Origin of the sequence: Nitrococcus mobilis Nb-231, assembly GCF_000153205.1 — a bacterium.
GTDB lineage: Bacteria > Pseudomonadota > Gammaproteobacteria > Nitrococcales > Nitrococcaceae > Nitrococcus > Nitrococcus mobilis.
Genome location: NZ_CH672427.1, coordinates 2,435,384 through 2,492,104 on the forward strand (window position 1 = coordinate 2,435,384; position 56,721 = coordinate 2,492,104).

A 56,721-nucleotide genomic window follows, 5' to 3' on the forward strand; every position below is an offset into this window, starting at 1 on the left:
GCAGGATCATCCAAGGTTCAGCGCACGGGCAAGGGACTTGTCGCGGACCTGCTCGAAGACGGCGAATTCTTCATCGGTGAGCTTGGTACGGCGGCCAATGTCGGCAAGCAGCGATCCCAGCTTTACGCGCCCTTCCGGTGTCACCGCCGCTTCCAGAATCGCGCGCACCTCGGCTTCCATACTATGACCGTGTCGCGCGGCTCGCACTCGCAGGGCCCGATGCACTTCATTGGGCAAGTTGCGTACCGTAAGCATGGCCATTTTCAAAAACTCGCTTTACATTCGATGCATACATAATAGCGATTTGCATGCATCGGAGCAATTCAGGTGCACCATCATGTGCTGAAAATGGGACGGATTTTAATTATTTTCTTGGGGGTGCGGGGGCGTCCCCCTGCGCTTGCGGGGGTCATGGCACGCTACGAGCACCTGCCGATATACAAGAAGGCCATGGACGTGGCGGTGTATTTCGAGAAGGTGGTCGCGGGCTTCCGGCAGTCATGGCCGGTAGGTAGTCATGGGTCGGACCTACCCAAGTTTTTGTAACTTATACAGATTAAATCAATAAATTTCACGCTTTCAAGCCTTAGAGCGGCGATTTCATACTCAGAATTTGATAGCGTAATCCGCCGCGTCCTCCCTTAAAACGCGGCTGTTTCCGTGCTTCTCAATGGTCCGATGAATCGCGAAAATCCCCAGATCAGCCTGAAAGCGTGCAACAAATGCTTGGCTGCCGATCGCGAGGCTCCGGGACCAACGCTCATCACGCACGGACTGCTCGGCCTTGAGGGCTTCCTCAATCCAGCTTCGATGAATCAGTTGAAGCCGTTGAAGATCCGGGATGCCCAACAGACCCATGAGGGCTGGGTAATCAATGGTGCGGTACCGTGCGGGTGGATTGTGGATTTCCCGATAGCCAGAGGCTTCCCATTCTCGCGGATGATGAACGGCGCCTGCCCGTACCATGTTCAGATCGATATACGTGATACAGCGTGCCAGATGCTCGTCCGCCTCTATAGCGGTGGCATGATAGCGGTCTTCCCAATAGGCACCCCGTCGTTGTTTTCTCTGGTTATAAGCTTGCGCGGTATGTCCGGCAATCAATTGCATGCTCTTTGCAATTTCTCCGTGGCCCGGTCCTGCACCAGTAAATGAATGTGGTTGGATGTGACGATGAAATCCAGGACGCAGAGCCCGAACCGTTGGCGGGCGTCGAACAACCAGCGACGCCACAATCGGTGGTCCCGCGCGAATTTGAGCAGAAACTGCTGGCGGTGGCAGCGGTGGGTAATGTGCCAGACATGGCCGGAGAGCCAGTGACGATTTGCGCGTGGCATTGAGTTCCTTCCTTAGAACAGCGTTTTGAATGGGACGATGGTCCGTTTAAGCTGTGATTCAAGTGTTATTTTTTCACTGTTCTCTGATTTATCAAATGATTACGCTGGTCCGACCCCGACTTCGCCCGACTTCGCGATGCCGGATTTCTCCGGGGTAGACGCGCGTTGAGCGGTGCGTGGCGACCGGTTAACCGTGCATCTATCGCACTTTGGTGGAAAAACGAGCTGGCTCGCCGGGTTTATGAAACGATCGGGTTAACACGCTCAAAAACCAGGGCTATCACTTCGAGCACAACTATGGCCACGGCGAACAGTATCTTGCCAGCATGCTCGCCGGGCTGATGCTGCTCGCCTTTCTCATCGACCAGATCCAGGAGCACGCCTGCCGCGCGTTCCAGCGCGCCCGTGAGCGCTGGCGCTCGCGACGCCATCTCTGGGAGCGCCTGCGTGGTCTGGTCTTGAACTTCTACGTTCCCGACTGGACGGTGCTGATGGCCGCCTGGTCGGACGCCGCCTCACTCCACATGACCTTGCCCGCGCTACCCGATACCTCGTAGCGCGATCAGCTTGTGTCTCGATCGATAGCCTGGTTTTGAGCGTTCCGACCAACAAGCCCCCGAAAGCCCACCGCCACGGTGGCGGGTTGTCGTGTCCACAGAAAAAGCGGACCCCACCGGGCAGCGTTAAACTTAGCAAAGACTTGATCACCGGGAATTGCTGGGATGCTCTTGTCTAAGTTTTTGTTTTGATATTTTATTTTTTTATCTTGATAATTATTTGGCAAAAATAGCGCCATATAATGGCTACAGTAGTGAATATAGAAATGAAGTACCTAGGCAGGTTAATAACCAATTGATCATGTCTCAACGGAGTGTGATATGGCTGCAAATATCTTCACGGTGTTCAATCACGGTACGGCCTTTGACCGGGACAGCGATCCCAATGAATTGATCAGTGAGCTCAGTCGAGCGGTGAAGGGATACGAGGCCCGCATCGAACAAACGGCAAAGCCCACACGGGACTGTCCGTTACCCTATCGTTTGACATCCGCCCATCCGACTCACTTGATTTGTGAGGGACCAGGGTCTCAAGCGGTTTCGGCGCTTGAGTCTGCAAGTGGTGTAGCCCATGACCGCCCCGGGGTGTTTAATCCGTTAATAGATGTCGAAAAAAACGCGGGCAATTCCCACAAACTCAACCCGGCTCTCACAGCAGCGGGCCGACGAGCATACTGGATCATGGGGAGCAAGGAAAGCAGCAATTTTCAAGACCATTTTATGGGTAATACAGCGAGCAGTTCGAAGGTTGGCGGTTTGGGCTTAGGCCGGGGATGGGATGATAACGTCTATAAAACTGCCTGGCTCGTGCAGCATCTAAAATGGTCGGAAGGCGTGCCCATCGATACGGTCAATTTGATTGGGTGGAGTCGGGGAGCAGTCACGTGTCTGAAGACTGCCAACAAGTTGTTTGAAGTGTTTGAGGACACCATCAACGTCAATATATTCGCCGTCGATCCGGTACCGGGAGGGCTCAATGCCGTCACCGACGACATACGATTCATCCCTCCTAATGTACGAAATTACGCCGCTATTTTGGCACTGGACGAAAATGGCTGTCTATTTGAAGCCTTGGACCGAAGCACGGTCGCTTTCATGGCTCCGAGGAGCCAGCACGGCCCAGGGGGCAACCCGGACAGTCTCAATCCCAGCCACGTCAAGCCTCATGTGCATTTTTTGCCATTTCCCGGCAATCACTCTGACGTGGTCAACTCAGGCCTATCCAGCCAAGCGGTCGCAAATAGTCCCAGACTGATCCGTCATCTCGCGTGGAAATTTTTACGCGCTCATGGCACAGAATTTCACTCAAGCTTTGACCTCGTTCCACGGACGGTCTGTCACCTGTACGAACAGCTCATGACCGATCTTCCGGCAATCGCGAAACACGCTCGGACTGTTTGGATCGGCAAGCATGGTTTACAAAGGGAGCGTGAAGTTTCATCCAACAGGGGAAACTACGTCAAGGAACCGGAAACGTACCTCAACGAACATCATCGAATGTGCGCTCTTGGGACAAGCTACCCGGGCTGTCTTGACCTGGAGGATATATTCTGCACCAAAGACTGGGCTGACTGGAACGTGCACCGAATTATGGATGATTGGAGTGAATGGCGAGGCGGCAAGACCGTCAGTCTACCCAAGGAACAAACGCATCTGCACAAACTTGGTTTTGGTCTTGAGTGACGTGTAACTTCTCATTAAGTCCGGGCAAGAAGACATTGAAGAGAGTGGTTCGTTGCTTACCATCAACAATAAGCACTTGATAATTTTGTATTTAATGCACGGCCGTGATTCTGCCTCCGCCACCCCGCACACATTACGCCCGGACTTAATGAGAAGTTGGGGATAGAAAGCATAAACGCCCTTTTCCGGACGGTTCAACCGTTTATGCTCGGGGAGAAGCGGGACGGGTGGTCCTTCACCGTCTCAAAATCCTGCCCCTCTCAGTCCTCATGCTCGAAAATTCTCCCCTGCCAGCGCCACTTCCCGACCTACCCCAGCCGACAGGACAGCCGATGCCCTGCCATTCACCACTGGGTAACAGCATCCGGTCTCGAACGGCGCGACGGCGTCAGCCGAACACAGCGCCAGGCGGCGCACGGCTTTCGGGCTTTGGTACGGGCGCGGGGGGAGGGGGCGTCGCCGCGAGTCAGGTGATCAAGGATCTTCCTGATCACAACCGGCTCTTCGATGCAGGCAATCACCTTCACCTCGCCGGCGCAGTCAAGGCAGGTCTCGATATCAATATTGAAAACGCGCTTGAGGCGTTGCGCCCAGGTCATGGCTGCGCGGTGTTCGGTGAATGTTTGCGGTTCATCTGATGCGTTGGATTTTTGCCCCTGCCCCGTTTGGCGGGCGTCACCCGGGCGCGATGATTGCTGTTGGGGGCAAACACGCCATGAAATCTTGTCAGGTTCACGTCTGGGCTTGGGCACCGGGGCCGCCAATCTTGCAATGAAGTCCAGCGGCTCGAATATGATGTGCGTGGTGCCATCCCGGTAAGGCGTCTTAAGCTGCTAACGGATGTTGTCGTTCGGCGTGATTGAAAGCCGCTTTTCCGAGACCGCCGGGCGGGCGATGTAACGACAGAGGCGTTCCAACTTGTCCCGTTCATAGGCCTTGGCGGCGACACCGGCGTGCAGGGAAAAACCAGCGACATTGCCGGACGAGTCGCCAAACGGATCTTCCGGGTCACATGCCGGTAGAGTCTGGAGGGCAAAGAGCTTGCGCCCTTGTTGTGGCCCCGCAGCGATGCGGGAGGTAATGGAATGCCCCAGCAGTTGATTCATCGGATCGACGTCCATCGCATCCGAGGCCAGATAGCTGTTCTCCGCGTCCCGTTCCAGCAGGCCCTGGCATTCCAGAAAGCGGCCGACCCGGTGGGCGACGGTGTGCGCCAGTTGCGTGAGTTCGACATGGGTAGGCGCCTTGACCCAGCGGAACCGGGCTGTTCCATTGTGATGGTCGACATACACGCCATCGAGGAACAGCATGTGGAAGTGAATATTCAGGTTGAGCGCGGATCCGAACCGCCGGATCAGTGTGAGCGCGCCGGTACGGGCCGTCTTATGGCTATGACCGGCTTTCTTGATCAGGTGCGTCGCTATGGCCCGGTAGACAATGCCCAGCACCCGGCCCATGATCTCGGGACGGTGGCACTGGTAACGACCCGCGCCCCGCTCCCGGGTGGCCATCCTGGCCGCCGCCGCGTGGGGCATGAGCAAATTTCCGGTGTATCCAGGCAGAGGGCATAGCGTACGGCAGTGGTCCGCGGGCCTTGGACGATATGAGCATCAATCGTCGCGGCGGCGGTCGCGGGGTCTATTTTTTCGATCCCAACAGCCATATTCTCGAGCTGCTGACTGTCTAGCGCGGCCGCCGTAATCAGCCTCAACCAATATATGTGGCTGATAAGAAGATGTCTCCTTATGGCTTGCCGCATCGCAGAAGAGTAATGGCGAAGATTCTGCTCGTCGGTTTGCTCGCGCGCGATGAGGTGGTCTATCTCGATGCGCAATGCATAGCGATCGGCATCAGTCGAAAAGGGGCTTGCCCAGTGAGTTGGGGAACAAATCTTCCATATAGAGGTGCAGCTGGAGTCGCATTCCCACGCTGTCGCCGGTGCGCTCGTTCACCGGAATGCTCGCCTCGACACTGACTTGCCCGAGATGATTGAACCAAATGACACCGGGGTTGACTGTGCCGGTCAGACCCTTGCAGCCGCTTTCCATGCAAAACCGTAAGGGCGCCTCGACTACGGGGATCGCATGATTGAGCCAACTCGGCAGGCCGATGTCGCGCACGAAAGAAGTCAAATAGCCGAGATTGTAATGTAAGGCAAAGCCGCTGGAGAGGGTTTCCGGCTCGCGGCCGCGGGTGGGAAAATTGTAGGCGATGGCCGTGTTGAATGCCAACGGCCGTAAATATTTAACGCTCTGCGGTAGATTGCCGAAGCCTTGACCGAGGAAAAAGGCGGGCGAGATGGTGGAGAACGAGTCTCGATCGATCGCTTGGCTACCGGTGCCGCCAAGCTTCGCATCCAAACCGATGGCAACGACCGATTCGCGCTCGGCGCTGATTGGTCCCATGAATTGGATTCCAAGCGTCGTATTGGTGAAGCCATTCTGTTGCGATCCCTGCGCCGGATCGAGGTGGGCATACCCACTCGCCAGGGTCAGCGTCAGCCGCCTGGTGATGCGTTTGGAGAAATTCAGTGCGGCTTGCGTGGTGTCTACTTTCGCGTCGTCCTTGTTGACGTCGGGTTGATGACTGAGCAGCAAATCCAGTTCATCGATGAAAAAGGGGTCTACGACACTCGGGGTTGCAGGGAAAAGCCGTTTACCGGCAAACCCTTGCCCATTGACGCTCAGCGGCAAGACGCCGATGAGCGCCAGCAGCGTCGCACGCAAGGCGGCAGGCCATCGCATTTTCTTCTTCTCCCCAGTTCAACGGATTCAGGCGCGCACAGACCATCTTCCAGCGCAGTGACGATCTAATGGAACGCGCCATTGAGGCGGCCTTCTGCGCCCCATGCGGGCGGTCATGCTAAATTAACAAATTAGGCATGCGTTTGTTCATGCCAATCCAAATGACCCATAGGCGCAAATCAGGTATGCACGAAGCCTCCACGCGGATTAACCTGCGCCATCTATTAATGCTGCGCAATTTCACAATCGCCGGACAGACAGCGGCTGTGCTCGTGGCGGCGTTCGCATTGAACATGGCTGTGCCGCTTGCCGACGTGGGTCTTGTTATCGCCGGGCTCGCTCTGCTCAACGCCGTGGCGTGGCGGCGGCTCAAGCGTCAGCAACCGGGCAGCCATGAGTTCATGGTCCATTTATTGGCCGACGTGCTGGGCTTGACCGCTTTGCTCTACTTTACCGGCGGGGCCACCAACCCATTCGTATGGCTGTTGCTGTTGTCACTGACCATTGCCGCCACCGTGCTCTCGCGCCGGCAGACCTGGATCATCGCCGCTGTGACGATCGCCTGCTACTCCGGCCTCATGGTGGTGTACCGGCCCCTGCCGGGTGCCGGCGGAGCCAGTGGTCACTTCCAGATGCATGTGCTTGGCATGTGGCTGGGGTTTATGCTCAGTGCCGCTTTGATTGCCTATTTTGTCGCCGGCATGGGTCAAACCTTGCGTGAGCAGGAGCGGGCTCTTGCTCGGGCGCGCGAACGCGCCTTGCGTGACGAACGTCTGCTCAGTCTGGCCACCCTGGCCGCTGGTGCGGCCCACGAGTTGGGGACGCCCTTGGGCACTATGGCGGTTTTGCTAAAGGAGATGCAAGCGCAGGTTCGCTCCCCGAATGACCAGGAGAATGTGCGTATTCTGCAAGCGCAAATCGGGCGTTGCCGGCAGGCCCTGACCACGATTTCGGCCTCGGCAGGTGAGGTGCGTGCCGAATCCGGTTGTGCCGTGGCGCTGGATCGTTATCTGCAGGATTTGCTCAGCCAATGGCAAGTGCTGCGTCCGGGCGTGCGCCTGGAGTGCAGCCGCTGCGTTCTGCCGTCGGGGTTGCGGATTGTCGCCGATCGCACGCTCACCCAGGCCCTCGCTAATCTGCTCCATAATGCGGCAGATGCCTCGCCCGACCAGATTAGCGTAGCAGCCGCGGTGGAAGACGATACCTTGGAGCTGACCGTATCCGATCGTGGCGCCGGGCTCAGTCCCAAGATCGCTGCCGTACTGGGGCGGGCGCCGGTGACCACCAAGGCAACCGGCAATGGTTTGGGTCTTTACTTGACTCAGGGCGTCATAGAGCGTTTGGGAGGCGCGCTCACGCTGAGCCCGCGTAGCGGTGGCGGGACGGTGGCGCGGGTATTGCTGCCGCTGCAGCGGCTGCGCGCGGCGGCCTGACTGTGATCGGATGCGTCGATGGTGCTCGATCGAGAGACATTTTTGCTGGTGGACGACGACCCGGTGTTTTGCCGGGTTCTGGCGCAAGCACTGACCCGGCGTGGCTTCCAGGTCGATGTGGCGCAGACCGCGGCTGAAGCGCTGGCGGCAGCGCTGCAGCGGGTGCCGACCTGTGCGGTAGTCGATCTTAGGCTCGGGGAGGATTCGGGGTTGCCATTGGTGCAACGCTTGCTGGCCCTGCGAGAGACAATGCGGATCGTGGTGCTTACCGGTTATGCGAGCATCGCCACGGCAGTGGAAGCGATCAAGCTCGGGGCCGTGCATTATCTCGCCAAACCCGCCGATGCCGATGAGATTCTCGCCGCGCTGGGCTGCCAAGAAGCGAATACCGAGGTTGTGCCACCCGCGCATCCGACCTCGGTCAAGCGTTTGGAGTGGGAGCATCTGCAACGGGTGCTAAAAGCCCATGGGGGCAACATATCCGCTACGGCGCGTGCCTTACGCATGCACCGGCGCACGCTGCAACGCAAGCTAGGCAAACGCCCGAGCAAAGAATAATACGGTAAGGCGTGCGACGGCAGCCCGATCCTTTGCCCGGCGGGCTGGGGGTGCGGGCGCGCCGGCCGACCAACGGCAAGGTGCATGGCCGCGTCGGCTACGGCTTGTCGCTCTCCTTGCCATTGGTGGTTGCCGAAGGTCTCCAGGCCGATACGTTGCTTACGCCGGTTGTGCCGTGAGCCGTGGACGTGGTTTATGCTCCGGCCAGCTCCAATCGCGGCCCTTGAGCATTACGTTCCAATACAGCCAGGGGAAGAAGTAGCGCTTCAGCGCCCAATACGTGCGGCGGGGTACGCGTGGGTCGAGTGGAAAACTCGCCATCACTTCGCCACCATAGCGGAATTCGGCCAGCATGACCTTGCCGTGCTCAGTGGTCAGCGGGCAGGCCCCGTAGCCGTCGTATTCGGCTGCCTCGCTGGTGTGGCCGAGGGCTTGGAGCAGGCCGGCGACCACGACCGGGAACTGGCGCCGCGCCGCCGCCATGGTTTTGGCATTGGGGGTGTCGGTGCAGTCGCCGAGTGCGAAGACATTGTCGTAGCGGGTGTGCCGCAGGCGGTGCTTGTCCACGCTGACCCAGCCGGCCGCGCCGGCGAGCGGGCTGGTCTTGATGAAATCCGGTGCCGACTGCGGTGGTACCACGTGCAGCAAGTCGAAATGCCGGGTCACGGTGCCGTCTTCGGTTCGGAAGGTAGCTGTGCGTTGGTCGCCGTCCACCGCGATCAGGTCGTGTTTGAAATAGGGCGTGGCGCCGTAGCCCGCGATGATCTTGTCCAGCGCCTTAGCGTAGGCGGGTACACTGAACATGGCGCCGCCCTGATTATAGAAACCGATATTGGCCTTGACGCCGCGGCGCTGGAAGGTGTCCGCCGACAGATACAGCGCCTTTTGCGGCGCCCCGGCGCATTTGATCGGCATCGCCGGTTGAGTGAACAGCGCCTCGCCGCCATCGAATGATTCGGTCAGTTGGTGGGTGTAGGGAGCCAGATCGTAGCGGTAGTTGGAGGTCACGCCGTTCTTGCCGAGCGTCTCGGGCAGTCCCTCGATTGCGTCCCAGTCGATCTGCAGGCCTACGGCGACGACCAGGAAGCGGTATTCGAGCGTACCGCCGCCGGCCAGTGTGAGGCGATTCTCCGCCGGTTGAAAGGAGGTCACCGCGTCCTTGATCCAGACCGCCTTCTGCGGCATCACCTCCGCCTCGCGGCGTTGGGTCTGCGCAGCCGTCATATCGCCGCCTCCGACCAGGGTCCAGCCGGGCTGATAGTAGTGATCCTCGCTCGGCTCGATTACCGCGACGTCGAGATCGGGTTGTCGGCGCAGCAGTGCCGCGGCCACCGCTAGGCCGGCCGTGCCGCCGCCGACGACGACCACGACGTGGCGCTTGTTTGTGGTTTGTAGGGTTGTCATAGCGAATTTTCTCCTTTCAATGCTTGCCCCTCAGGGTGTAGCTCATTAATATTTATAGAATAAATATATTCCAAAAAGAAATATTCTGGTTAGAGGTGCATGATGTTCTTCCGTCAATTGTTCGACCGACAATCGAGCACTTATACGTATTTGATCGCCTCCGGCAAGGGCCGGTAGGGCTTGATTATTGATCCGGTCAGGGAACAGATGTCGGTTTACCTTGGCCTGATCGAGCAGCTTGATCTTAAGCTCATACGTGCCATCGATATGCACACGCATGCCGACCATGTTACCGCGCTTGGCGATCTGCGCGACGCCACAGATTGTGCGACCCTCAGGGGCGAGTTCACGAGAGCCGAGTGTGTCTCGCAACATGTCCGCGAGGGTGAGACCGTCGCTGTCGACGGAGTTTGGCTCAAAGCGCTGTACACGCCGGGCCACACGAACGAGTCGTTCGGTTTCATGCTCGATGGGCGCGGCGAGTGCGAGGATGCCGTGTTCACCAGTGATGTATTACTGATCCGCGGTTCGGGGCGTACCGATTTCCAGGGTGGCGATCCTTACGCATCGTACGATTCGATCGTGAACAAGCTGTTTACGCTGCGCGAGGAAACGCGGGCATACCCGGCTCACGATTATAAGGGATGCACGGTCTCCACCATCTGGGAGGAGCGGCGTTTTAATCCGCGTTTAGCCGGCAAGAGCGCTGAACAATACGCTGAAATCATGCGCAGCCTGAACCTGCCCGATCCCAAAATGATAGGCGTGGCAGTGCCGGCCAATCTGGCTTGCGGGCAGAGAGCATGAAGCGGCGATGAGTGGGGGTGCCAGAGCATGGCAAATCTTGCCGCGCCTGCTGCCCCTGCTCGGACAGTTGCGCGCCGCTGGCCGTAGCGCTTGGGCGGACGATCTGATCGCCGGAATCATAATGGCCGTTCTGCTGGTGCCGCAGAGCATGGCCTATGCGGTGCTAGCCGGCCTGCCACCGGAAATGGGGTTGTATGCGTCGATTACCCCACCGCTCGCGTATGCGTTGTTCGGCACCAGTCGAGTGCTGGGAGTGGGCCCAGTGGCGGTGCTCGCGCTCATGGTGGCCAGCGCGCTCAACGACTACAGCGCTGGAGACCGGCAGCTTTGGCTGAGCGGCGCCGTCATCCTGGCCGCCGAAGGAGGTCTGTTTCTTTCGCTCCTTGGCGCGTTCCGGCTCGGTGTTTTGGTCAACTTCATCAGCCACCCTGTGCTCTCGGGATTTACCAGCGGTGCGGCGATGCTAATCATTACGAGTCAGATCAATCATTTGTTGGGGATTGATTTGGCCCGTGGCGATGTGTTCGAGACACTGCAGGCGCTGATCAGCCATTTCGGTGAGCTGCATGTTCCGACTCTGACGTTTGGCCTGGTCGCCCTCATAGTGTTGCTGGCGGGGCGCAGCCCGCTCAGGCGTCTATTGCAGCGGGTCGGTATGGCTGCTCGTAGTGCCATGTTAATTGTACGCACGATTCCGTTGGTCGTTGTAATTTTAGCCACACTGGCGGCGGCGCTGCTCAATGTCGAGAGCACCTATGGGTTAGCCGTGGTGGGCACCGTGCCGGCTAGGCTGCCGGTGCCATCGCTTGGTTTCCTCTCCGCACCGGGCTGGCATGCACTGCTGCCCTCAGCGGTGCTGATCGCCTTGGTGGGTTATGTGGAAAGCGTATCGCTGGCCAAGGTGCTGGCCGCACGTCGACGCCAGAAAGTCGATGTCAATCGGGAGCTTATCGCCCTTGGCCTGAGCAACCTCGCCGCCGCTGCGGCTGGCACCATGCCGGTGGCCGGTGGTTTTTCGCGCTCGGTGGTCAACTTTGATGTCGGTGCCCGTACCCAGCTGGCCGGTATCATCACCGCCGGGCTGATCGGCGTGGTTGCTTTGTTTTTCACGGGTTGGTTCTACTACCTACCGGATGCGGTGTTGGCGGCGATCATCGTCGTCGCGGTTGCGCAGTTGATCGATGTGGCTGGCGCGCGCCGGGTGTGGGCTTACGACCGCGCCGACGGCGCCGCCTTGGCGGTAACGTGCGTGGCGGTGCTCGGGCTCGGTATCGAGCTGGGATTGCTGATGGGTATCGTACTGTCGCTGGCGTTGTACTTGTGGCGCACCGGTCACCCGCACATCGTCGTGGTTGGCCGGCTTCCCGGCACCGAGCATTTCCGCAACGTCAATCGTTACGTGGCGCAGACCAACCCGCGGGTACTAGCGGTGCGTATCGACGAGAGCATTTATTTCGCCAACGCGGCCCAGGTCGAAGATTTCATAACCCGGCACTTGGCGGCTGCGCCGGATACCCAGGAATTGCTGCTGGTCATGGCTGCAGTCAATTACATCGATGCGAGCGGCCTGGAGATGCTCGAGCATTTGGAAGAAGGGCTGGCGTATGCCGGCATCGTTTTGTATCTGGCTGAGGTAAAAGGGCCGGTGCAGGACCGCTTACGCCATACTCGTCTGGGGCAGCGGGTTGCCGAGCGCACTTATCTCACCACGGGCCAAGCATTCGATGCCTTCGCCAACGCAGGACGTTCGAAGCGGCTCAATGGTGTCGATCCCTGAAAAACCCCTGTGTCAAAACCCTATTCGATACAGGGGTTGTAGGAAGGAGAAAGCACCTGCAGGCCGGAATGAGGGGGTGACGGGGCTTTACTAGAGCCTACAGGTGCGAAATCAGCAGACGCGCGCTTGCGCTCAGTCGAATCCTCTATTAACTAACGTTTGCTCCGGTAAGCACATCCACGACTGTATGGCTGCAGCTAATAATGCTTAATTTATATACAAAAGTCATACCAATATTTTTAAATTTAATTAAATCAATATAATATATTTATCAACCGGCATCGTTCCACTTATGTGGCCGCCAAATCTGTCGCTGAATAGCGACATGAAATTGCCTCCCGCGGCTGCCTCTCGTCATGCTCCCCGCTTCGGCTGCATACTAAGCTTACGCCTGATGGCGGTCTTCAGCCAAGTTTGGCTTTTCCGGGATGTGCAATGGTTGGTAACCACGGAATCCTATCACGTATAAGAAATTGATAAGTTGAATAAAATATCTATGTGCGCCGTGTGATCGGCACAGAAATATTGAGCTGATGCGACGCTCAAATGTCCGTCTCTATTTGGAGACAGGCATGCTGTGGGATGATTGCATGCGGTTTTCCACGTGCTCTCATTTCACCGTTGGCAGACGACCAAGTTATTGGTAGACAGCAAGTTTGCCGTTGGCCTGTATGGCTAATGCCTAGCCAAGGGATCTGCAGCTCGGCATCGGAGATGTTCTCCCGCGCATCAGCGTGCCTGTTTGAACAGGCTGGGATTGAGGTCGTGGCGGTTGAGCAATTTGTAGAATTCGGTGCGGTTTCTTTTCGCCAGTCGGGCAGCACGGCTGACATTACCTTCGGTGATCTGCAGCAGCTTAACTAAGTAACTGCGCTCGAAATCGCGGCGAGCATCGGCGAAAGGCGGCAGTCCAGGGGCATCCCCCCGCAAGGCTTGCTGCACCAGATCGTATGAAATGATCGGCGTCGCGGATAAAATCGCCACCTGCTCGATTACGTTATAAAGCTGCCGGATATTACCCGGCCACTGAGCGCTGACCAGGTGCTCCATGGCCTCCTGCGAAAAGCCTTTGAGATTCTTTTCATATTTGCGTGCCAGTTGATGAAGGAAGTGATTGGCCAGAACAGGCACATCTTCTCGGCGCTGCGCGAGCGAGGGCAGGGATAAGGTGACTACGTTGAGCCGATAGTAGAGATCCTCGCGGAAACGGCCCTCGGCCATCTCTAGTTCCAGGTCACGATGGGTGGCGGAGATGATCCGCACATTGACCGATATGTCCTGCGTGTAGCCGACTGGCCGCACTTGATGCTCCTGCAGCACTCGCAGCAGCTTGACTTGGAGCGCCAGCGGCATATCCCCGATTTCATCGAGGAATAGCGTCCCGCCGTCAGCGGCCTTGAAAAGGCCCTCGTGGTCTTGATTAGCGCCCGTGAAGGCGCCTTTTTTATGGCCAAAAAGTTCGGATTCCAGCAGTGGTTCGGGTATCGCGCCACAATTGACGGCGATGAAGGGCCCCTTGCTGCACCGGCTTGTATTATGGATGGCTTTTGCCAGCAATTCTTTGCCGGTGCCGCTCTCACCCTGTATGAATACGCTGGCTTCGCTCGGAGCGATCAGCTTGGCGCGCTGCAGGACGTCTTCCATCAAAGGGCTGCGGCTGATGATCTCGGCACGCCAGGTATTGGTTTGTTTGCCCGCGGTGTCTGGCTCTACGATACCCGAAAGGCGCAAGGCACTTTCCACTTGTTGTAATAGCGCGGGGGCCTCGAACGGCTTGGTAATGAAACCGAAGACGCCTTTCTGAGTTGCCTCCACGGCATCCGGAATCGAGCCGTGAGCCGTAAGAATGATCACGGGTAGCGTAGGGTGCTGTTTGTGCAGGTTCTGGAACAGCGTCATGCCATCCATGCCGTCCATGCGCAGATCCGTTATTACCAGATGCGGTCTGATGCCTGCAAAATTCGATAACGCTTCCTCACCGCTTTGAGCAGTTGCCACCTCGTAGCCGTTGGATTTGAGTCGAATGGAGAGCAGACGCAGCACCCCGGGGTCGTCGTCGACCACCAGGATTCGGTAGCCTTTGGCCATGTTTGATTTCACTCCGCTAGAGCTGATTGCGCTGCTGAATGCTTTTCTCAATGGCCTTTAGGCCTTCGAGCTGTTTGTGTAATTTTTCATTTTCATCTTGCAGCGTTTTGATCTGGTGGTGGTAATTTTGTAGCTCGGCTTGCGCTCCGTCGGCGGCCTTGCGGGTTTCGATCAAGTCTTGTAGCAGAAAGGCGAGTTTGCCTGCAGCGGAGTACCGATTAAATGCATTGTTCAGACATGGATCTAAAACGGTTTGGCTGCTCGGGCCGCTTTCGTGAGCCGATAGCCTGCTGAGTATCATAGCTGATTTCAACCGAACCGTGGTGCAGTCATTCTTTTCCAGGCTGCCTTGGAGTCCAGTAAGGCGGGTTTTCAGACCGCTCTGGTCGAGCCTGTCGAGATCCCGATAATAACCCAGCAGTTCGGTGATCCGTCTCGCGTCGGGTTGGGCAAGCTCCGCTGTGCCTGGGGCGTTCGCGTCTTGGCTGCTTTCGACAGGAAAATAGCGACAGCCTGTCATCATCAGCGGGAGGGTGAGAAGAATCAACGCGAGCGGCATTTTGCTCATGCATAAAAGCCTATTAATTTTAGAAATACGTTTTGGGCTGTTCAAGGTCCATTTTCGGCTGCTCAGTTGACAGCCGCCAGTTTTGAGTTCGCGCGAGACGGCAACATGACCCGCAGTCGCGCTCCGGAACTCGGCCTATCTAGAACATCGATGCGTCCATCGTGCGCGAGCACATACTCTCGAGCAATGGAAAGCCCTAACCCGGAGCCCTTGACGTAGCCTTCGGGTTGACGCTTACCTTGGAAAAAAGCTTCGAATACTCTATCGCGTTCCGCGGCAGTGATGCCGGGTCCCTGATCGGCGACGTCTAGCACGACGGTATTTTCGAGCTGCAGCGTTCTGATGGTAAGCGCGCCGTGGGTAGGTGAGAATTTGATTGCGTTAGAAAGCAGGTTGTCCACGACGGTTCGTAGTTTCCCCGCATCGCCAAGCAAGCGGCATTCGGCGAGCTTAGCCGTTACCAGCAGCGACTTCGCTTTGATTGCCACCTTGTGATTTTGCAGTACGTTTTCCACCAACGTGCTCATGTCCACCGGGGTGAGATTGAGCGCAGGACGGTGCGCCTGCATACGGGAGAAATCGAGCAGATCCTCGATTAGGATCTGTAGGCGGTGTCCGCTTGCGTAGAGGATCTGAGTAATCTCCCGCTGTTCGTCGTTGAGCCTACCTACTACTTCATCTTCCAGGAGAGCCGTGCTCTCTCGAATCGTGGTGAGCGGCGTTTTGAGCTCATGAGAGACGTGCCGCAGGAAACGCGTTTTCTCGCCCTCGAGCTCGATCAGTCGACGGCGCAACCACTCAAGACGCTCGCCCAGCGCATGCAGGTCCTGGGGCCCAGAGACTTCGATGGGCGAGCCGAAACGGCCAGCACCGAGTTTGCGAATGGCGTTATCCACCTGGCGGACGGGACGCGAGATCAGTACAGTAAAAATCGCTGTTGAGATAAGGGTCAGCGGGATAAGTGCAATCGCCAGCCAGAATAGCACGCGTTGAGCCATGGTGGCCGTCTGCTGCATTACTTGAACCTCGTGGTCGATCTGCCGATTACTCCCCCGGCTGATTTGATCGGCGAGCTTGTGCAGGGTGATGAAGATAGCCGCAGTCTTCTGCTGCGTCATCTGTTGGCGTGCGTTTTCATCCGATACGCGTTGGAACAGCTCGGTTTCTTGGCGGCCGATGTCGTCGATATGGTGGCGATGTGGTGCTGTGGCGGTGAGAATACTGAGGTGGTTGACGATGGATTGGAACTCATCGTGAGTCTCTTTGTAAACTTTGAACAGCGATTGATCACCCAGCAACAAATACTGCCGCGCCGTGCGCTCCATCCCGGTGAGCGCCTCTGCGAGGCTGCGGCTGCCCTGGATTGCCTGGGCCGCATTGTAGACGGCCGTCTGGGCCTGCTCGGAGAGTCGGTCAACGTAGACACCGGCGTAAGCCAGGGCAAAGAACAGTGGCAATGATACGACCCCAAAGCCATATAGGATCAGGGTCAGGGTCGATCGCGGGTGGTATAGCTTCATCGCGCGAATGGCCGCACTTAGGCGTCGTCGAACAGATCCGGCGTCGTCTCGTGGTTGCGCGCAGGCGGTGGGTAGCCAAAATGCAGATAAGCGCTGCGGGTTGCCATGCGCCCCCGCGCCGTGCGCATGATAAACCCCTGCTGGATCAGATAGGGTTCGAGCACATCCTCGATGGTGCCGCGTTCGTCGCCGATTGCCGCTGCTAAGCTGTCCACTCCCACCGGTCCGCCGTCGAATTTCTCAATGATGGTCAGCAATAACCGTCGATCCTGGACATCGAAGCCGTTGCCATCCACATTCAGTAGGTCCATGGCGGCCTTTGCTACCTCCATCGTGATGCGCCCGTCCGCTTTGACTTCAGCGAAATCGCGTACCCGTCGCAGCAGGCGATTGGCAATTCGTGGGGTTCCCCGGGAGCGCTGCGCGATCTCCAATGCCCCACGAGCGTCTATAGCCAGTGCCAGCAATGTCGCGGAGCGCTGCACGATGGCCGCGAGATCTTCCACGCAATAATACTCCAGGCGCTGCACGATGCCGAAGCGATCGCGCAGAGGCGAGGTGAGCAGGCCCGCTCGGGTTGTGGCGCCCACTAGCGTAAACGGTGGCAAATCGAGTTTGATCGAGCGCGCCGCCGGCCCCTCGCCGATCAGGATGTCGATTTTGAAGTCCTCCATTGCAGGATAGAGAACCTCCTCGATCACCGGTGAGAGCCGATGGATTTCGTCGATAAACAGCACATCTTGGGGTTCGAGATTGGTCAGCAGCGCCGCTAGGTCGCCGGGTTTGTCGAGCACTGGCCCTGAGGTTTGACGCAAGCCCACCCCCAGCTCATGGGCGACAATGTGTGCAAGGGTCGTTTTGCCCAGGCCGGGGGGACCGAAGATCAGGACATGATCAAGCGGCTCGCCACGTTGCCGTGCGGCATGGACGAAAATCTCCAGCTGTTCTCTAACCGTTGGTTGGCCTACATAATCGGCCAATCGGCGCGGGCGGATGGCACGATCGATGGCCTCGTCTTCGCCCGCAGCCTGTTCTTGAACGACTCGATCCGGCTCAATCATGACCCGTGCATCCTCAGGCGTGCCTGCAAGCAGCCGTGCATATAGGCATTGCCCGTATTTAATGCCTTGTGGTTCGAAGGAGCATCGCTTCCACTTCTGTGCTAGCGAACGATCCGGCGGTGGCTAAATCCCGTGTAATGTATTGATGGTAGGTGCCGGCGTGGCTGGCGTTGGGTTGCTTTGGGCAAAGACCATGCATCGGCTTGCTCATGGTTTATGGTTTGTGAACGGCCTTGCGCAGAGCGAGTCGGATCAATTCCTCGCTGCTCAATTCAGCTTCGGCCAGTCCAGCCAATAGTTGCTGAGCCTCGGGCGTTTTGTAGCCGAGCGCCAGCAAGGCACTCATAGCTTCGGTGAACGCTTCGTTTGCGCCGCCTGCTGCGGAAAAGGAGGCTCCCGCTGCTGTACTGGCCTGGGTGGCAAGCGCAGAGAGCCGATCTTGCATCTCTACGATTAGACGTTCGGCCGTTTTTTTACCTACGCCAGGCAAGCGTATGAGCGCTGCGGTATCACGCTGGCGCACACACCACAGAAATTCTTCCGTGCGCATGCCGGAGAGGAAAGCCAGCGCCATTTTAGGGCCTACGCCGCTTACTCGGATGAGGCTGCGAAATAACGCCCGCTCTTGCTCAGTGTGGAAGCCATATAGGGTATGCCCATCCTCCTTGATGGCGAGGTGAGTGCGAAGAGTAATTGCCTCGCCCTGGGCTGGCAGCTCGTAGAAGGTGGACATTGGGGCTTCGACTTCGTAGCCCACACCTTGAACATCGATGAGCAACCGTGGTGGTTGCTTTTCAAGTAGAATGCCGCGCAGCCGGCCAATCATGATATGAGCTTCTCGCCGGCCCGCGCGCAGTCGAAGCGCTGTCCATGGGCGTGGCAAACGGCGGTGGCCAGCGCATCCGCTGCATCGACTCGTAGATTCCCCCGCAGGCCCAGCAAGCTTTGCACCATGTACTGCACCTGCTGCTTGTCAGCGTTACCTGTTCCGACCAGAGCTTGCTTGATCCTTCGGGGCGTGTACTCGGCAACCGTCAGGCCGGCCTGGGCACAGGCGCAAATGGCCGCGCCGCGCGCATGACCGAGCTTCAGCGCCGAGCTCGGATTGCGATGGACGAAAACCTGTTCGACCGCAGCGGTGACCGGCTCGTACTGAGCCAGGACGTGTGCTAGCTGTTCAAATAGGATGTTCAACCGCTCGGGAAGAGGGCCGTCCGGAATCCGGATGATGCCGCTACCAACGTAAGCTAACCTGGAGCCGTTTACTGTAATGACACCGTAGCCGGTGATCCGCAAACCGGGATCAATGCCGAGGATGCGCCGCGGGCTGCTGCGGTGCCGCAAGTCCTCAAGCCTCGTCGTAAGCTGATTCCTGTATTTCGGCGTTGGTATAGACATGTTGGACGTCGTCCAAATCCTCCAGGTGTTCTATAATTTTCAGTACCTTGCGACCTTCTTCAGCGCCGAGCACTACGGTGGTCTCCGGCCGCATGGTAATCTCGGCATCCGCCGGGTGCAGGTCGGCGAGCTCCAGTGCCTGCTTGACCGCATCATAGTGTTCCGGCGAGCTCAGCACTTCCACCGAACCGTCGTCGCTATTGGCGATGTCTTCGGCGCCGGCCTCCAGTGCGACCTCGAGAATGCGGTCCTCATCGCTGTGCGGCGGGAAGACAAAAACACCCTGCCTGCGGAAAAGGTACGCCACGCAGCCGTCCGTGCCCAGATTGCCGCCGTATTTGCTGAAAGCAAAGCGGACCTCGCTGACCGTACGGTTACGATTATCGGTCATGCAGTCGGCCATAATGGCGACCCCGGCCGGCCCATAACCTTCGAAACGGGGCTCCTCATAGCTTTCCAACTCATCCGTGCCGGCTCCGCGCTTGATCGCCCGCTCGATGTTGTCCTTCGGCATGTTGACGCTGAGCGCGCGATCGATGGCAAGTCGCAGCCGTGGATTCAAATCGGGATTCGGGCCGCCGACCCGGGCCGCGACCGTGATTTCCCGGATTAATTTGGTAAAGATTTTACCGCGCTTGGCGTCCTGAGCCTTTTTGCGATGTTGTATATTCGCCCACTTGCTATGTCCTGCCATGATTTGCCTCGAGGTGCATTCCCGCAGTCGGAGCGGATGGAACCGGCGTGCATGTCGCTCCGTTGCTAAGGCTTGATATCGTAAGTTGTCGATTTTACGCCGGCCAGCTGATCAGGTAAGGCTATGCACTATATGGATCAAGCGGCAGCCAAGAGTTTATCGGCTTGGCAGCCGCGCCATTATAAACCGGCCGCTAGTGTAGTGCCCCGCCCTATTTGACACTTATAGAGCTCCAGGCCGGTGTCAGCGCAAGGCGGCGCTCGCCGGCAGTGGCCGTCGGCCTTGTCAAGAGCGCCAACACCGCAGATGGCCGCCCGGCCTCACGCTATAAGCGCTAAATAGGGCGGGGCCCTACACTAGTAGCGTTCGGAGGATATCATTAGGTGCTTAGTCCCGGGGTGTGGGGTGATGGGCTGCTTGAACCGCCTCGGAGCTCTATCTTCCCCGCTAATCCCGCTTCTCAAACCAGCACCAACGTGCTCCCGGCTCTGTCCGATCCCTTGATCCGCTGTGAGGACTGAGACTACAGTCGATCGTTCACGAATTGACCTAACTGAGATGCCCCGAGCCGGCGCGAGCCCTAAATGGCCACCTCGGGATCGGGAAAACACCGGTACGAGCGGTCTCGTGACGGCTACCGGGGTCGCGCCGGCGCAAGCAGCGGTGGGAGGCGGCGGATCCCGTTCAGATTGTTGACGAGGCGACAACCGCCGCGCCCTTGGGCAGCTTCCGGCTCTTCAGAGATTCCCCTGACGCAACTAAAGCAAGCCACGGTCGACCTAAAGCGGCCCCGTCGGAGGAAAAGAGTTGAAAAAGACCCGTCGAGTCATCCAATTGGTTTTTGTCGCAGCCGTATCTTCGATCGGACTGGTTGCGAGAGCTCGGTGATAAGGCAGGCCGAGTTCATCCAGATGAATAAGAACCCTTTGCTGCACTCGAGGAGCCACTTGATGACCGTGAGCCCCCTCGTTTCGGAATGTCAGAGAGGGCTGCGGGTGGTTCTGACGGCGGCGCAGCTAGCCTTCCGAGAATTGCCGGCGCCCTGGAGGGCACAGCGCCCGGAACCAAGCAGGGTAATGGCCGCGGTCATGGCCACGGGCTTCCTCGTGTTGTTCCTCTGTCGGGTTGCCATGTCAGAGAACAGCAAGACCAAGGGTCCGTGGGCGCCTCCAGAGCCGTCCCACATCGAATACGACTGGATTCAGCTCGACTCGGGAGAATGGCTCAAGGGCGATCTCGAGCGGCTCCGCGACCGCAAGGTTGACTTCGACAGCGACAAGCTGAACGATCTGGCTGTTGACTTCTCGGACGTGGCCCGCTTTCATCTGCCACGACCCCATGCGTACCGCCTCGAGAACCACGCAGTTTACCGTGGAGTGGCCGAGATGCGCGATGGGCTCGTGCGGGTGCGAACGACCTCAGAGATTGTGGAGTTTCACCGCGACGAGCTCGTCAGCATCGTCCAGGGCAAAGGACGCGAGCGCGACCGCTGGTCGACGCAGCTAAGCACGGGCTTTGCGACGAGACAAGGCAACACGAACCAGGTCGACCTCACGGCATTGCTTAATGTCCGCCGGGAGACCGCGCTTACGCGGCTAAGCTTCGACTACAATGGGCTGCTCACCAGCGTGAACGATGAGAGGGCCGCCAACAGTCACCGCGCTTCCACCTCCCTTGACGTCTACCTCACGAAGCGTCTGTTCCTGACGGTTCCCTCTTTCGAGTTCTTCAGTGACCAGTTCCAGAACATCGCTCAGCGGTACACGCCGGGTGCTGGTCTCGGCTACGAGTTCGTCCGCCGGCCGTGGGTGGACTGGGATGTAAAAACCGGCGCGGCCTACCAATACACCAAGTTCGTTTCGGGGGAGGTTGCGAAGAACATAGCTGTAATCGCAAGTACCGAATTCGACTTCGACTTCGATGTCTTCGACTGGGACAATCTCTATCGAATCCAGATCGTCGCGACCGATCTCGGAATGACCAGCCATCACTTCGAATCCGTGGTTTCCTTCGACATCTGGGGCCCTATAGACTTCGACGTCGCGTTCATCTGGGACCGCATCATGAGGCCGGAGCCAGACTCGGACGGCGTTCGTCCCAAGAGCGATGACACTCGGCTGAGCGTTGGTCTCGGTCTCGACTTATGAGCCGAATGAAGGCCAACCGAGGACTGCTGGATGCCTCGGCGAGCCCGATCTCCTGGGATGCATTTTCGGCTTTCGTGTTGAGATTGAAACCCGTTCCTTCACTCAAGCATCTCGCCCGCCGGGATGTCTCGTTTCACCCGGACGTCGGCCTGCGCGGCTGGCCCAGTTCTGAATGGGAGGGGCGCGGTTGGAGTGTTTAATAGCTCCGCTGCCGTTTCGATATTTAGTTCATCGAGCATGCTCTGTTCGCTATCCTCGCCACCGGTGCCGTTGCCATTTCCAGAAAGTGCGAAAACTGTTGACACTACCTCGCATCCCAAAGGCGGGCTTCCTTGCCCCAGAGGGAGCCGCGCGAGACGGTCGCCACCACCGAAGGCGACGGCTGCAGCTAGTCGATTTCCAGGGTTATTTTGTCAATCTTCCCAGTAAACCGGGTCTCCCCGGGGCCGTAGCCGACGCCCTGTGCGACAGGCGTCTGGTTGTCGAGCCCCACATCAGCGGTCTCGTCCGCCGAGAAAATGTTGGGTTGGGTGCGGTCAATCCTTCCCTTTGCGACTTTCTTGCCGTTGAATGAAAGTGTCGCTAAGCCGCTTTGTCCCGGCCGCCCCCATCGTAATCGAAGTCCAGCTGCACGCGCGCCTTGCCGGCTTCAAGGGCGGTCGGGCTCTCCACGACATAGCGTTCGAGGCCGAGGAAGTTGTACTCATAGGCCGGTTTTCCCTCGCGTAGATGCAGCGACCAGCCGCCGAACCGGCCGCTTTGTGCGAGCAGCACATTCGCGCGCCTTCCTTCGGGATCTCGATCTCGGCAGTGATTGTCACTGAGCGGTTTTTCGCGTTAATGAACGTCTTCTCCAGCATGCCCTCCATCCCCTCGTAGAGCGTCAGCGAGGTGCGCTCGCCCAGAGCAGATCGGGGCGCCCCGCAAGCGCGGGATGCATCCGCACGATGGTCCGGTCATCGATAGGAAGCACATGGTACTTCGTTGCTGTCCTCGTCAAATCCGAAAGAGTTTCTTCGTATATTGCCGGGACACTTTACTAGAGCGTGACTAGAGCGTGCTTAGTGGGCGGGCGTCGAGGTGGGGCCGGCGACCACCTTCAGATGGCGTCGATGACACGGGCACCGTAGCTTCGGCAGGGTCTCAATCGAAGCGACTCGGGGTAGTGGGTGTTTCCCAAACGAACTGGCAACACCCCACGGCGCGGATAGTGCGCTACGGTGTGACGGAATTCGCCGACGGGTGCTCAGATAATACCGTTTAATAGTGGCTATTCTCTATAAGTTGCGGTGTGTCTTAGCCGATAGCAGGGTATGGCAACCTCTGTTTAGAGTAAGGGCGGAATGATTGCGATACAGGTGGGCTGAAACCGGCATGGCTGCGCTGTTATATCGGGAGCATTTTGGGATAGAGGTGTCACTTATGCCAGGAAATATATCGCCAGACATGCTGGAAGGGCTCATCCCACTGCGCGAGCTGGATGAGGCCGCGCTTGCAGCGTTGGCGGCCGAGGCGGAGCTCGAAGAGTATCCCGCTAAGACGGTGGTTGCTCGCCGTGGTGTAAACGATCGATATGTCCGCTACGTGCTCTCGGGGGAGGTGCTTGTTGTTGGTAACGACGGTTCCCGGCGCAGCCTCATCGGCATGGGCAACGCTGCGATCGCAGCGGAGCCGTTAGGGTTGGAAGACCCGTGCCCTTTCAATGCCATCGCCTGTACTGAGGTTAAGCTGATTTGTCTCTCGCGTGAGCGTATCGAAGAGCAACTCAATGCTCGCCCGCTGTTCGAGTACCAAGTGGACGAGGTGGCGGGAGCGGACGGGACGGCCGGCGACCACCTGTTTTGCCAACTCATTCAGGACCTCATGCAGGACCGGCTGGCATTGCCCAGCATGCCCGAGATCGCATTGCGGGTTCGCCAGGCCATTAACGATCCCAATGCCGGGGCAAACGAGGTAGCGCGGATCATTCAAGCGGACCCGGTTGTCGCCGCGCGCATCATTCAGGCGGCCAATAGCGCCACGTTCGCTGGTCAAAAGGCCGCCGGAAGTCTCAACGGGGCTATCGTGCGGCTTGGGCTCAAAACCGTCCGTGAGGTGATCGTTGCGGCCACGATGCACGGAGTCTTTCAGACTAAACATAGTTTGTTGCGCCGGCGCATGATGGAGTTGTGGACCCATAGCACCGTTGTTGCAGCCATCAGCACGGTACTCTCGCGTAAGCTACGCGGTTTCAACCCGGATCTCGCCCTGCTTGCCGGGTTGGTCCACGACATCGGGGTCGTGCCTATTCTGGCCCATGCGCACGATTACGATGAGCTGACCCAGGACCCGGAGCTTCTCGAGAGTACCATCACGGCCTATCGTGGCCAGATCGGTGCCATGATCTTGCGACGCTGGAATTTCTCGGACGAGCTGATAACAGCCGTACTGGAGGCCGAAGATTGGTATCGCACACATGAGAGCCAGGCGGACTACGCTGATCTGATTATTGTCTCTCAGTTACAGAGTTATTCCGGCACTGAGGCGAGCCGGCATTACCCGAGCCTCGATGAGTTACCGGTCTATGAGCGATTGGGATTAACCGAGTTGGGTATCTCAGAGCGTACGCCGATTCTCGAGGAGGCACACGAGGAGATCGCGGCCGTGCAGCGCCTATTGTCGGGGTAAAGGAGCGCTTCTGGCAAGGCGTGTGCTCTGCGGTCTATCTGCAATCCCCGCCGTTTTGCTCCGTGGGGCGGCTTATCTACCCGGCCGGGGTCTGCGCAAATCTTGTCCTGGGTAGCGACGCCATCGTTGGGCTTCGGCGAGGCGTTCCGCCGAGCAGCCAATGCGGCATTTTCCGATGATGCGCCCGCTCATAATTATTGTGCATGGCCGCGACGCGGTGTCGGCAACAGTGCCATACTATAGTCTATCGCAGTAGTGTGTGAGCGAATGGCGTCCAGTCAGCATCCAAACGCGAGCGGCACCACTATTGCATAGTGGCAAGCTCCTTCTGTCGGCACAGTCAATGCGCGCTGTTCGACAGCGAGCGCTCGAGGCGAGTTGGGCGTGACTGCAGATGTCCTTTAATAATTCCACAGACAGGATGCAGTGGGATGAGTGGGGCTGGCGCCGGTAAACGCTCGGCATTGGAGACGCCCGATGGCTAAGACACGCACCATTAAAAAATATCCTAATCGACGACTTTATGATACGGCCATCAGCAGTTATATCACGCTCGCTGATGTCAAGCATCTGGTTCTAAACGGTGTCGAATTTGAGGTCATTGACGCCAAAACCAAGATGAATCTCACGCGCAGCATCTTGCTGCAGATCATCGCCGAGGAAGAGGAAGGCGGTGAGCCGATTTTCAGTAGCGCGCTGCTTGCTCAGTTGATTCGTGCCTACGGTGGCAGTATGCAGAATATGCTCACGAGCTACCTCGAGAAGAGTATGGAGCTCTGGGCGGAACAGCAACGCGTCTTTCATGAGCGTACGCGCGGCTTCATTGATACCAATCCGATGCAGGTGTTGACCCAGATCGCAGAGCGTAACCTGGCCATGTGGCGGGCGATGAGCGGCCTCAATGTGGGGGATACGGGGCAACGCTCCGAGCGAAAAAACCACAGATCCTCAGGCGATAAGCCGGAATAATGACGAGCGGATCGACCGTCGGGGCGAGTCGTGCTTGCCGCTGCTGCAATGACCGAGCATCTGGTCGGGTTCTCTCGGATCCTCTCGGGTTCTCTACTGTTGGGTTCGGCGCTTCGTGTCATTCTCATCCAAATCCTCCTCTTAGTTTGACTTAAAGCCGTTCTGACCCCTCGACCGGGGCCACGGCTTCGTCACCGGGGCAATGGAGGCCTCAGGAGCGCTATACGCGTAACCCTCTAAAATGCAATGCCAGGCACCCGGAGCGCGGCGGTATCGCCCAGAGCGCGCGCCGGGTTATGCATTGACCCAGCGAGTCTCGTCCCTCTATCATGCGGCATATCATGGTGCGCCGCACAAGAAAATGAAATGGGCTCAGGAGCTTATGAACCAGCAGAAGCCATTGTTGTTCCAGCAGGTGCCGCGATAAGGGCGTTGAGCCGAGCGGGGGAGGTGGGATGCTGTCCGATAAAATGTCGTCTGCAGTGCAAGCGAGTTTAAGAGGACGGGCGCATGAGTAAACGCGTGGCGTTAGTGACGGGTGGTAATGGCGGGATCGGCACTTCGATTTGCCAGCAACTGGCCGGTGTCGGTTATCGGGTGGTGACTACGTGCGTTGACCCGCAGAAAGAAGCTATCGCCAGTTGGCGAGCGGTCCAACGTGAGCTGGGTTATGAGATCCATTGGGTGGCTTGCGACGTGTCGGACTATGGCGCTTGCGTCAGCATGGCGAGCGAGCTCGAGGCCGAGCATGGCAAGATCGATGTGATCGTCAATGCGGCGGGTATTACTCGGGATGCATTCCTGCACAAGATGGAGCCCGAGAGTTGGAATGCTGTTATCGACGTCAATCTCATTAGCGCATTCAATGTGACGCGTCAGTTCATCGGTAGTATGCGCACGCGGGAATTTGGACGTATCATCAACATTGCCTCGGTGAATGGCCAAACCGGGCAGTTCGGCCAAACCAACTATTCGGCAGCCAAAGCAGGTATGCATGGTTTCACCATGGCGCTGGCCAAGGAAAGCGCGCTTAAAGGTATTACCGTCAACACCATATCGCCCGGATACATCCGCACTTCCATGACCGAAGCCATCCCCGATAAGGTCCGCGCAGCGATCGTCGCTCAGATTCCAGCCGGACGGATGGGAGAGCCCGGTGAGGTGGCTCGGGTGGCCGTATTCCTAGCGTCTGACGACTCCCAATACATTAATGGTGCCAATATTCCGATCAATGGTGCCCTGTTCTGCTCTTTTTGAGACAGGAGAGTGTTGCACGTAATCACTGCGGGCTTACGCGTGCCCAAGGCACACAAGTCGGTCGGCTAGATCTTGAATTATTGGCTCTAGCGGTAAACTTGCGCCTCTTTGATCTTATCGGCGGCGATGGAAAAGCGCATGTAACCGCCGCTCATTTCCCAACGTAAAGTTACGGTGTTGGTATCGATCTGCTCGAGAATCCCCTGGTGATGCGAATCGTCTTTGGTAATAAGGCGAGCTTGCTCGCCGATATGATCGATGAGATCGGCCACCGCGATTTCGTGAAAGCGGGACGGCTGCTCGGTGACCGAGTCCGTGGCGGCCGTCTTCTGGGCAACCAGAAGGTGCCCTTGATCCTGATTTATCCAGGGATACCATGCCTTGGCAGGACCAGGGATTGATACGCCGTTGATTGCAAGTGAGAATTGCGCCTGAGTGAGCAATGGTTGCTTGCCCATTCGGTACAGTGCGGCCAGGGTCATCGGTTTGTTAAAATTGAGATCGATCAGGATATCGCCGCCATGGGTAGCGAAATCTCGATACTGGGTAAAAAATTGCTCGTTCGGGGCCGGCTTGCGCGCGCGATACATTGCCCGCACCGCGGTGAGGTGCCGGTCGAGAAAGGCGCCTACGGGCTGGTTCTGCTTGCTTGCGCACACCAGGTTGCGGTTGGCGTTGGACCCTTGATCGGTATAGCGGATTTGCAAGGCGACTACCTTGATGGGTATGGCCTCGGCCGTCTGAGCGCTCGAGGGAACAACCGGATGATCCAGATCCACGGTCGCTTCTAGATGGGTCGTAGCAAGCCCTTGCAGGTCGGTGTCCAGCACTAGCATTGCGCGCCGCGCAGGGCGCTGCATCCGTAGGCGAAGCGCTGCGTTCGCATGAACCACCGGGTCGTCATTTGCCTGCGTTAGGATGGCTCGATCCAACTTCTCGATATTCCCTCCGCAGCCTAAAGCGGCCAGCGGCGTTTTCCACAGATATCCGCCCGTGAGCTGATTGAGTCGCTGGAGCAGCGGTCCCTCCGCTCGGATCGTAATGCCGCGTGCCTCGACCCGCAGAGAGTCGGTCGACTCATCCAGCGTGAGCAGATGCGCGAGTTCCTCCGCTTCCAGATGTGCCGGTGTTTGTATCGTCAAGCTTTTTATCAATACCGTGTCGTTTAGCCCCCGTGGCTGCAGGGTTAGGCCACTAATCCGTGTCTGCGCATCCAGCCCTGCGCTTATGCCTTGCCATTCGAGCGTGGCGTAGGGCGCGACGAGTCTGGCCAATTCCTCGATACCGTGCTGCGCCTGATACCAAAGGTAGAGCTTCGCAAGCCCATAGCCGGCCAGCCCGGCAGCGAGGACGACTAGCATGATACGGCCAATGTGGCTACGAACGGTGCCCATCGGCGATCGCCCTCTCGCTGCGGCTATTATTCTTAAGCCAATAAGGCAAAGGGTGCGGCAATGCAAGTCTGCTGTCGTGACGGCTTTTGGTGAAGTGTTCCAGCTCGGGCAAGAGCTGCATGAAATCCGTTTCCAGCTCTCCATAGGCGCGGCGAATCTCGGCAACCGCGCCAGGCAGGGGGGATGGACGGGACAGCCTTAATGAGAGCCGATCCAAGGCCAGACCGACGTTGTCCATGTCACGGTAAGCCGTGAGCCAGTCTTCCCGTACCATGTCGGGCAGAATCTGGCGCAGGCGTGGTGTGAGCTCGGCATGATAACGATACAAAGCCGCATAGACGCGTTTTGCGAATTGATCCAAGGGGTCAGCGCGGAATCGGGACCAATACCGAGCAAGAAAATGGTCGTAAGCCATATCGACGATGATGCCCGCATAGCGGCGCCGCTTTGTGCTAAACCGTTGCCGGCTGCGGCGGTGGATCGGGTGTGCATCGGTGAAGCGATCGACTGCCCGATGCAACCTGATGCCTCGATAAATAGGCGAATCGAACCGCGTGCCGAGTCGCCCCTTTACGAAATCGCCAAGCAGATTGCCAACCAGCGCGGCGTCGTCATTTTCAGCCAAGTACAAATGGGCGAGATAGTTCATGTGAGTGCCGTTCTTGTATCCGCTGCGCTAGCGTGTCGGGCCCGGCAGTAACTGCCGCAGCTCAGCGGGTAGCGGGATCGAGCGGCCCTCACGATGATTTACCCAGACGACCTTCGCGCTGCCGCTCGCATGCTGGGTATCCGGTCGCTGGGCATCGTGTATTTCATAGAATGTTTCAAAGCTGCTGCGGCCGACATTGGCGCCGAACATGCGCACGAGCAGCCGCGCCGGATAGATAATCGGCCGATGAAAAGCACAGCAAGCGGTTACTATTACAGGCCCGCTATGAGCACTGACACCGATTGTCATCGACAGGCGTTCGAGCCACGCTACGCGGATCTGCTCGAAATAGGTGAAGTAGACGGCGTTGTTGACATGCCCAAGTGCATCCATATCACCCCAGCGAACCTTGAGCTCGATCTCCCCGAGCAATGCGCGGGTTCCGCTCATAATCGCCGTCCCTTTGCGCTTGGCCGTCAACGTGCAAGTGTGGTACGAGGCCTTGCTGTCGGTCAATTAGAAGCCACGTACAAACGCTAGACCCGCTGTCCAATAGCATCACACGGAACCTGATATCCAATAACCCGGCCGTGTTTCAACTATCGGCGTGATCTTCGCTCACGGCGGGTTTGGCCGAGGTGGTTTTCTTGGTGCCACGCCCGGTGCCGCGACGCCCGCCTCGGCTCTGCGAGCCACTTTGCGGCGCCTTGCGGCGTGGTGTGCGCCGGGGCGGGTTGATGTCGGTGGCGATTAGCTGGGATGAGGCCATTTCGGCCGGGATCTTTTGATGTATGTACGCCTCGATCTCGGGTAAGGAGTAAACATAAGCCTCGCAGGCGAAACTGATCGCATCGCCGCTGGCTCCGGCACGGGCGGTGCGCCCGATGCGGTGGACATAATCTTCTGCATTCTGCGGCAAATCGTAGTTGACGATACGGCTGACATCGGGGATATGTAGCCCGCGCGCCGCAACATCGGTCGCCACCAGCATGGGCAGCTTCCCCTCCTGAAATCGCTGCAGTAGCTGTTCGCGTTTCTTCTGCGGAATGTCTCCGGAGATAACTTCCGCATCGAAGCCGTTGCCGACCAGATAAGCGGTTACCCGTTCGGCGTCGCGCTTGGTATTGACGAATACCAAGGTGCGAGTGGCGTCCTGCTGACGCAGCACGCCGAGGAGCAAACCGATCTTATCCGCGCTCGCCACGTGGTAGAGGGATTGGCGGACTTTTTCGGCCGTCACCTGCTCGGGCTCGATGGCGATGGTCTCTGGGGCGTTCATATGTTCATAGGCCAGCTCCTTGACCCGTTCGGAAAGCGTGGCGGAGAACAACATGTTGATCCTGTCAGGTGCCGGCGGCATGCGGCGTAGGAGGTAGCGGACATCGGTGATGAATCCCATGTCGAACATACGGTCGGCTTCGTCCAGGACCACGACCTCGATGTTGTCCAGGCTAAAGACGCGTTGCTTGTAGAAGTCGATGATGCGTCCCGGTGTGCCGATAATAATATCGACCCCTTGCGTGAGCTCAGCGCGTTGCGGTTCATAGCCGATCCCGCCGTAGATGGCGGCACAGCGCATCCCGGTGAAATACCCCAGTTTTTCGGCATCGCGGTGGATTTGTAGGGCAAGCTCTCGAGTTGGCGCGAGAATTAACGCCCAAGGGCCTGTCTTGTTTTCTGCGACCGGCGTGGTCATCAGATAGTGCATGGTGGCGAGCAGGAAGGCGGCCGATTTGCCGGTTCCGGTTTGGGCTTGCGCGGCCACATCGTGGTGTTGCAGTAAGACGGGCAGCGCGGCGGCTTGCACCGGGGTGCAGTGGCTGAAACCAGCCTCCTTAATGCCGAGCAGCAGTGATTCGTGGAGGCCCAGGGAATCGAGGCGAACATCGGTAATGAGATCATTTTTCATGTTCTCTAGGATAACGGATTCGTTAGGGTTTTTCTTGGGGGGGGTGGCGTTGCTGTAGCGAAGGCGGGGCAGTATAATTGCGCATCAGAAAACATCGGCTGTTGACGGCAGCCGCAAGTGCATCGAGGTGAATCCGATGAGTAACGTGCAAGAGACGATCCGCAAGCAGGTCGAGGATAATCCGGTCATCCTCTACATGAAGGGAACCCCCCAGTTCCCCGAGTGTGGCTTCTCCATGCGCACGGTGCAGGCCCTGGACAGTTGCGGCGTGCAATACGCCACGGTCAATGTCCTCGAGAACGAAGGTATTCGGCAAGGGGTCAAGGAATTCGGTAATTGGCCGACCATTCCGCAGCTCTATATCAATGGCGAGTTGGTCGGTGGCTGTGACATCATCATGGAGCTGTACCAGAGTGGCGAGTTGAAGCGGCAGCTGCAGGAAGCCGCAGGCAAGGTGGAATAGAGCGAGTGGAAGTGCTGATAAGCAGGGCGGCGCGATTGCAACAAGCAGGGACGCCGTCGACTTTCGGAGCGGAGAATATAATAAAGGCGCTGTGGCGCCCTGCCTCGAGTCAGTCCATCCAGAAATAGGGCTGTGTCAAAGTGAACGGCCCAAAGCGGTGGCGGCTTTGTTCGTCCAAAGCGGTAACCACCACCGTGAGTTTCAGCAAGTGGCCCGCAAACACATCGAGCACGGCAAACCCGTTCGCGGGCGGATCAGGCTGATGCCCGATCGGGAAGAACAGCACGCCTCGGTAGGTATCACCGGCCATCAGTATTCGATCTTGAAAACTCAAGTTGCGCAGATAATGCCTCGCCTGGGTCGCCGTGGCTTCACTCGTACGCCAATCGTTCACCTTGTTGATGATGTGTTCGAGCGGTAGCGGATCGATGACGACGTTGCCCTGCCGAAGTAAAATATCGGCAGGGTTTACCTCGGCGCGTGACTTGCCGTGATTGGATACGGTGATCACCACCGGCATGATGCCGCGTTCGAGCAGATCGATTCCGAAGTATCGAGCGGCGCGTTCCCGATTTTCGATGGCGTCAATACCTACGCTGATTTCCCCGACCGTCTGTGAAACCGGATAAAGTTCTGCATCCCTTACCGGTATCCGAACGACTTGATAGCTGCTGCAGCCGAGAAGAAAGCAACACGGGAGCAGCAAAATGGATAGAGTTCTCATCGCTGCAGGCCCTCTGTGTATGAGCTTGCTACTAACCCCAGTGTATATCGAGGATGCGGCGGTTACCCTACAGGCACGGCTTGACAGGTGAGCACCCCTGGATCGGATCGGCAGCACGGTCGATTCGGCCTAACGCTAAAAGGCACCGCACTGCCATTCGCGCCGATAGGCGTATAGCGCTTTAACGATGAGCAGCTTGAGCGAAGTTGTTACGCCAGCGCGGTGTATTCCGGGAAGCCGTTGAGCCGGTCCCAGCGGTTGACAATGGTGCAAAAGAGTTCCGCAGTCTTCTCGGCGTCGTAAATGGCGGAATGCGCTTCGCGCCCGTCCCAGCTCGCGCCGCTTGCTTTAACTGCACGTGCGAGTACCGTTTGACCGAAGGCCAGCCCGCCGAGGGTGGCGGTATCGAAGCTGGTGAATGGGTGAAATGGATTGCGGCGTATTCCGGTGCGGGCCACGGCCGCATTGAGAAAGCATAGATCGAACCAGCTGTTGTGGCCCACCAAGATCGCACGGGTGCAGCCCGTCTCGCGGATTTCACGCCGGATCGGTCGAAATATATGCCGCAGAGCTTCCTCTTCGGGCTTGGCCATCCGCAGCGGGTGGTTCGGATCGATTCGATTGAATTCCAAGGACTTTGGGTCGATGTTGGCGCCGTCGAAGGGTTCCACATGGGTGGAATAGGTTCCAGCCGGAAACACGCGCTTGTCCTCGTCCATGCGGACGATTACCGCTGCGAGTTGTAGCAGGGCGTCCGTGCTCGCGTTCAGCCCGCCGGTTTCGATGTCCACCACGACGGGCAAAAAACTTCTAAAGCGCTTAGCGATGCCAGAGCCGGATATTTGGCTCGGCTCATTGTGGATATCCACACGATTCATCCTGTGCTGGCGAGGCGGTGAGCTGGCTGCATTCCGCTGTGCCGCTGCAGCGGGCAAACATACTCTGGCATGGTAGGCGCGCTGTCATCGGTGCGCAACTGCGGATTGATTCTCGCGAAATTCGGCTTGTTTGTGGCGCGATAATCGGCCAATACGGGTTGCTATGGTCGCCACCATGCAAGGCTTTCGAGGTCGAGCAGGATTGCAGGACTTGCCCGACTCGGTTGCGCTCGGAGCCGCACTGGTTTCGTAGGGTTTGCAGGGTTTTCAGACCAGCGATCAGCAGATCAACCGCCAACGCAGCGCGCTTGTCGCGCGCAAGGGGATGACGACATCCTGCCCATAAGGATAGGTCGCCGGCAGCGACCAGGATTCGCGGCGCAAACGGATTGTGTTCGGATTGCGTGGCAGACCGTAGAAGTCCGCTCCGAAGTGGCTGGCAAATCCCTCCAGACGGCTCAAGCAGCCTGCCTGTTCGAAGGCCTCGGTGTAGAGCTCGAGCGCCGCCGGTGCGGTGAAGATACCCGCGCACCCGCTGGCATTTTCCTTGGCTGATCGGGCATGGGGAGCGCTATCGGTGCCGAGAAAGAATTTCGGCGACCCCGAGCTGGCCGCTTCCAGTAATGCTTCCCGGTCGCGCTCTCGTTTGAGTACGGGCAGACAATAATAATGTGGACGTAGACCGCCCAACAGGAGGTCGTTGCGATTGAGCAGTAGGTGGTGGGCGGTAATGGTGGCGGCCAGTCTCGGTGGTGCTTGGCGCACGAACTCCACTGCGGCTGCGGTCGTGATATGCTCGAGTACAATTTTGAGCCGCGGATAGCGCTGGAGCAGAGGTTCCAATTCACGCTCGAGAAAAACCGCTTCACGATCGAAGATATCGATACCCGGGGTGATGGCCTCGCCATGGATGAGCAGTGGTAGACCCTGCTCCTGCATGCAGGCGAGGGCTTCATCGCAGCATCGCCAATCGCTTACTCCCGCTTCGGAGTGGGTAGTAGCGGTGGCAGGGTAGAGCTTGACTCCGGAAATTGCCCCTGCGGCGGCGCGTTCGATCTCATGCCCGGTGGTTGTTTCCGTCAGATACAGTGTCATCAGGGGTTCGAAGACGCGACTCGGCGGTACGTGCTGGAGGATGCGAGTTCGGTAGGCCAAGGCGCTTGGCGTGGTGGTAACCGGTGGATTTAAATTGGGCATTACAATGGCGCGGCCGAACGAGCGGGCGCTAGAGGGGACGGTCGTGGCCAGTTGGGCACCGTCGCGCAGGTGCACATGCCAGTCATCCGGTTGGGTTAGGATAATTTCGTCAACCATAGCGAGGCTCCCGTGGTGGCAGGGAAGGAATTATAGAACGCGGGGCTGCCTTGATTTCTTCAGAGTGAGTCAGGATGATGAGCTCGCATTCGCAAAAAGCGCACGTGAGAGGGCAGCCGCTGGCCTTAACTAAAACGTGCCTAATGGAATCATTTTCAGTGACTGGGCTGGAAGCCATCCCGCTCCCCAACAATATTTACGGTCGGATTGGTTATGAGTGACGTGAAGAAAGTCGTGCTCGCCTATTCAGGCGGTTTGGATACCTCGGTAATTTTGCATTGGCTGGTTGAGACTTATGGCTGCGAAGTGGTCACCTTCACCGCTGATCTGGGTCAGGGAGAGGAGTTGGAACCCGCGCGGTCGAAAGCCAAAGCATTCGGCGTCAAGCAGATTTATATCGAGGATCTACGTGAAGAGTTCGTGCGCGACTTCGTTTTTCCAATGTTTCGCGCCAACGCCCTCTATGAAGGAGAGTACCTTCTCGGTACCTCGATCGCTCGTCCCTTGATCGCCAAGCGTCAAGTACAGATCGCCCATGAGAGCGGGGCTGATGCGGTCGCGCACGGGGCGACCGGTAAAGGCAACGACCAGGTTCGCTTCGAATTGGGTTACTACGGGCTCGACCCGAATATCAAAGTGATTGCGCCGTGGCGCGAGTGGGATCTGCTGTCGCGGGAGAAATTGTTGGCTTATGCTGAAGACCACGGCATTCCGATCGAAGGCAAAAAGGAGGGCGGCGGATCGCCGTATTCGATGGATGCGAACCTGCTGCATATTTCCTATGAGGGCGGCGTCTTGGAAGACCCCTGGACTCCAGCGCAAGAGACCATGTGGCGCTGGACGGTGGCGCCGGAGCGTGCTCCCGAGCAGCCCCATTTTATAGAGCTTACGTTCGAGCGGGGGGATCCGGTGGCGATCGACTCGGAGCGGCTCAGCCCGGCCGCGCTTTTGGCGCGGCTGAACGTGCTCGGTGGAGAGCATGGTATCGGGCGGGCCGACATCGTCGAGAACCGCTATGTGGGTATGAAATCCCGGGGTTGCTATGAAACCCCTGGGGGGACCATTTTGCTACGGGCGCATCGGGCCATGGAATCCATCACCCTGGATCGCGAATCGGCGCATCTGAAGGACGAACTGATGCCGCGCTACGCTAAGCTCATCTATAATGGGTACTGGTGGAGTCCGGAGAGGCGCGCCCTGCAGGCTCTAATCGATGAGACGCAGCGCAGCGTCAACGGCGTGGTTCGGCTCAAGCTCTACAAGGGGAGCGTGGAGATCATCGGCCGGCGCTCCGAATCCGACAGCCTGTTCGATCCGAGCATTGCCACCTTCGAGGATGATGCCGGTGCGTACGATCAAAAGGATGCCAGTGGCTTTATCCGGCTCAACGCACTGCGTTTGCGGGTAGTGGCCGCGCGGCGGCGGTGATGTTTTTACCGTTCTGGCGGATGGGACGACGTGGCCGCCGCAATGGCGCGCGACTCAGTGTGCGTACCCGCTCAGCTGCGCAGCGGCCCGGCGTGCGGCATCGTAGCCGCTGAGCCAAGCGTTATGAACGGTGGCGAAAGCAGCCGTTAAAGCGGCTTCGCCTGCAAAATAAACCCGTTCTCCGAGCGCAGCCATGAGATCACGGCGGCGGTGAGCATGGCCTGGTCGAGCTGCCGAATACCCGCCGCGGGTCCAGCGGTCACGAGACCAGCCGGTGACAGTGCTCGCCGTTAGCTTGCCGGCGATGGCATTGCCGAAGACACTCTGCAACCGATCGAGCATGATGGCGGCTGCATCCGCATCGCGTAGTTCGCCTAATTCTCGGGCGAGGCGGCCGCCGACATAGACGATCGCCACAGACTCGCCGAAGGGTCGGATGTGCGCTCCGAACGCATCATTGGAATCAATACGTTGAGATAAGTATTCGTAACTTCTTATTAAGTCCGGGCAAGAAGACATTGAAGAGAGTGGTTCGTTGCTTACCATCAACAATAAGCGCTTGATAATTTTGCATTTAATGCACGACCGTAATCTTATCTCCGCCACCCCGCACACATTACGCCCGGACTTAATAAGAAGTTACGGTTTGCGCATGTACCCATCGAGAGACATTGCTTTTTTGCGCTTTATTCGAATCGTATCGAGCCATGTCAGCTATTGGCATGGTGTCACGGCAGGCATGTTGTCACAGCAGGATATAGAAGAGACTTCTCTATTGCCTTACTTCTCGTATGAATCTTCTTCTGAGCCAGGATGGAGGACAAGACGGCGTTGCGGATCGCTGCCGGCGCTCTCGGCGAGCAAACGATGACGCATGGCGATTCGATGCTGCATTCTGCGTATCGGAGCCGATCGAGGGGTGAGTTCTACGGCGATGCCTTGGGCTAGTACGCGTTGAGCGGCCTGTTCAGCCTCCCGAGCGGCTTCATCTACAGTCTCCTCTTCCAGGCCAGGCACGACATTGAATAGATCGCGTAGCAGTCGGCGAATTTGTGCGGTGCTGTTGCGTTTAACCTGGTGCAATGGGATTGAGGTGGCCGCAAGCAGTCTACGCAGCCGCGGATCGGCTGCACGGGCGCGAAGGGCGAGTGCCAAGTCGGCCTGTTCGGCCCGCGGTACCGTCCTTGCGTTCAGCCGCAGGTCGCGAATCACTTTCTCCACCGAATCGCGGCTGATGGCGTACGCATAGATGCGTACGAGGCGTTCGCCGCTGCGCTGCAGCGTTGCTAGAGGCCGAGGGTGCTCTGGTGGCTGCGATTGTGGCGGTGGTCGCTGGGTTTCGCTGGAGACATTTCCTCCGCCTCGTGATTGGCCGTTTGCAGGCAGACCACTCAGAATAGCGTCTACGGCTCGACCGGCATCACGGTGGATGAGGAGGCGTTCGCGATCGACGATTTCGACGACTGCATCGAATGTGGGTGGTCCGCAGCGTTCCGAGACGGTCTTCTGCGTGCCTCGAGCACGCGCCTCTTCATCGCTCAGGGTGACTGTCTGTACCCCGCCGACCAGATCGGCCAGCGTCGGGTTGAGCACAAGATTCTCCAGCGTCGTGCCGTGGGCGGTTCCGATAAGCTGTACGCCGCGCTCGGCGATGGTCCGTGCCGCGGCGGCCTCGGCGCTCGTGCCAATTTCATCGACTATGATGACCTCCGGCATATGGTTCTCAACCGCCTCGATCATCACCCTATGCTGCCGGTCAGGATGGGCTACTTGCATACGTCGGGCGCACCCGATGCCGGGGTGAGGGATGTCACCGTCGCCCGCGATCTCATTCGAGGTATCGATTACGATCACGCGACGGGCACATTCATCGGCGAGTACGCGTGCAATTTCCCGTAGGCGGGTGGTTTTACCGATCCCCGGCGGGCCAAGCAGAAGCAGGCTGCCGCCTTGTGCAATCAGGTCGTGAATGGCGTCGATGGTTCCGAACACCGCTCGCCCTACTCGCAGCGTCAACCCCACCACCGTGCCGGTGCGGTTGCGAATAGCGGCTACCCGATGCAGGGTGCCTTCGATGCCGGCTCGGTTGTCCGCCGTAAATGGACCTACGGTGCTTGTGATCCGCTCCAAATCGAGACGCGTGACAGGCGTGCCGGCGAGATCGAGCGCACCCTGAATGAGCCGGGCCTGAGGGCGGCGCCCCAGATCAAGGACGATCTCCAGCAGCTCGGAACTGGGCAAAGCGGTGATCGCCGATTGAAGGGGTTGAGGAAGAATGCGCAGCAGCCGTTCGAGATCGTCGGTTTCTGTAAAGACGGTCACGGTCGTGTCCGAGATCAGTGTAGTACAGCCCCTATATTGAGCTTGCCGGCTGTGCTGTCAATTGTCACCCGCTTTGAATGCAGTCAGATCATTCAGGAAACGCCGCTGCCAGGCGTATAAATCATTGCGGCGTATGATCTCTAGCATTCGGGTATGGCGCCGCCGGCGCTCGATCAGCGGCATGGCGAGCGCCTGGTCGATTCCGCTCGCGATTGCGTCGACATCGTATGGGGCCACCTGGACCGCATCTTTGAGCTCACGGGCGGCGCCAGCCAATTCCGAGAGCACCAACACCCCTGGGTCGGCTGAATCCTGTGCCGCGACGAACTCCTTGGCTACCAAATTCATGCCGTCGCACAGCGGGGTAACCAAGCCCACCCGCGCGGCTCGATAAAGGCCGGCCAGCGCGGTTCGGTCGAAGGTGCGGTTGAGGTAGTGGACCGGTACCCAGTCGAGCTCGGCATATTCGCCGTTGATATGGCCGGCCATTTCTTCCAGATTGCGACGCAACTCATCGTATTCCGAGATGCCCGTGCGCGAGGGGCTCGCGATCTGCATGAACACAGTTTGGCCGCGGCGATGAGGATAATCCGCCAGCAGCGCGTCGTAGGCACGGAAGCGCTGCGGTAAGCCCTTGGAATAGTCGAGACGATCCACGCCTATGACCAGATCGCGCTTGCCAAGGCCGACGATCAGGCGTTTGACTCGCGGCAGTTCCAGCGCCTGGTGGGCCGTGGTCATGATCGCGTCTACATCGATACTGACCGGGTAGACACCGGTGCGCAGGGTATGCTCGCCCAAACGCAACTGGCCATCCGTTACGCAACGCACGTCCAAGGCCTCGGCTACCGACTCCGTGAACGCGCGCCGGTCGATAGCGGTCTGGAAGCCGAGCAGATCATACGCGCAAAGATCGCTTAGCAGCCGGCGGTAGTCCGGTATGGCGCGCATCAGGCCATAGCTCGGGAACGGTGTGTGCAAAAAGAAACCGAGTTGCTGTTGGGCGCCCCTATCGCGAAGCTCACGGCCCAAAGGGATGAGGTGGTAGTCGTGCACCCAAACAAGCTCATGGCCGAGCAGTAACGGCTGCAAGGCGTCGGCGAACAGCCGGTTGACGCGATAATAGGCCTCAGCGAAGCTGCGCCGATAGTCCATTGCGCCCAGGTTGAAATGAAATACCGGCCATAATACTTCGTTGGCATAGCCAAGATAGTAATGATCGAAGTCGTTGCGGGTCAGCGGAACGGAGGCCAGCTCGATTCCTTGGGCATGCTCGATCCGGGCTTGGGTAATCGTCTTTCGGCTGATCCTGCCGTTCCAGCCGAACCACAGTGCGGTGCCTTCGTTGAGGGCGCCCAAGAGGGCGACGGCGAGGCCCCCGGCCTGAGGGCGGCCGCTGCGCAGCTCCGGGAGTCGATTCGAGACGACCACCAATGATCTCAAAAGGCCTCCTGCCAATCCCGGCTCAACAGCAAGGCCGAATTGATTAACCCCACCATACTATAGGCTTGCGGGAAGTTGCCCCATAGCTCGCCGGTGTTGATGTCCAAATCCTCGGAGAGTAGTCCGAGGTGGGTGCGATGAGTGAGCATGTTTTCGAACAGCTGTCGGGCCTCGTCGCGCCGATTTATGGCATGCAACGCATCGATATACCAGAAGGTGCAGATGTTGAACGCCGTTGTCGGCAGACCGAAATCATCGGCGCTGTTATAGCGAAAAATATGATCTCCCCGCCGTAGGCTTCGTTCGATGGCGTGTACCGTTCCGAGGAAGCGGGGGTCATCGGCGGCCAGAAAATCCAGATCGTGGAGCAATAACAGGCTGGCATCCATGTTCTCGCCGCCGAAGCTATCGACGAACGTGCCTCTGTCATCATCCCAGGCCTCGCGACAGATCCGAGCATGCATGCAATCGGCTTGCTCCCGCCAGCGCGCTGCGTCGGCTTCAAGACCAAGACGAGTGGCGATACGCGATAAGCGGTCACAGGCGGCCCAGCACATCACGGCCGAATAGGTGTGCACCCGTTTGTAGCCGCGGTATTCCCAAATGCCGGCATCCGGCTGATCGTAGAGCGCGGCCGCCTGCGTGCCGAGGATTTCGAGTCGATGAAACAGGGCTTCATCTCCCGGGCGTTCCAAGCGTTCATCAAAAAACGCCTGTGTGGCTGCAAGGACGACGGCGCCGTAGACATCGTGCTGCGCTTGAGTATAAGCGGCATTGCCAAGGCGTACCGGCCCCATCCGGCGGTATCCCGTCAGGGTGTCCACCGGTTTCTCCTCGATCCGGGTCTCGCCGCCGATGCCGTAAAGCGGTTGTAGCTGGTGCTGAGCAGACCCAACGACCAGATTGATGATGTAGTAAAGAAACCCTTCCATGGTTCGCGTCGCGCCGAGGCGATTCAAGGCATGCACCATGAAATAGGCATCCCGTAACCAGCAATAGCGGTAATCCCAGTTGCGCTCGCTATCGGCGGCTTCGGGGATGGACATCGTGATCGCTGCAATCACGGCGCCGGTGTCCTCGTAGGTGCACAGCTTGAGGGTGATCGCTGAGCGGATCACCTCTTGCTGCCAGTCGAAGGGGATGGCCAGCGAGCGTGCCCAATCCTGCCAATACTCGCGCGTGAGATCTAGGAAGCGGCGGCCCATTTCGGTGAGAGACTCTTTGATGCTCTCATCCGGACCGATGATAAACGTGGTGCCCGCCTCCAATACCATGGGCTGCTCTTGGAGGACATGTGTCAGTGGTGCATCGGTGCTGACCCGAATGATCCAATCGGAGCTTACGAAACGTATATGGTTGCTGCCGTGGTTGATCTCCGGTGTTTCGCTACCATAAGCGGCGGTTGGACGAATTCGGACCCGGACTACGGGGGTTCCACGCAGGATCTCCAGCCGGCGGATGATCATGGCGGGGCGGAAATAGCGACCGAATTGCCGGAAACGTGGGCAGAAATCGGTAATGCGTACGCTTCCGCCATGCCGGTCAACAAGCTCTGTACAGAGCACGGCGGTGTTGCGTTCATAGTACTGGCGTGCTGTTACCAGATCCTGCAGTTCGATTGCGAAGTAGCCGCGATCCGTTTCATCGATTAGGCGCGAGAATATGGGATCGCTGTCGAGACGGGGTAAACACGCCCAGACGATCCGGCCGGTACCGTCGATCAAAGCGGCGAGTTGGCAATTGCCGATCACGCCGAGGTTCAAATCCATGGGTTCGCTTCGAGACGCTGTCCCATCAGAAGTCATTAGAGGCTGGCCCACCATTCGCTTACCTCGTGTCTTTGTTTTTGAATCGCCACGCCGGTTTGGACTGGTTGGCTGGTTCGCTTTTTACTCGCAGCCCAGACCAAATTGGCACTGGTCTGGTTCGTGGCTCGGCAATCCTTGGCCGGCCTGCTACGCACCGCCTTGCTTGGCCAACGATTGTCCGGCGTGTCGTAGCTAGCCGCAGAAGTAACGCCGCGTTGTCGTTAGCGTTTCGCGACGGCATAATAAAACATTGTGCACTCGAGGTAAGCGGCCAGGCTGTGATGCACTGTCTAATATTATATATAAGGACGGAATAAGCCGGATACTTACCTGTATGCCCTTGGCCGGGAGGAAGGAACTTCCCTCAGCGTATCGCGGGACTCGCTAGAGATCCTGGGCTCGCTCCGTTCACTTCAGGGCTGTTGCCCAATGGGCGATTGGTATTTGGCCTATTTTGCGAAAACGGAGAAGCTCGCGGGCAGCAGGGCTATAGTGCCTGAGGGCAGGAGACGAACGGCGAAGAGGCACGAGATCATGGCGTATCATCAACCCCGTAATCGCCGCAGATCAGAGCGCTATCCAGCAGAGCTCCTCGTCTGCATCTATCATCGCGGAGAACGCGTTGGCGAGTACTGGACCCGTGACGTCAGTCAGGGGGGTATTGGGCTGTGCCCAGGCAAGATCATGTTCTGGCGCGGAACTCGACTTGAGGTGCAGCTATTCTCCTCCAGCCGAGGCCGAGCAATTGCGCGCCGCGTCCCAGCTATTGTGCGCCATTGCACGAGCCGTGGTATGGGGCTGAAGTTTCGGGCCGGAGAGCTATTGGCGTTGCCCTAATGTGCGCGACGCTCTGGGGCAAGAGGTACAGCGTATAGAGCATATAACAATCATGCGCCATGAAATGCTAGCGAGTGTTGAATATTACCATAGTCTTGCCGCTGACCGAGATCAGACCCTGTTCTTCAAGGTCCTTCAATACACGACCCACCATTTCCCGGGAACAACCTACAATGCGGCCGAGTTCTTGGCGGGTGATGCGTATTTGCATTCCATCAGGATGGGTCATGGCATCCGGTTCTTTGGCCAGATCAAGCAATGTTCGGGCTATGCGCCCGGTCACGTCAAGGAAGGCCAAGTCGCGGACTTTAGCGCTTGTTTTACGGAGTCGATCCGCCATCTGGCCCGTTAGGTGGAAGAGAATGTCGGGGTCGGTGTTGGCGACTTGACGGAAACGCGTGTAGCTGATTTGGGCGAGTTCGCAGTGAGTGCGGGTCCGGATCCAGGCGCTGCGCGTGGCGGTTTTGCCAAAAAGCCCCATTTCACCGAAGAAATCACCGGCATTGAGATACGCCAATACCAACTCATGGCCGCTATCGTCGTCCATCAGGACGCTGACGGAGCCTTCAATAATATAGTAAAGAGCATCTGATTGATCGCCGGCGTAGATGACAACGGTTTTTGGGGGGTAACGCCACCTGTGGCAGTGGCGGAGCAGATTATCGATGGTTGGTTTGTGCAAGATGTCCCTGGCGGCTTGTACCATGCCTTACCCCTATTCCCGGTCGCGGTTATGCTTATTGGTAGTATACGTGCCGCTTACTGGCAAGCCGGTTCATGAGTGATAATATAATAGCTTACCAGATCGCATATTTTGTGCTATGGTGCTCGGTTTACTAAATTTGCCTGTTTTAAGTCTGGCTTGATTCAGGAAAACTATTCAGCTTTTCAATTCTATATAACTGCGTGAGACGGGCACGGGCGACCGCTCTAAGAGGCGGCTTTCGGCAAGCATAGATCGTGCGGCCGATTATGAATCAACTGAACTATTATTCCACTGTACCATTTTGCAAGTTTCGGGGTGTGGTCTGGCGCATTCCATGGCCGAAGTTTGTGGTGAAAAGCGAACGAGTATCGGTCCAATCCAGGTGCTCATGGAGACGAACCGACACTTAGTTGTCAGTTACTGAGCGGTTGGCGGCAGGGAAGTGGCTGCGGCCTATGATCCGCGGGTGAACGTTTTCGCCGCCGTGCTGGGCAAGACCATCTTTGTGTGGTCTCGAACTCGGATTGGTACACGGGCAATGAATCCGAGCGGCGCGAGGATAAAATTTCCACTCAAACTTCTCCACCTACTGGAGGGCGGAACGGTGGCGCAGCAAGTTAAGGTGAAGCTCTATGGATTCAATAATCTCACCAAGTCATTGAGCTTCAATATCTATGATATCTGCTACGCCAACACATCGGAACAGCGACAAGCCTACATCGAGTATATTGATGAGGTCTACAATGCCGAACGGCTCACCCAGATTCTAAGCGGTGTTGCCGATATCATGGGTGCGAATATTCTTAACATCGCTCGGCAGGATTACGAGCCGCAGGGGGCGAGTGTCACACTCCTGATCGCCGAAGAGGAAAGCGGCGAGGCCGAGGGCACCTACGTGAGCGCCCCCGCATCACCCGGTCCATTGCCGGATACGGTGCTTGCCCATTTAGATAAAAGCCACATTACCGTACACACGTACCCAGAGAGCCATCCCTTCCACGGGGTGAGCACTTTTCGGGTCGATATCGATATTTCGACCTGTGGGCTTATCTCGCCTCTGAAGGCGCTTAATTATCTGATCCACTCGTTCGACTCGGACATCGTCACGATGGACTACCGGATCCGCGGTTTCACGCGCGATGTGGAGGGGCGTAAGCATTTCATCGACCATGAGATCAATTCGATTCAAAATTATCTGGCCGAAGATACGTTGAAGCGTTACCACACCATCGATGTCAATGTTTTTCAGGAGAATATCTTCCACACCAAGATGATTCTCAAGGATTGGGATATCAATGATTACCTCTTCGGCGAATCAGCGACGGATCTGGCCCCGGCGGAGCGGGCACGCATACGTCACCAGTTGCGCCGGGAGATGATGGAGATCTTCGCCGGTCGCAACCTGTCGCCCGGACAGGAAGTTTAGGTGTCTCAGATCCAGTAGGTGGTTCCGGTCATGGCTCGGGCGGACAGCCGCATCAATTGGCGCACAGGTCTCGGTATTCGAGCGGCCCCCGCCGCGGTGGCTGAGCTGGCGTGCCCGTCTTCCTCAAGTCTCATTTGCTCGACGATGGCACGGCTGGGTCGATCCTGCCGGGGTAGGCGTTGCAAATGCCTGCTCAGATGTTGGACTACCTGCTCCTCCGTTTGGGCAAGAAACCCAAGACTCCAGCGATCGCCTGCCGCGCCGGCGAGGGCGCCGATGCCAAGCGAGCCGATATAAAATAATGGGTTGAGATAGCTGGTATGGCTGCCGAGTCGCATCAAGCGCTCCTCGCACCAAGCTAGGTGATCATTCTCCTCCGCTGCCGCACGTGCCAGTGTTTGGCGGAGAGCGGGGTTGCGCGTCGTGATTGCTTGGGCTTGATACAGTGCCTGAGCGCAGATTTCGCCACAGTGATTCACTCGCATCAGTCGCGCCGCTTTCCTGCGCTCTTGTCTGTCGAGTTCCGGCTCGGGTAGTTCATTGGCCGGGCTCGGCCGGCCGGTACCGCGTGGGCGCCCGTAAAGCGTCTGTACCCCGGCGTCAAACTGCGCGATGACGCGATCAACCAAACTGTACCGCCGACCGACCATACCTGGCTCACTAAAATGTTGTTAGTTTGATCATTGTAACCGGTGGCGCGATATCGATGCAGGGGCCGTTGTTCTCGCTGCGGTGATGCCCCACACGCCACGATAGTTAACCTCCCGTCACGTTCAAAAACGCCGCCCGGGTGGTGAATATGCACCATATACCTCATTTTAAGTATACTATGCGGCAAGTGCCCAGTTTGCGGTTAGGGCGATGAGTTATTGAGTTCAGCTTGTATAGCTACCTGCCCTTGTATAGAATTCCTTCCCCATTACGCTACCAAAGCCACGCTTGTGGAGACAGCGGCATTTATGAAGACTTTCAGCGCCAAAGCGGCTGACGTGAAACGTGATTGGTACATTGTAGATGCCTCCGGCAAGACCTTAGGGCGCCTCGCAACGCAGCTTGCTTTCCGTTTGAGGGGCAAACACAAGCCGGAATTTACCCCTCACGTGGATACGGGCGACTACATCGTAGTCGTGAATGCGGAAAAGGTCGCCGTGACGGGCCGTAAGGTCTCGGACAAGGTCTACTACCATCATACGGGCTATATCGGTAGCCTGAAGCGCATCACCTTTGGGCAGCTGATCGACAAAGCGCCCGAACGGGTCATACAGACAGCCGTCAAAGGTATGCTGCCGAAGAACCGACTTGGTCGGCAGATGCTGAAAAAGTTGAAGGTCTATGCCGGGCCTGAGCACCGTCATGAGGCCCAGCAGCCCATGCAGCTCGAGCTTTGAGAAGGCGATAGCATGGCCGCGAGCGAGTATATCGAGAATACAACGCGAGAATATGATGGCAGTTGAGCAGTATTACAGCACCGGTCGACGTAAGACTTCCACGGCCCGCGTGTTTCTGCGTCGCGGCAGTGGCGTGATCACGGTCAATGGGCGTTCCCTGGCGGATTATTTTGGTCGCGAAACGGCCCGAATGATCGTTCGTCAACCGCTGGAGCGAACCGAGAGTACTGACCGATTCGACGTATATGTGACGGTCGTCGGCGGCGGGAGTAGTGGGCAGGCTGGAGCGATACGCCACGGTATCACTCGTGCCTTGATTGAATATGATGCCCAGTCCAAGCCCGCTCTGCGCAAGGCTGGCTTCGTTACCCGCGACGCGCGCATGGTCGAGCGGAAGAAGGTCGGGCTGCACAAGGCACGCCGTGCGCCGCAGTTCTCCAAACGCTAAAAGTTACAGTACAGTTCAGTTTTGGGGGATCGTCTAGCGGTAGGACAGCGGACTCTGACTCCGTCAACCGAGGTTCGAATCCTCGTCCCCCAGCCATAAAAAACAAGGGGTTATGGTTAGGCTGCAACCCCTTTTGAATTTCAGCGTCTACAACACATCCACGCTGTACCTCACTGTTCCTCGATCCTTCCCCGAAACTCCAACGGGTTGAGCAGCCGGGCTTCCTCCAGTGCTCGGGCGCCAGGTGCGCATAGCGCATGGTGATGCGGATATCGCTATGGCCGAGAAGCTGCTGCAGGATAAGAATGCTCCCGCCGTTCATGACGAAGTGGCTCGCTCCGGATTATGCCGCAGAACGTGGGCGCATTGGCGGCGAGGTAGCTCGATGCCGGCGCGTTTGACGGCCGTGCGAGCCATATAGCAGGTTCGGAGCAGACGGCCCTGCGGGCGGGTAGGAAGTTCTTCGGCCAGCTCGGGAGTAATGGGGACGGTGTGAACTTTGAAACCCTTGGTCTCGAAGGTGCGGCGCGCACGCCGAAACCCTCGGCCATCAAGGCGCAGGTCTACCTGCCAGCCGGATGAGGTCTTACGGGTCGCCATAGGGCAACAGGTACAGAGTTTTTTCATGACCCCGAACACTTGAGCAAGAGCAAAGGAATTATTCTGAGTTTTCGTAGTCTTATTATTTGTGCGGAACCTCTCTCGGATCGGTGCTCGCAAGGATGCCGCATAAGCTGGACGTGGGGGCAATTAAGGTTATGCAGGATGCACTTGTTGACACGCCAGCACGCCAAAAGGTCCGACGAAACAGGCTCCCTGCTAGCGCGGATAAAGGATGCGTGCAGCTGGTAGGTGAATGCCCGTCCGGGGGAGGGCTCCGCCGCCTTCCCCACATAGCGCCGTAGCGCGAGTGCCTGAGCGACCACCGCTTGCGGATCGCGCTCGCGCGTACCCCGGTAAATGCAGAGCTCCTTCCACAAACCCGAGCCTTTCACAGGTGCTTGATCACCGTACGGGCGTTGTAGCCGTAGCGGGCGTAGAGGTTGATCATGTTGCCGAACGCCATGGCAAGGTTGGCTAGTCGGTGGCGTCCGATTTTGACGCTCGGTATATGGCCCTTCTCGACCATCCCGCGCACGACGCCTTCGTTCAGGCCGGAGAGCTCCGCGAACCGCTCTCTTGTCACCAGCGGCCACATAATCACTTGCCCTGTCGGTCGGTCGTCCATATGCTCGAAGTCCACTTTGTTACAGTTTGTTGCACTGAGGTAGTCATAAATGACTAGATACCTTCCAGTGTAGTCATATATGACTATATGTCAATGCACATAGGCGAAAAGATCAGGGAGATACGGGAAGCGGAAGGACTATCAAGAGCGAGCTTTGCAGAACGCATAGGTATCCCAAAGGACACCGTGATGCGTATCGAGCAAGGCAGGAACGATCCGAGGGCAACGATACTAATCGCTGTGACCAGGCAGTGGCCTAAATATGCCTATTGGCTCATGACAGGTTTGAGCCAGCCAGAGGCCGGACACATCAGTCCGGCAATAGAACGGGCGCGCAAGGACTCGCCAGGGGCGGAAAAGGCTTCCTAATCGCCGAGCGGGTGCTGGCCCGCTGGTTCAGACAAGAAGACGAACAACGAGAACTAGTACTACAGTTGTAAATAAATACGCTATACTTCGTTATCAGATAGTTGAACGAAGTGGCGGTAGAGATGAACCATTTCCTGACGCTGGAGGGTTTGCGTGAGCAGGCGGGCGCTTGGGAAGCGGAGCTGGGTAGCTGGGTAGGGCAACTGGGTGGCCATGTCAAGCGTGCCGAAGCCCGTGAGCGGGTGGGGGCCTACCTGCGGGGGCTGCTGGGCGAGGTTGAGCGTCGTAATAGCTGGCAGTTATCCGAATACCAGGGTGAAGCCCATCCGTATGGATTTCAGCACTTGCTCAACCGTGCCCGCTGGGACGAGCAAGGCGTGCGCGATGCCGTGCGGCAGCGTGTCTACGAGGTCCTGAAGGATGCCGCCGGGGTGCTGGTGGTGGATGAGACGGGGTTTATAAAAAAGGGCATACACTCGGCGGGAGTGAAACGCCAGTACAGCGGTACGGCGGGTCGGATCGAGAACGCTCAGATCGGTGTATTTCTCGGTTATGCCAGTTGTTGGGGCCAGGGGCTACTGGATCGTGCGCTGTTTGTGCCGCGGGAGTGGTCGGAGGATCGTGCGCGTTGCCGCCGGGCGGGTATACCGGACGAGGTGGTTCATCAGCCCAAGACGGAATTGGCCCGGCAGATGTTGGTGCGTGCCTTGGACAGCGGGGTAAGCGCCCGTTGGGTCACAGCCGATGCGCTCTACGGCGATGATTTTCGACTGCGCTGGATGCTGGAGGAGCGCGGCCAAGGGTATGTGCTGGCCGTCAGCCGCAAAGCCTATGTTTGGCAGGGCTGTAAACAACGCAAAGTGGGGGAGCTGTTGGAGGCCTTGAGGGGCGATGCGCAGGCGCGCTGGTCACGGCTCAGTGCCGGGGCCGGTAGTCAGGGTCCCCGGGAGTACGACTGGACCTGCTTAGCGGTCAACCCGCCGCCGTTCGAAGGCTGGCAGCGGGCGGTACTGGTCCGCCGCAGCTTGGACTCCGAGCAGGAGATGCAGGCGTTTTTCATTTTTGCTCCGAACGGAACGGAGCTGGCGGATTTGGCCTTGGCGGCCGGAGCACGGTGGAACATCGAGCGCTGTTTTCAGGAGAGCAAGTCACAGCTGGGACTGGATCAGTACGAGGTGCGCACCTGGACGGGCTGGCACCGGCATATCACTTTGGTGATGGCGGCTTATGCTCTGCTGGTCACGCTGCGGCGGCACCAGTTGAAAAAAAACCTGCTGCTCAGCCTGGGCGGCCAATGCCCGTGGCCCTCTCTGTGGCCGAGCTGCGACGGTGGCTGTGTCTCACTCCCATCGCCTGGCGACGCGGAGGGCCTGAACAGGCGTTACAGTGGTGCCGCTGGCGTTGGCTACACCAACGCCTCGCTCAGTTCTACCACTGGGTGAGACGGCAGCGAATCGCGGGGATCATCGTCGAGATGTCCGTCGATTATTATTTGCAACTGTAGTACTAGATCAAAGATACTAGCCTAAGCTACCACCACAGTAACGGACCGAAGCCAGAGAGGGGGAATGCTTCCGGTCCAGCCATATACCAGCGCCGGACATTCAGGAGAGGTGAGTTCGCTACTCAACAGGGAAGATGCGTTATGAGGATATGGATCGTCATGAGCGCAGTGCTACTAGTAAGCCTACTGATCGTACCAATTGCTCAGGCAGAGCAAAAAAGAACGCCGGCAGAGGGAAGCGCATTTCTAGAAATTAGACCCACAATAAGGGGAGGAATAAAGAAGGTCCTAAGTACAACGGTTGGTGATGTGGTTCAGGTCTTCACCGAAAATGACCATGAAGTCGTTGGCTGGAAAGAGGTGCATATACCAGGGAAGCCCTTCAAAGAGTGTCTTGGGCCGGATAAGAACTTGAATGAGGAAGTTCTACGTTGCCGAAATGGTTACACTCGGCGCGTGCCTGTATACAGCCAATAACCGAGGACGCCAGCATGGAAAGCATCGGATATTTCATGGTTTTGGCTCTCATGGCTGGAGCTGTTTCCGCCCTTGTTGTCAGGACTAAGCAAAGTCGGCGCCAAGAGGAAAAGGTTGGCAATATTCGTTCACCAGCCAAATTTCGAGCGAAACGCCCACTCTCAGACCCTGAGCAAGTACTCTTTGGTCGTCTCAAAACTGCCTTGCCGGATCATGTAATACTATCGCAGGTTTCCTTCAGTCAGTTCCTGTTCACTAAAGGTGGCGACAGAAAGCAAAATTTTGCACGTTTTGCTGAGGTTCGTCAAAAAGTCGCTGATTTCTTAGTGTGCGATCCGAGCTTCCGGATCGTGAGCGTCATCGAGTTAGACGACCGATCCCACAGACAGGAAAAAGACGAGAGAAGGGACGCGATCCTAAAAGAAGCTGGCTTGAAGATCGTACGATGGAAGACTTCCAACATTCCAAACGCAGAGACGATCCGCCGAGAGATTCTAGGGAAGTCTCCCATGAATAAAAAGGAATGTACCGATGATGCGCCAGCCATGGGGTACGACACGCCAGCTCAAGAATAGGGGCAAACTCTCAGTGTGCTCAACCGTGTATAAAGCGGAAGTCACACGATTACACGGTGTTAAGATATAAGTTAAGTTAACGTTCTGTATTTATGAAGAAAAATGGAGTGTGCCGAAGATAACACAGCGGAGTCATACCTATCCGCTTAGCTCCACAAGAACACTGGGCCTGAAGAGCGGATGCGAAGCACATCAATCACTTAGGCCAAATATCCATTTGGAACTGCGACACGACCGATTAACGCGTTAGGAGCTAGAGGGATAGGTATGCAGCGGAGTTATAAGAAAGTGATGCCAATTCAATATCGGCGATTTCCAGCTAATCGATGCTATAAGAATTAGGAACATAGATGAGCATTTTGCACGTTACACAAATCTCAAAAAAAATTACTGGGCTGTTTCAAAATCACCTTGATCTGGCAGACATAGGTGAAAGTGATGCTCAGAAGGAAATTAAGATATTGACTCGATGCTTAGCTGCTTATGCAGTTTATTTCAGCACTGGATGCTCCGACTCTGAGGCTGCTAGCTCAGTTGTTGATGGTGGTGATGATAATGGTATTGACGCAATTTATTACTCACCATCTTTAAAACAAATGACGATCGTTCAATCAAAATGGAAGCAGTCGGGCACCGGAGAGCCTGAAAGTGGGGAAATTGGCAAATTTTGCCAAGGTATAAAAGACCTATTTAATTTGAATTTCGATCGATTTAATTCGAAGGTTGCAAAAAAACAAACACAAATTGAACAAGCTATAGGTGAATTTGATACTCGCTATGAATTAGTTTTAATAGATACTGGAAATCAAGGTTTAGCTAGCCACTCTCAACGCCGCATAGATGATCTTCTAGCTGAAATGAACGATGCCGGAGAAGATACTCAGGATCAACTGGTTAGCTTTGTTCGTTTAAATCAATCAAAAATACATTCTTCTCTAGCGGCCAGTGCAGGTGCAGCTCCCATTGATCTGGAAATTGGATTGTCCCAGTGGGGCAGGAAAACAGGGCCTTACATAGCTTATTTCGGAATGATATCGGCAGAAGAAATATCCGCTTGGTGGGAAACTTATGGTCGCAAGTTATTCGACAAAAATATTCGTCAAGTATTGGGCGCTACTGAAGTCAATGAGGAAATGAAGGAAACATTAACAAATTCCCCAGAGAACTTTTGGTACTTCAATAATGGAATAACTATAGTTTGTGACCGAGTAGAGAAATCTATGGTGGGGGGTTCTAGTAGGGAATATAAATCATTCAAGCTCTATGGTGCGCAGGTGGTAAACGGCGCGCAAACAGTTAGCACCATTGGAAAATTTAGCTCAACCGATAAGAGTAAGCTTGAATCTGTATTGGTTGGCGCAAGGGTTATCTCATTAGAGAATGCGGGAAACGATTTCGGGTCTGATGTTACACGGGCCAACAATCGACAGAATAGAATTGAAAATAGAGATTTTGTTTCACAAGACCTTGAGCAAATTCGGATTCGTACGGAGTTGTTGATCGATGGCATCGAATACAATCTAGTCCGCTCTGATTCATTTTCATCAACGCAAAGCTCTTTTGATCTGTCTGAAGCCACTGCCGCGTTGGCATGTGCATCTGGGAAAACCAATCTAACAGTTCAAGCTAAAAGAGAAATCGGTAAATATTTTGAGAACCTTTACGGAGGAATATATAAGGAAATATTCAATCCGTCCATATCTGGAAATTATGTGTGGAATTGCGTTCAGGCCACTCGTAGTGTCGAGAAAATTCTCTCAAAAAAGATTTCTGAACTTCCGAAAAGGAGCGGACGAAAGTATGGTCTGCTTATTCACGGAAATAGGATAATAACAATGCTGTCATTAAAGCAGCTTGGGTTGCAAGCAAAGGCTATGAAGCCTGGCTTTACAATAGACGAGAATGAGCTAAATGCCGAGGTGACTAAGATTATATCTATGTTGCAGATACAATTGGATAGATATTATTCAGATGCAATGATGGGGACGCTGTTCAAAAATCAAACCAAATGTCGTGGCTTGGTGGAAAACATCGTATCATAATGCCGTCAATTCGGACGCATTTTCCAGTGGCTTATTGACTTCTTCGTGTCCACTAGGCGTCCACATCGACAGAGCTTAGAGTGGGGCGATGTGGCCTCGTGAAGCCACAAGTAGCTGACTTAATGGATAAAGTGGCTTAGTGTGTTGCTTTGGAACGGACTCTGACTCCGTCAACCGAGGTTCGAATCCTAGTTACCCAGCCAACATAGCCAAAAGTGTGGCCGCTTCTGCAGCTTTTTTGCCGCTGTATCGTTTAGCGCCAGCTCTGCGCGCTCAGGTAGGTGCACGTCGGTTACGTGGACATAGCGAAACACCCGAACGAGAGAAGTGAACTCCGGATTTTGGACAATGGGATAAGTGCCATCCCGGCTATGTCGTTTCCGCTGGCTAGCTGATCCGTGGTACAAAGCAACCCAGCATCGATGTCGCAGATCAGCGTGCGCGAGCCGGATAAGGGCATCTGCCGAGAACTTCGAGTCGTGGTGGGTCGAGGCGAGCAGTTGCGGCGCCCGCGTCGTGCAGGTAAATGCTTCTCGGTGATCAATCATCACTGGTCGCAAAGCCCGTCGGCTAGGGGCGGTGTCGCCCGCCTGGACTTAAAATTTTAAATAACTCGAGGAGCAGTCATGGTTTTTCCAAGATTTTCGAAGCGAACCGTAATTTCCGCGATCCTTCTCACGGCGCTGGCTTTACCAGCGAGCATTTTGGCAGGTCAAGATAGACCCTTGAAGATACGCCTGGAGGTTCACGAGCAGGTGGGATTTACACCTGATTGTCCGTCTCAATTCGGTGGCACCACGACCGGAACGGGCAAAGGCACGCATCTTGGTAAACTTTCATTCAATGCGACTGATTGCATTACGCCGGTGGAGGATCATTTCACCTTTGCCGGTGAATTCACAATTGTTGCCGCTAATGGCGACCAACTTGTTGGCAACTACGGCGGCTCGTTTATCCCGATTAATACCGGACCTGTGTATAGTCTATCGGATGCAACGTTCGAGATAACGGGAGGAACAGGGCGCTTTACCCAGGCGACAGGGAGCGGAGAGCTGCGGGGAACGCAAAGTACGAAGACAGGTAAAGGAACCTTTAAAGCGGATGGGACAATTTCCTATTGATGCATTAAAGAAATAATTTCATATACGATCTAATCTGCCGTGACTCCGAACACTCGGATAACGAGCGGGCGTTGTTCGGGCTACGACGCCGGCAGGCGCACATTGCGTCGTCCCATGATTCTCGGTTTGCGCCGTTTCAGGCGCTTGGCTTCCTTATGGCGACGCAGCGCCGCGGCAATGAGCTGTTCCTGGCAGCCCTCGCCGTTCTCGTCGCTTGGACGACGCTGGACGTAGGTGCCGTCGGAGCGCATGTCCCAGGCACTGCGTTGGTCGTTGAGATGGAGGTCGATGATCTGGCGCAGCTCCGCCTGCAGCGGTGTATCCTCCACGGGCACTAACACCTCCACCCGATGCTCGAGATTGCGCATCATGGAATCGGCGGAGCCGATGTAGTACTCCTCGTCTCCGCCGTTGTGGAAATAGTAAATACGGCTGTGCTCGAGGAATCGGCCGACCATGCTGATGATGCGAACGTTTTCGGACACGCCGGGTATCCCCGGGCGCAGGCGGCAAGTGTCTCTTATCAGGAGGTCCACGCGTACCCCCGCCTGTGAGGCGAGGTAGAGCTCGCGAGTAATATCGGGATCCTCCAGGGCATTCATTTTCATCTGAATGAGGCCAGGTTGGGCGGCACTGTGCAGTGCGATCTCACGGCGTATCTTCGCGATCAGCGATCGCTTCAAGAGCTTCGGCGCCGGTAGAATCTTCCGGTAGTTTCGCTTCGGCGTGTAGCCGGTAGTCAGGTAATTGAACAGCTCGATCAGATCCCGGCCAATGTCCTCATTACAGGTGAAAAGCCCCAAATCGTCGTAGAGCCGAGCCGTGCCGGCATGATAATTCCCTGTTCCTATGTGAGTATAGAGGCGCAGTCCGTTGTAATCGCGCCGCACGACCAGCACGAGCTTGCAATGCGTTTTAAGACCGACCACACCATAAGTAACGTGGATGCCGGCCTCTTCCATCCGGCTCGCCCAGCGGATATTGGCCGTTTCATCGAAACTGGCTTTGAGCTCGACCACTACCGCCACCTGCTTGCCGTTCTGGGCGGCTTCGATGAGGTAATCGACGATCCTGGTTTCACCCGACGTGCGGTAAAGCGTCATTTTGACAGCGCGCACTTTGGGGTCGTTACTCGCCTCAAGCAAAAACCGCTCTACCGAGCTCGAAAACGATTCGTAGGGATGCTGCACGAGAATGGGGCCGTGGTCGCGGATCGCATAAAAAATATTCGGTGAATCCAGCTTCGGGTGATCTACCGGATAATGGGGTAGATAGTGCAGTTCTTGATCCGGTAACAAGGCTATCTGCCAGAGATCGCGCTTTGCCAGCATGCCGTCGTCGGTGTAGAAGACATCTCTCTGCTCGTCGAGTCCGAAGTTTGCCGCGATCATGCCGCGGCGAAACGGATCCATATTGCGTTCCACCTTGATGCGCACAATGGGGGCGAAGCGCCGTTCGCGCACCTCGGACTCGATCATGGCGAGAAGATCGTCTGCACTCTCCTCGTCGTGATCGGTATTTGCATTGCGCGTGACGTGAAACAGCTCGCAGGCTCGCACGTCCATGTTCGGGAACAGCAAGTCCAGGTTATGCGACATGATCTGTTCGAGAGCGACAAAGCGTTTTGAGTCACCGACGGGTAGAAACCGCGGTATGTCCGCACCGAGCGGTACCTTCACCCGCGCGCGAACCTCCTCGTCGTCATCGGCGGTATAGGCGAGGCTCACGAGTAGATTCAGCGACAGAGTCGAGATGAACGGAAACGGATGCGCGGAGTCGACCGCTTGCGGCGTTACCAACGGGAAAATGTTTTCAATATAATGCGCGCGCATCTGCGCCTGCTCATCCTTCGCCAGCGCGTCGTACGAGAGAATGGCGATTCCGTGCTTTTCCAGCTCCGCGAGGAGATTGGGAAGGAGGGCTTCGGTTTCCTCCTCGATCTCGCGAACCACCGCGTAGCACTCTTCGATCTGCTGTTGCGGCGAGCGACCGTCGACGGTGAGCTCACACACGCCGGCCCCCACCTGTTGCTTCAATCCGCCGATGCGCTTCATGAAGAACTCGTCTAAATTGGCGGCGGCAATAGCTAGGAATTTGAGGCGCTCCAGCAAGGGCGTGCGCTCGTCGCCCGCCTCGTGCAATACTCGGCGATTGAACGCCAGCCAGGTAAGTTCGCGGTTGAGATAATATTCGGGTGAGCCGAGATCGGTTCCGGTGGATTCGTCGGTGGTCGTTTGCGGCCTGCGTTTCTCCGCGGACACTTTGCGTGATCGGCCTGCTTGCGGTGCTTGCCCTGGTGAGCTTGGCGCCGACTCCGCCACCTCGCTCGGACCCGCCGTAGGTTCGCTCGCCTGAGTAGCTGCCATTGTATCGGCGGTCGGTCTAGTATCTTCGACCAGGCTCAGCGGGGTGTGCTGATCCTTATTTGACCGCTTGGTGGCCATGTTGCCTCCTCGCCTATGAGGGCGCAGCGTCATGTCGGAGATGGAGCCGGTGACTTTACGTGCTCCCCATTATAGGGGGGCGACAGCGGCTTTAGCGGTGTTTCGCCCAGGGCCGCCCGCGTCGTTTCTTTGACACCGCTTTTGAGAGCTTGGCTGACATCCTAACATTTGAGCCTTGGGATACCAGCGGCTGGCGGACGCTTTCGCGATCAGTTCGCTGCCACCGTTTTGAACGTTTGTCGGAAGCGTTTCCGATTGCGCGGTTTATTGAAACGCGCGAAGCATTTGGCGAACCGTCGGCGTTCCCTGTGTTGCCTCCAAATGAGCTCCCCTAAGAGTTGTCCCATGGCGAGTAGACAATCCACTGTGGCGAATTTTGCCTGCTCCATCTCGTGAGCGATTCGCCGCAGGGCTGCCTCCTGAGTCACGAGATCGTTGAAATCCCCTAGGTTTTTCTGTAGGCGTTTAAGTGCTTTGATCAGTGGGTCGATGTCGTTGGAATCGTAGAGGCTGTAAAAGAGTTCTAGGAGATAACGCAGTTTTTTGCACTCGATGCGTAGTTTGTGCAATACGTCGGCAGAGCTATCCGGCCCAATGGCGTTGGCGCGTTTCTCAACTCTGCGGTAAGCCTGCCAGATACGTTTCGATGCCACGTCCATGACCGGTTGCCGGGCGATTCGTTCGATCAACAGTTCCGGCTGTGAACCATCGAGGTGGGCGCGCCATGTGTCCACCAACGCATGGTAGCGTTTCGAGCGTAGGGCCGCCGTCAAGCGACGACGCGCGGTGGAGCGATGGCGGCGCAGATATTGGCCAAGCGGGGCCAGATCCTTACTTGCCGCCTCGGGGAGGCTGGCACGGTAATTGTTCATGCGCAGGAGGTGAACATCCAGATCCCGCACCGGACCGGTAACCGAGCCGAGCCATTTGAACTCTTCTCTGAAATGATCTTTGGATTGCGGTTCGAATACTTTGCCGATCAATGCCAGGATCGAGCGTGTGCGGCGACCGGCCACCCGAAAGTCATGCAAAAATTCCATGTCCAGATCACGGCGAACGCCGGCTTCATTAACCAGTAGGGTGTCGAGCAAGGTCCGGCAGATGGCGAGCGCTGCCTCACCAGCGGTCATGGTCGGCTCGAGGCCTATTTCGGGT

54 protein-coding genes, 1 tRNA gene and 2 pseudogenes (2 of these 57 only partly in view) are annotated in these 56,721 nt (G+C 57.2%); 25 read left to right on the forward strand and 32 right to left on the reverse strand.

Going from position 1 to position 56,721, the window contains the following annotated elements; all coding sequences use genetic code 11:
• Together NB231_RS11065 and NB231_RS11070 are read right to left on the reverse strand one after the other, a co-directional pair.
• A protein-coding gene (locus NB231_RS11065; protein ID WP_005002755.1) for a type II toxin-antitoxin system VapC family toxin crosses the window boundary here: on the reverse strand, positions 1–10 show its beginning. It extends 410 nt beyond the left edge of the window; the window shows 10 of its 420 coding nt (coding positions 1–10); its start codon is at positions 8–10; the stop codon falls past the left edge of the window.
• Entirely contained in the window at positions 7–261 is a 255-nt protein-coding gene (locus tag NB231_RS11070; RefSeq protein ID WP_005002756.1) for a FitA-like ribbon-helix-helix domain-containing protein, read from the reverse strand. The genes NB231_RS11065 and NB231_RS11070 overlap by 4 nt, the downstream gene beginning before the upstream one ends.
• Positions 262–348: 87 nt before the next feature.
• Here NB231_RS11070 and NB231_RS11075 point away from each other — a divergent pair, with 87 nt between their 5' ends.
• On the forward strand, positions 349–546 hold the full coding sequence (locus NB231_RS11075; RefSeq protein ID WP_156776985.1) for a hypothetical protein: 198 nt from the start codon (positions 349–351) through the stop codon (positions 544–546).
• A 60-nt stretch (positions 547–606) separates the two neighbouring features.
• On the opposite strand, the pseudogene NB231_RS11080 reads toward NB231_RS11075, so the two are convergent.
• Positions 607–1,337: pseudogene (locus NB231_RS11080) on the reverse strand (transposase).
• Between the two features lie 326 nt (positions 1,338–1,663).
• Here NB231_RS11080 and NB231_RS11085 point away from each other — a divergent pair.
• Entirely contained in the window at positions 1,664–1,894 is a 231-nt protein-coding gene (locus NB231_RS11085) for a hypothetical protein (RefSeq protein ID WP_005002766.1), read from the forward strand.
• Positions 1,895–1,899: 5 nt separating this feature from the next.
• On the opposite strand, the gene NB231_RS18630 is transcribed toward NB231_RS11085, so the two are convergent.
• Complete coding sequence (locus tag NB231_RS18630) at positions 1,900–2,133, reverse strand: hypothetical protein (protein WP_156776986.1); 234 nt, start codon at positions 2,131–2,133, stop codon at positions 1,900–1,902.
• Positions 2,134–2,215: 82 nt separating this feature from the next.
• Between NB231_RS18630 and NB231_RS11090 the strand changes: the two genes are divergently transcribed.
• On the forward strand, positions 2,216–3,577 hold the full coding sequence (locus NB231_RS11090) for a hypothetical protein (RefSeq protein WP_005002767.1): 1,362 nt from the start codon (positions 2,216–2,218) through the stop codon (positions 3,575–3,577).
• Between the two features lie 344 nt (positions 3,578–3,921).
• On the opposite strand, the pseudogene NB231_RS11095 reads toward NB231_RS11090, so the two are convergent.
• Both NB231_RS11095 and NB231_RS11105 read right to left on the reverse strand, forming a co-directional pair.
• A pseudogene (locus NB231_RS11095) lies at positions 3,922–5,046 on the reverse strand (transposase); the annotation flags it as partial.
• A 381-nt stretch (positions 5,047–5,427) separates the two neighbouring features.
• Complete coding sequence (locus NB231_RS11105; protein ID WP_005002777.1) at positions 5,428–6,321, reverse strand: hypothetical protein; 894 nt, start codon at positions 6,319–6,321, stop codon at positions 5,428–5,430.
• Positions 6,322–6,506: 185 nt separating this feature from the next.
• Between NB231_RS11105 and NB231_RS11110 the strand changes: the two genes are divergently transcribed.
• The 3 genes from NB231_RS11110 to NB231_RS18635 are packed head-to-tail and all read left to right on the forward strand — an operon-like array spanning position 6,507 to position 8,491.
• A complete protein-coding gene (locus NB231_RS11110; protein ID WP_005002779.1) occupies positions 6,507–7,754 on the forward strand; it encodes an ATP-binding protein in 1,248 nt (415 codons plus the stop codon).
• Positions 7,755–7,772: 18 nt separating this feature from the next.
• Entirely contained in the window at positions 7,773–8,312 is a 540-nt protein-coding gene (locus NB231_RS11115; protein WP_005002782.1) for a response regulator transcription factor, read from the forward strand.
• Positions 8,313–8,323: 11 nt separating this feature from the next.
• A complete protein-coding gene (locus NB231_RS18635; protein WP_005002784.1) occupies positions 8,324–8,491 on the forward strand; it encodes a hypothetical protein in 168 nt (55 codons plus the stop codon).
• Here the strand turns inward: NB231_RS18635 and NB231_RS11120 are convergent.
• Complete coding sequence (locus NB231_RS11120; RefSeq protein ID WP_005002786.1) at positions 8,472–9,716, reverse strand: NAD(P)/FAD-dependent oxidoreductase; 1,245 nt, start codon at positions 9,714–9,716, stop codon at positions 8,472–8,474. The genes NB231_RS18635 and NB231_RS11120 overlap by 20 nt on opposite strands.
• 207 nt (positions 9,717–9,923) lie before the next feature.
• Between NB231_RS11120 and NB231_RS11125 the strand changes: the two genes are divergently transcribed.
• Positions 9,924–10,523, forward strand: coding sequence for an MBL fold metallo-hydrolase (locus NB231_RS11125; RefSeq protein ID WP_005002790.1), 600 nt, complete (start codon positions 9,924–9,926; stop codon positions 10,521–10,523).
• Between the two features lie 7 nt (positions 10,524–10,530).
• Positions 10,531–12,300, forward strand: coding sequence for a SulP family inorganic anion transporter (locus tag NB231_RS11130; protein ID WP_005002792.1), 1,770 nt, complete (start codon positions 10,531–10,533; stop codon positions 12,298–12,300).
• A 729-nt stretch (positions 12,301–13,029) separates the two neighbouring features.
• On the opposite strand, the gene NB231_RS11135 is transcribed toward NB231_RS11130, so the two are convergent.
• The 7 genes from NB231_RS11135 to NB231_RS11165 all read right to left on the reverse strand — a co-directional run bounded on the left by NB231_RS11135 (position 13,030) and on the right by NB231_RS11165 (position 19,629).
• Positions 13,030–14,388 carry a sigma 54-interacting transcriptional regulator gene (locus tag NB231_RS11135; RefSeq protein WP_005002794.1) on the reverse strand — a complete coding sequence of 453 codons (1,359 nt, stop codon included), beginning with the start codon at positions 14,386–14,388 and terminating at the stop codon, positions 13,030–13,032.
• Positions 14,389–14,404: 16 nt separating this feature from the next.
• Positions 14,405–14,956: a hypothetical protein gene (locus NB231_RS11140; RefSeq protein ID WP_005002795.1), complete on the reverse strand. Its 552-nt coding sequence runs from the start codon at positions 14,954–14,956 to the stop codon at positions 14,405–14,407.
• A 62-nt stretch (positions 14,957–15,018) separates the two neighbouring features.
• Positions 15,019–16,476 carry a sensor histidine kinase gene (locus NB231_RS11145; protein ID WP_005002798.1) on the reverse strand — a complete coding sequence of 486 codons (1,458 nt, stop codon included), beginning with the start codon at positions 16,474–16,476 and terminating at the stop codon, positions 15,019–15,021.
• Between the two features lie 17 nt (positions 16,477–16,493).
• Positions 16,494–17,537, reverse strand: coding sequence for a Holliday junction branch migration DNA helicase RuvB (ruvB, locus tag NB231_RS11150; RefSeq protein ID WP_005002801.1), 1,044 nt, complete (start codon positions 17,535–17,537; stop codon positions 16,494–16,496).
• Between the two features lie 214 nt (positions 17,538–17,751).
• Positions 17,752–18,363 (reverse strand): Holliday junction branch migration protein RuvA, encoded by a 612-nt coding sequence (ruvA, locus tag NB231_RS11155; RefSeq protein ID WP_005002802.1) that lies wholly within the window; start codon positions 18,361–18,363, stop codon positions 17,752–17,754.
• A complete protein-coding gene (ruvC, locus tag NB231_RS11160) occupies positions 18,360–18,881 on the reverse strand; it encodes a crossover junction endodeoxyribonuclease RuvC (RefSeq protein ID WP_005002803.1) in 522 nt (173 codons plus the stop codon). Before ruvC ends, ruvA begins: the two co-directional genes overlap by 4 nt.
• Positions 18,882–18,885: 4 nt before the next feature.
• The gene (locus NB231_RS11165; RefSeq protein WP_005002807.1) at positions 18,886–19,629 is read right to left on the reverse strand and encodes a YebC/PmpR family DNA-binding transcriptional regulator; all 744 of its coding nucleotides are present in this window, start codon (positions 19,627–19,629) and stop codon (positions 18,886–18,888) included.
• Between the two features lie 950 nt (positions 19,630–20,579).
• On the opposite strand from NB231_RS11165, the gene NB231_RS11170 reads away from it, so the two are divergent.
• On the forward strand, positions 20,580–21,776 hold the full coding sequence (locus NB231_RS11170) for a DUF481 domain-containing protein (RefSeq protein ID WP_198007289.1): 1,197 nt from the start codon (positions 20,580–20,582) through the stop codon (positions 21,774–21,776).
• Between the two features lie 582 nt (positions 21,777–22,358).
• On the opposite strand, the gene NB231_RS19170 is transcribed toward NB231_RS11170, so the two are convergent.
• A complete protein-coding gene (locus NB231_RS19170; RefSeq protein WP_005002815.1) occupies positions 22,359–22,550 on the reverse strand; it encodes a hypothetical protein in 192 nt (63 codons plus the stop codon).
• A 648-nt stretch (positions 22,551–23,198) separates the two neighbouring features.
• On the opposite strand from NB231_RS19170, the gene NB231_RS11180 reads away from it, so the two are divergent.
• The 3 genes from NB231_RS11180 to phbB all read left to right on the forward strand — a co-directional run bounded on the left by NB231_RS11180 (position 23,199) and on the right by phbB (position 26,669).
• Complete coding sequence (locus NB231_RS11180; protein WP_156776988.1) at positions 23,199–24,443, forward strand: HDOD domain-containing protein; 1,245 nt, start codon at positions 23,199–23,201, stop codon at positions 24,441–24,443.
• Between the two features lie 477 nt (positions 24,444–24,920).
• On the forward strand, positions 24,921–25,412 hold the full coding sequence (phaR, locus tag NB231_RS11185) for a polyhydroxyalkanoate synthesis repressor PhaR (RefSeq protein ID WP_005002818.1): 492 nt from the start codon (positions 24,921–24,923) through the stop codon (positions 25,410–25,412).
• Between the two features lie 510 nt (positions 25,413–25,922).
• Complete coding sequence (gene phbB, locus NB231_RS11195) at positions 25,923–26,669, forward strand: acetoacetyl-CoA reductase (protein WP_005002819.1); 747 nt, start codon at positions 25,923–25,925, stop codon at positions 26,667–26,669.
• An 86-nt stretch (positions 26,670–26,755) separates the two neighbouring features.
• Here phbB and NB231_RS11200 read toward each other — a convergent pair whose 3' ends face one another.
• The 4 genes from NB231_RS11200 to NB231_RS11215 all read right to left on the reverse strand — a co-directional run bounded on the left by NB231_RS11200 (position 26,756) and on the right by NB231_RS11215 (position 30,621).
• Positions 26,756–28,063 (reverse strand): LSm family protein, encoded by a 1,308-nt coding sequence (locus tag NB231_RS11200; RefSeq protein ID WP_005002821.1) that lies wholly within the window; start codon positions 28,061–28,063, stop codon positions 26,756–26,758.
• Positions 28,047–28,712, reverse strand: coding sequence for an acyl carrier protein phosphodiesterase (locus NB231_RS11205; protein WP_005002824.1), 666 nt, complete (start codon positions 28,710–28,712; stop codon positions 28,047–28,049). The genes NB231_RS11200 and NB231_RS11205 overlap by 17 nt, the downstream gene beginning before the upstream one ends.
• 27 nt (positions 28,713–28,739) lie before the next feature.
• Positions 28,740–29,162, reverse strand: coding sequence for an acyl-CoA thioesterase (locus NB231_RS11210; RefSeq protein ID WP_040662245.1), 423 nt, complete (start codon positions 29,160–29,162; stop codon positions 28,740–28,742).
• A gap of 145 nt (positions 29,163–29,307) precedes the next feature.
• Complete coding sequence (locus NB231_RS11215) at positions 29,308–30,621, reverse strand: DEAD/DEAH box helicase (RefSeq protein WP_005002830.1); 1,314 nt, start codon at positions 30,619–30,621, stop codon at positions 29,308–29,310.
• A 136-nt stretch (positions 30,622–30,757) separates the two neighbouring features.
• Here NB231_RS11215 and grxD point away from each other — a divergent pair, with 136 nt between their 5' ends.
• Entirely contained in the window at positions 30,758–31,084 is a 327-nt protein-coding gene (grxD, locus tag NB231_RS11220) for a Grx4 family monothiol glutaredoxin (RefSeq protein WP_005002833.1), read from the forward strand.
• A gap of 109 nt (positions 31,085–31,193) precedes the next feature.
• On the opposite strand, the gene NB231_RS11225 is transcribed toward grxD, so the two are convergent.
• From NB231_RS11225 to pyrC, 3 genes are all read right to left on the reverse strand, one after another.
• Positions 31,194–31,808 carry a hypothetical protein gene (locus tag NB231_RS11225; RefSeq protein ID WP_005002836.1) on the reverse strand — a complete coding sequence of 205 codons (615 nt, stop codon included), beginning with the start codon at positions 31,806–31,808 and terminating at the stop codon, positions 31,194–31,196.
• Between the two features lie 209 nt (positions 31,809–32,017).
• Positions 32,018–32,686, reverse strand: coding sequence for a ribonuclease T (gene rnt, locus NB231_RS11230; protein ID WP_005002837.1), 669 nt, complete (start codon positions 32,684–32,686; stop codon positions 32,018–32,020).
• Positions 32,687–32,965: 279 nt separating this feature from the next.
• Positions 32,966–34,000 (reverse strand): dihydroorotase, encoded by a 1,035-nt coding sequence (gene pyrC / locus NB231_RS11235; RefSeq protein WP_005002839.1) that lies wholly within the window; start codon positions 33,998–34,000, stop codon positions 32,966–32,968.
• A gap of 213 nt (positions 34,001–34,213) precedes the next feature.
• On the opposite strand from pyrC, the gene NB231_RS11240 reads away from it, so the two are divergent.
• Positions 34,214–35,428, forward strand: coding sequence for an argininosuccinate synthase (locus NB231_RS11240; RefSeq protein ID WP_005002841.1), 1,215 nt, complete (start codon positions 34,214–34,216; stop codon positions 35,426–35,428).
• A gap of 54 nt (positions 35,429–35,482) precedes the next feature.
• Here NB231_RS11240 and NB231_RS11245 read toward each other — a convergent pair whose 3' ends face one another.
• The 4 genes from NB231_RS11245 to NB231_RS11260 form a co-directional block, all read right to left on the reverse strand.
• On the reverse strand, positions 35,483–35,974 hold the full coding sequence (locus tag NB231_RS11245) for an FAD-dependent oxidoreductase (RefSeq protein ID WP_084766314.1): 492 nt from the start codon (positions 35,972–35,974) through the stop codon (positions 35,483–35,485).
• Positions 35,975–36,208: 234 nt separating this feature from the next.
• Positions 36,209–37,750, reverse strand: coding sequence for a R3H domain-containing nucleic acid-binding protein (locus NB231_RS11250; protein WP_005002844.1), 1,542 nt, complete (start codon positions 37,748–37,750; stop codon positions 36,209–36,211).
• Between the two features lie 57 nt (positions 37,751–37,807).
• Positions 37,808–39,193, reverse strand: coding sequence for an alpha,alpha-trehalose-phosphate synthase (UDP-forming) (locus NB231_RS11255; protein ID WP_156776989.1), 1,386 nt, complete (start codon positions 39,191–39,193; stop codon positions 37,808–37,810).
• On the reverse strand, positions 39,190–40,962 hold the full coding sequence (locus NB231_RS11260; protein WP_005002850.1) for a glycoside hydrolase family 15 protein: 1,773 nt from the start codon (positions 40,960–40,962) through the stop codon (positions 39,190–39,192). The genes NB231_RS11255 and NB231_RS11260 overlap by 4 nt, the downstream gene beginning before the upstream one ends.
• Before the next feature lie 573 nt (positions 40,963–41,535).
• Here NB231_RS11260 and NB231_RS20335 point away from each other — a divergent pair.
• Positions 41,536–41,838, forward strand: a complete 303-nt coding sequence (locus tag NB231_RS20335) for a PilZ domain-containing protein (protein WP_198007290.1) — start codon at positions 41,536–41,538, stop codon at positions 41,836–41,838.
• Between the two features lie 67 nt (positions 41,839–41,905).
• Here the strand turns inward: NB231_RS20335 and crp are convergent, their stop codons facing one another.
• On the reverse strand, positions 41,906–42,544 hold the full coding sequence (gene crp / locus NB231_RS11270) for a cAMP-activated global transcriptional regulator CRP (RefSeq protein WP_005002853.1): 639 nt from the start codon (positions 42,542–42,544) through the stop codon (positions 41,906–41,908).
• A gap of 604 nt (positions 42,545–43,148) precedes the next feature.
• Here crp and speD point away from each other — a divergent pair.
• On the forward strand, positions 43,149–43,970 hold the full coding sequence (speD, locus tag NB231_RS11275; RefSeq protein ID WP_040663853.1) for an adenosylmethionine decarboxylase: 822 nt from the start codon (positions 43,149–43,151) through the stop codon (positions 43,968–43,970).
• Positions 43,971–43,975: 5 nt separating this feature from the next.
• On the opposite strand, the gene coq7 is transcribed toward speD, so the two are convergent.
• Complete coding sequence (gene coq7 / locus NB231_RS11280; RefSeq protein WP_005002856.1) at positions 43,976–44,620, reverse strand: 2-polyprenyl-3-methyl-6-methoxy-1,4-benzoquinone monooxygenase; 645 nt, start codon at positions 44,618–44,620, stop codon at positions 43,976–43,978.
• A gap of 309 nt (positions 44,621–44,929) precedes the next feature.
• Here coq7 and rplM point away from each other — a divergent pair, with 309 nt between their 5' ends.
• The 3 genes from rplM (at position 44,930) to NB231_RS11295 (ending at position 45,902) form a co-directional block, all read left to right on the forward strand.
• Positions 44,930–45,358 carry a 50S ribosomal protein L13 gene (gene rplM / locus NB231_RS11285; RefSeq protein WP_005002859.1) on the forward strand — a complete coding sequence of 143 codons (429 nt, stop codon included), beginning with the start codon at positions 44,930–44,932 and terminating at the stop codon, positions 45,356–45,358.
• A gap of 55 nt (positions 45,359–45,413) precedes the next feature.
• Complete coding sequence (gene rpsI, locus NB231_RS11290) at positions 45,414–45,806, forward strand: 30S ribosomal protein S9 (protein ID WP_005002865.1); 393 nt, start codon at positions 45,414–45,416, stop codon at positions 45,804–45,806.
• Between the two features lie 22 nt (positions 45,807–45,828).
• A tRNA-Gln gene (locus NB231_RS11295) sits at positions 45,829–45,902 on the forward strand.
• A 222-nt stretch (positions 45,903–46,124) separates the two neighbouring features.
• On the opposite strand, the gene NB231_RS11300 is transcribed toward NB231_RS11295, so the two are convergent.
• Complete coding sequence (locus NB231_RS11300) at positions 46,125–46,406, reverse strand: site-specific integrase (protein ID WP_005002868.1); 282 nt, start codon at positions 46,404–46,406, stop codon at positions 46,125–46,127.
• A gap of 391 nt (positions 46,407–46,797) precedes the next feature.
• The gene (locus NB231_RS11305; RefSeq protein WP_040662249.1) at positions 46,798–47,034 is read right to left on the reverse strand and encodes a MerR family transcriptional regulator; all 237 of its coding nucleotides are present in this window, start codon (positions 47,032–47,034) and stop codon (positions 46,798–46,800) included.
• A gap of 93 nt (positions 47,035–47,127) precedes the next feature.
• On the opposite strand from NB231_RS11305, the gene NB231_RS20340 reads away from it, so the two are divergent.
• The 6 genes from NB231_RS20340 (at position 47,128) to NB231_RS11340 (ending at position 53,122) form a co-directional block, all read left to right on the forward strand.
• Entirely contained in the window at positions 47,128–47,403 is a 276-nt protein-coding gene (locus NB231_RS20340; protein ID WP_005002872.1) for a helix-turn-helix domain-containing protein, read from the forward strand.
• Between the two features lie 122 nt (positions 47,404–47,525).
• Complete coding sequence (locus NB231_RS11315; RefSeq protein ID WP_005001493.1) at positions 47,526–48,845, forward strand: IS701 family transposase; 1,320 nt, start codon at positions 47,526–47,528, stop codon at positions 48,843–48,845.
• A 553-nt stretch (positions 48,846–49,398) separates the two neighbouring features.
• Positions 49,399–49,959, forward strand: coding sequence for a DUF2726 domain-containing protein (locus tag NB231_RS11325; protein WP_005002874.1), 561 nt, complete (start codon positions 49,399–49,401; stop codon positions 49,957–49,959).
• Positions 49,960–50,309: 350 nt separating this feature from the next.
• Positions 50,310–52,001: an AIPR family protein gene (locus NB231_RS17835; protein ID WP_084766315.1), complete on the forward strand. Its 1,692-nt coding sequence runs from the start codon at positions 50,310–50,312 to the stop codon at positions 51,999–52,001.
• Between the two features lie 422 nt (positions 52,002–52,423).
• On the forward strand, positions 52,424–52,609 hold the full coding sequence (locus tag NB231_RS19690) for a hypothetical protein (RefSeq protein WP_232210457.1): 186 nt from the start codon (positions 52,424–52,426) through the stop codon (positions 52,607–52,609).
• Between the two features lie 18 nt (positions 52,610–52,627).
• The gene (locus NB231_RS11340; protein WP_005002877.1) at positions 52,628–53,122 is read left to right on the forward strand and encodes a hypothetical protein; all 495 of its coding nucleotides are present in this window, start codon (positions 52,628–52,630) and stop codon (positions 53,120–53,122) included.
• Between the two features lie 80 nt (positions 53,123–53,202).
• On the opposite strand, the gene ppk1 is transcribed toward NB231_RS11340, so the two are convergent.
• Both ppk1 and NB231_RS16960 read right to left on the reverse strand, forming a co-directional pair.
• Positions 53,203–55,566, reverse strand: coding sequence for a polyphosphate kinase 1 (gene ppk1, locus NB231_RS11345; protein WP_005002878.1), 2,364 nt, complete (start codon positions 55,564–55,566; stop codon positions 53,203–53,205).
• Between the two features lie 209 nt (positions 55,567–55,775).
• Positions 55,776–56,721, reverse strand: the 3' portion of a protein-coding gene (locus NB231_RS16960) for a CYTH and CHAD domain-containing protein (RefSeq protein WP_156776990.1). The gene runs 650 nt beyond the window's last position; 946 of the gene's 1,596 nt are visible here — the last part of the coding sequence; its start codon lies off the right edge, out of view; its stop codon occupies positions 55,776–55,778.

Coding starts and splice junctions, on each gene's coding strand:
- NB231_RS11075 (WP_156776985.1), top strand. CDS start 349: ATGGGACGGATTTTAATTATTTTCTTGGGGGTGCGGGGGCGTCCCCCT.
- NB231_RS11090 (WP_005002767.1), top strand. CDS start 2,216: ATGGCTGCAAATATCTTCACGGTGTTCAATCACGGTACGGCCTTTGAC.
- pyrC (WP_005002839.1), bottom strand. CDS start 34,000: ATGGTTGACGAAATTATCCTAACCCAACCGGATGACTGGCATGTGCAC.
- phbB (WP_005002819.1), top strand. CDS start 25,923: ATGAGTAAACGCGTGGCGTTAGTGACGGGTGGTAATGGCGGGATCGGC.
- NB231_RS11170 (WP_198007289.1), top strand. CDS start 20,580: ATGACCGTGAGCCCCCTCGTTTCGGAATGTCAGAGAGGGCTGCGGGTG.
- NB231_RS11110 (WP_005002779.1), top strand. CDS start 6,507: ATGCACGAAGCCTCCACGCGGATTAACCTGCGCCATCTATTAATGCTG.
- NB231_RS11085 (WP_005002766.1), top strand. CDS start 1,664: ATGCTCGCCGGGCTGATGCTGCTCGCCTTTCTCATCGACCAGATCCAG.
- NB231_RS11115 (WP_005002782.1), top strand. CDS start 7,773: ATGGTGCTCGATCGAGAGACATTTTTGCTGGTGGACGACGACCCGGTG.
- NB231_RS11340 (WP_005002877.1), top strand. CDS start 52,628: ATGGTTTTTCCAAGATTTTCGAAGCGAACCGTAATTTCCGCGATCCTT.
- NB231_RS11120 (WP_005002786.1), bottom strand. CDS start 9,716: ATGACAACCCTACAAACCACAAACAAGCGCCACGTCGTGGTCGTCGTC.
- grxD (WP_005002833.1), top strand. CDS start 30,758: ATGAGTAACGTGCAAGAGACGATCCGCAAGCAGGTCGAGGATAATCCG.
- NB231_RS11245 (WP_084766314.1), bottom strand. CDS start 35,974: ATGGTAAGCAACGAACCACTCTCTTCAATGTCTTCTTGCCCGGACTTA.
- NB231_RS11105 (WP_005002777.1), bottom strand. CDS start 6,321: ATGCGATGGCCTGCCGCCTTGCGTGCGACGCTGCTGGCGCTCATCGGC.
- NB231_RS18630 (WP_156776986.1), bottom strand. CDS start 2,133: ATGGCGCTATTTTTGCCAAATAATTATCAAGATAAAAAAATAAAATAT.
- NB231_RS11305 (WP_040662249.1), bottom strand. CDS start 47,034: ATGGACGACCGACCGACAGGGCAAGTGATTATGTGGCCGCTGGTGACA.
- NB231_RS11205 (WP_005002824.1), bottom strand. CDS start 28,712: ATGAACTATCTCGCCCATTTGTACTTGGCTGAAAATGACGACGCCGCG.
- NB231_RS11135 (WP_005002794.1), bottom strand. CDS start 14,388: ATGGCCAAAGGCTACCGAATCCTGGTGGTCGACGACGACCCCGGGGTG.
- NB231_RS11210 (WP_040662245.1), bottom strand. CDS start 29,162: ATGAGCGGAACCCGCGCATTGCTCGGGGAGATCGAGCTCAAGGTTCGC.
- rpsI (WP_005002865.1), top strand. CDS start 45,414: ATGGCAGTTGAGCAGTATTACAGCACCGGTCGACGTAAGACTTCCACG.
- NB231_RS11165 (WP_005002807.1), bottom strand. CDS start 19,629: ATGGCAGGACATAGCAAGTGGGCGAATATACAACATCGCAAAAAGGCT.
- ruvB (WP_005002801.1), bottom strand. CDS start 17,537: ATGATTGAGCCGGATCGAGTCGTTCAAGAACAGGCTGCGGGCGAAGAC.
- NB231_RS11125 (WP_005002790.1), top strand. CDS start 9,924: ATGTCGGTTTACCTTGGCCTGATCGAGCAGCTTGATCTTAAGCTCATA.
- phaR (WP_005002818.1), top strand. CDS start 24,921: ATGGCTAAGACACGCACCATTAAAAAATATCCTAATCGACGACTTTAT.
- crp (WP_005002853.1), bottom strand. CDS start 42,544: ATGGTACAAGCCGCCAGGGACATCTTGCACAAACCAACCATCGATAAT.
- NB231_RS11145 (WP_005002798.1), bottom strand. CDS start 16,476: ATGAAGCTATACCACCCGCGATCGACCCTGACCCTGATCCTATATGGC.
- NB231_RS11070 (WP_005002756.1), bottom strand. CDS start 261: ATGGCCATGCTTACGGTACGCAACTTGCCCAATGAAGTGCATCGGGCC.
- NB231_RS20335 (WP_198007290.1), top strand. CDS start 41,536: ATGGCGTATCATCAACCCCGTAATCGCCGCAGATCAGAGCGCTATCCA.
- NB231_RS11225 (WP_005002836.1), bottom strand. CDS start 31,808: ATGAGAACTCTATCCATTTTGCTGCTCCCGTGTTGCTTTCTTCTCGGC.
- rnt (WP_005002837.1), bottom strand. CDS start 32,686: ATGAATCGTGTGGATATCCACAATGAGCCGAGCCAAATATCCGGCTCT.
- NB231_RS19690 (WP_232210457.1), top strand. CDS start 52,424: ATGTCGCAGATCAGCGTGCGCGAGCCGGATAAGGGCATCTGCCGAGAA.
- NB231_RS11325 (WP_005002874.1), top strand. CDS start 49,399: ATGGAAAGCATCGGATATTTCATGGTTTTGGCTCTCATGGCTGGAGCT.
- NB231_RS11215 (WP_005002830.1), bottom strand. CDS start 30,621: ATGAAAAATGATCTCATTACCGATGTTCGCCTCGATTCCCTGGGCCTC.
- NB231_RS11130 (WP_005002792.1), top strand. CDS start 10,531: ATGAGTGGGGGTGCCAGAGCATGGCAAATCTTGCCGCGCCTGCTGCCC.
- ppk1 (WP_005002878.1), bottom strand. CDS start 55,566: ATGGCCACCAAGCGGTCAAATAAGGATCAGCACACCCCGCTGAGCCTG.
- NB231_RS11200 (WP_005002821.1), bottom strand. CDS start 28,063: ATGGGCACCGTTCGTAGCCACATTGGCCGTATCATGCTAGTCGTCCTC.
- rplM (WP_005002859.1), top strand. CDS start 44,930: ATGAAGACTTTCAGCGCCAAAGCGGCTGACGTGAAACGTGATTGGTAC.
- NB231_RS11180 (WP_156776988.1), top strand. CDS start 23,199: ATGCCAGGAAATATATCGCCAGACATGCTGGAAGGGCTCATCCCACTG.
- coq7 (WP_005002856.1), bottom strand. CDS start 44,620: ATGGTCGGTCGGCGGTACAGTTTGGTTGATCGCGTCATCGCGCAGTTT.
- NB231_RS17835 (WP_084766315.1), top strand. CDS start 50,310: ATGAGCATTTTGCACGTTACACAAATCTCAAAAAAAATTACTGGGCTG.
- NB231_RS11315 (WP_005001493.1), top strand. CDS start 47,526: ATGAACCATTTCCTGACGCTGGAGGGTTTGCGTGAGCAGGCGGGCGCT.
- NB231_RS11260 (WP_005002850.1), bottom strand. CDS start 40,962: ATGGATTTGAACCTCGGCGTGATCGGCAATTGCCAACTCGCCGCTTTG.
- NB231_RS11240 (WP_005002841.1), top strand. CDS start 34,214: ATGAGTGACGTGAAGAAAGTCGTGCTCGCCTATTCAGGCGGTTTGGAT.
- NB231_RS11300 (WP_005002868.1), bottom strand. CDS start 46,406: ATGGCGACCCGTAAGACCTCATCCGGCTGGCAGGTAGACCTGCGCCTT.
- NB231_RS11140 (WP_005002795.1), bottom strand. CDS start 14,956: ATGAGCAAAATGCCGCTCGCGTTGATTCTTCTCACCCTCCCGCTGATG.
- ruvA (WP_005002802.1), bottom strand. CDS start 18,363: ATGATTGGCCGGCTGCGCGGCATTCTACTTGAAAAGCAACCACCACGG.
- NB231_RS20340 (WP_005002872.1), top strand. CDS start 47,128: ATGCACATAGGCGAAAAGATCAGGGAGATACGGGAAGCGGAAGGACTA.